This is a genomic window from Bradyrhizobium sp. IC4059 (assembly GCF_020193615.1).
In the GTDB taxonomy this organism is placed as follows: domain Bacteria; phylum Pseudomonadota; class Alphaproteobacteria; order Rhizobiales; family Xanthobacteraceae; genus Bradyrhizobium; species Bradyrhizobium yuanmingense.
The window spans coordinates 339,910-395,449 of the sequence record NZ_JADYVH010000005.1 but is presented as its reverse complement, the minus strand read 5'-3'; the positions used below and the strand labels follow the sequence as shown (position 1 = coordinate 395,449).

At 64.6% G+C, this 55,540-nt stretch carries 56 protein-coding genes and 1 tRNA gene (2 of these 57 running past the window's edge); 37 read left to right on the top strand and 20 right to left on the bottom strand.

The genetic code is table 11. The features are described 5' to 3' along the window. A protein-coding gene (locus I6F12_RS18435; RefSeq protein WP_225156964.1) for an ABC transporter substrate-binding protein crosses the window boundary here: on the top strand, nt 1-905 show its 3' portion. Its footprint begins 646 nt before the window's first position; 905 of the gene's 1,551 nt are visible here — the last part of the coding sequence; its start codon lies beyond the left edge, outside the window; the stop codon is at nt 903-905. Nucleotides 906-909: 4 nt separating this feature from the next. After that, nucleotides 910-2,454, top strand: a complete 1,545-nt coding sequence (locus tag I6F12_RS18430) for a GMC family oxidoreductase N-terminal domain-containing protein (protein WP_225156963.1) — start codon at nt 910-912, stop codon at nt 2,452-2,454. Nucleotides 2,455-3,083: 629 nt separating this feature from the next. Here I6F12_RS18430 and I6F12_RS18425 read toward each other — a convergent pair. The 3 genes from I6F12_RS18425 to I6F12_RS18415 all read right to left on the bottom strand — a co-directional run bounded on the left by I6F12_RS18425 (nt 3,084) and on the right by I6F12_RS18415 (nt 5,638). Next, a complete protein-coding gene (locus tag I6F12_RS18425) occupies nt 3,084-3,347 on the bottom strand; it encodes a hypothetical protein (RefSeq protein ID WP_146207726.1) in 264 nt (87 codons plus the stop codon). 90 nt (nt 3,348-3,437) lie between these two features. Beyond that, nucleotides 3,438-4,820: a chromate efflux transporter gene (gene chrA, locus I6F12_RS18420; protein ID WP_225156962.1), complete on the bottom strand. Its 1,383-nt coding sequence runs from the start codon at nt 4,818-4,820 to the stop codon at nt 3,438-3,440. Continuing rightward, nucleotides 4,820-5,638 (bottom strand): chromate resistance protein ChrB domain-containing protein, encoded by an 819-nt coding sequence (locus I6F12_RS18415; protein ID WP_225125115.1) that lies wholly within the window; start codon nt 5,636-5,638, stop codon nt 4,820-4,822. Before I6F12_RS18415 ends, chrA begins: the two co-directional genes overlap by 1 nt. Nucleotides 5,639-5,832: 194 nt before the next feature. On the opposite strand from I6F12_RS18415, the gene dmeF reads away from it, so the two are divergent. The 6 genes from dmeF (at nt 5,833) to I6F12_RS18385 (ending at nt 12,885) form a co-directional block, all read left to right on the top strand. Then, nucleotides 5,833-6,792, top strand: a complete 960-nt coding sequence (gene dmeF, locus I6F12_RS18410) for a CDF family Co(II)/Ni(II) efflux transporter DmeF (RefSeq protein WP_036014991.1) — start codon at nt 5,833-5,835, stop codon at nt 6,790-6,792. Between the two features lie 288 nt (nt 6,793-7,080). Then, on the top strand, nt 7,081-8,913 hold the full coding sequence (locus I6F12_RS18405; RefSeq protein ID WP_225156961.1) for a tetratricopeptide repeat protein: 1,833 nt from the start codon (nt 7,081-7,083) through the stop codon (nt 8,911-8,913). 39 nt (nt 8,914-8,952) lie between these two features. After that, nucleotides 8,953-10,101, top strand: a complete 1,149-nt coding sequence (locus tag I6F12_RS18400; RefSeq protein WP_225156960.1) for a phosphatase PAP2 family protein — start codon at nt 8,953-8,955, stop codon at nt 10,099-10,101. Nucleotides 10,102-10,137: 36 nt separating this feature from the next. Next, on the top strand, nt 10,138-12,138 hold the full coding sequence (locus I6F12_RS18395; protein ID WP_225156959.1) for a hypothetical protein: 2,001 nt from the start codon (nt 10,138-10,140) through the stop codon (nt 12,136-12,138). A gap of 259 nt (nt 12,139-12,397) precedes the next feature. Next, nucleotides 12,398-12,628, top strand: a complete 231-nt coding sequence (locus I6F12_RS18390) for a hypothetical protein (protein WP_225140099.1) — start codon at nt 12,398-12,400, stop codon at nt 12,626-12,628. A 2-nt stretch (nt 12,629-12,630) separates the two neighbouring features. Continuing rightward, nucleotides 12,631-12,885, top strand: a complete 255-nt coding sequence (locus I6F12_RS18385; RefSeq protein WP_225140098.1) for a hypothetical protein — start codon at nt 12,631-12,633, stop codon at nt 12,883-12,885. Here the strand turns inward: I6F12_RS18385 and I6F12_RS18380 are convergent. After that, complete coding sequence (locus I6F12_RS18380; RefSeq protein WP_225156958.1) at nt 12,827-13,984, bottom strand: MFS transporter; 1,158 nt, start codon at nt 13,982-13,984, stop codon at nt 12,827-12,829. The genes I6F12_RS18385 and I6F12_RS18380 overlap by 59 nt on opposite strands. 164 nt (nt 13,985-14,148) lie before the next feature. On the opposite strand from I6F12_RS18380, the gene I6F12_RS18375 reads away from it, so the two are divergent. Further along, entirely contained in the window at nt 14,149-15,408 is a 1,260-nt protein-coding gene (locus tag I6F12_RS18375; protein WP_036014983.1) for an adenylate/guanylate cyclase domain-containing protein, read from the top strand. Nucleotides 15,409-15,522: 114 nt separating this feature from the next. Here I6F12_RS18375 and I6F12_RS18370 read toward each other — a convergent pair whose 3' ends face one another. Continuing rightward, on the bottom strand, nt 15,523-16,767 hold the full coding sequence (locus tag I6F12_RS18370; RefSeq protein ID WP_225156957.1) for an MFS transporter: 1,245 nt from the start codon (nt 16,765-16,767) through the stop codon (nt 15,523-15,525). A 169-nt stretch (nt 16,768-16,936) separates the two neighbouring features. Between I6F12_RS18370 and I6F12_RS18365 the strand changes: the two genes are divergently transcribed. Beyond that, entirely contained in the window at nt 16,937-18,289 is a 1,353-nt protein-coding gene (locus I6F12_RS18365) for an Nramp family divalent metal transporter (protein ID WP_225113061.1), read from the top strand. Between the two features lie 56 nt (nt 18,290-18,345). On the opposite strand, the gene I6F12_RS18360 is transcribed toward I6F12_RS18365, so the two are convergent. The 3 genes from I6F12_RS18360 to hemB all read right to left on the bottom strand — a co-directional run bounded on the left by I6F12_RS18360 (nt 18,346) and on the right by hemB (nt 21,024). Continuing rightward, on the bottom strand, nt 18,346-19,122 hold the full coding sequence (locus I6F12_RS18360; protein WP_036014979.1) for an arginyltransferase: 777 nt from the start codon (nt 19,120-19,122) through the stop codon (nt 18,346-18,348). Between the two features lie 68 nt (nt 19,123-19,190). Next, nucleotides 19,191-19,733 carry an RDD family protein gene (locus tag I6F12_RS18355; protein WP_074448003.1) on the bottom strand — a complete coding sequence of 181 codons (543 nt, stop codon included), beginning with the start codon at nt 19,731-19,733 and terminating at the stop codon, nt 19,191-19,193. A 229-nt stretch (nt 19,734-19,962) separates the two neighbouring features. Further along, nucleotides 19,963-21,024 carry a porphobilinogen synthase gene (gene hemB / locus I6F12_RS18350; RefSeq protein ID WP_036025484.1) on the bottom strand — a complete coding sequence of 354 codons (1,062 nt, stop codon included), beginning with the start codon at nt 21,022-21,024 and terminating at the stop codon, nt 19,963-19,965. A gap of 138 nt (nt 21,025-21,162) precedes the next feature. Here hemB and I6F12_RS18345 point away from each other — a divergent pair, with 138 nt between their 5' ends. The 12 genes from I6F12_RS18345 to I6F12_RS18290 all read left to right on the top strand — a co-directional run bounded on the left by I6F12_RS18345 (nt 21,163) and on the right by I6F12_RS18290 (nt 31,875). Beyond that, nucleotides 21,163-21,666 carry a DUF6163 family protein gene (locus tag I6F12_RS18345; RefSeq protein ID WP_025036697.1) on the top strand — a complete coding sequence of 168 codons (504 nt, stop codon included), beginning with the start codon at nt 21,163-21,165 and terminating at the stop codon, nt 21,664-21,666. A 516-nt stretch (nt 21,667-22,182) separates the two neighbouring features. After that, on the top strand, nt 22,183-22,701 hold the full coding sequence (locus I6F12_RS18340; protein WP_025036696.1) for a MarR family winged helix-turn-helix transcriptional regulator: 519 nt from the start codon (nt 22,183-22,185) through the stop codon (nt 22,699-22,701). A gap of 202 nt (nt 22,702-22,903) precedes the next feature. Next, a complete protein-coding gene (locus I6F12_RS18335; RefSeq protein ID WP_036010478.1) occupies nt 22,904-23,140 on the top strand; it encodes a hypothetical protein in 237 nt (78 codons plus the stop codon). Between the two features lie 37 nt (nt 23,141-23,177). Continuing rightward, entirely contained in the window at nt 23,178-23,399 is a 222-nt protein-coding gene (locus tag I6F12_RS18330) for a hypothetical protein (protein WP_025036694.1), read from the top strand. Between the two features lie 263 nt (nt 23,400-23,662). Next, nucleotides 23,663-24,961, top strand: coding sequence for a serine hydroxymethyltransferase (gene glyA / locus I6F12_RS18325; RefSeq protein WP_036010474.1), 1,299 nt, complete (start codon nt 23,663-23,665; stop codon nt 24,959-24,961). A gap of 70 nt (nt 24,962-25,031) precedes the next feature. Next, the gene (gene nrdR / locus I6F12_RS18320; protein ID WP_011087793.1) at nt 25,032-25,514 is read left to right on the top strand and encodes a transcriptional regulator NrdR; all 483 of its coding nucleotides are present in this window, start codon (nt 25,032-25,034) and stop codon (nt 25,512-25,514) included. Beyond that, entirely contained in the window at nt 25,511-26,659 is a 1,149-nt protein-coding gene (gene ribD / locus I6F12_RS18315) for a bifunctional diaminohydroxyphosphoribosylaminopyrimidine deaminase/5-amino-6-(5-phosphoribosylamino)uracil reductase RibD (protein ID WP_036010471.1), read from the top strand. Before nrdR ends, ribD begins: the two co-directional genes overlap by 4 nt. Continuing rightward, nucleotides 26,659-27,288 (top strand): riboflavin synthase, encoded by a 630-nt coding sequence (locus I6F12_RS18310; protein WP_057029743.1) that lies wholly within the window; start codon nt 26,659-26,661, stop codon nt 27,286-27,288. Before ribD ends, I6F12_RS18310 begins: the two co-directional genes overlap by 1 nt. Before the next feature lie 62 nt (nt 27,289-27,350). After that, nucleotides 27,351-27,842, top strand: a complete 492-nt coding sequence (gene ribH, locus I6F12_RS18305) for a 6,7-dimethyl-8-ribityllumazine synthase (protein WP_225156956.1) — start codon at nt 27,351-27,353, stop codon at nt 27,840-27,842. A gap of 4 nt (nt 27,843-27,846) precedes the next feature. Beyond that, nucleotides 27,847-28,344: a transcription antitermination factor NusB gene (gene nusB / locus I6F12_RS18300; RefSeq protein WP_036010453.1), complete on the top strand. Its 498-nt coding sequence runs from the start codon at nt 27,847-27,849 to the stop codon at nt 28,342-28,344. A gap of 175 nt (nt 28,345-28,519) precedes the next feature. Beyond that, nucleotides 28,520-29,518 (top strand): thiamine-phosphate kinase, encoded by a 999-nt coding sequence (gene thiL, locus I6F12_RS18295; protein WP_057029812.1) that lies wholly within the window; start codon nt 28,520-28,522, stop codon nt 29,516-29,518. Nucleotides 29,519-29,754: 236 nt separating this feature from the next. Next, complete coding sequence (locus tag I6F12_RS18290) at nt 29,755-31,875, top strand: sodium-translocating pyrophosphatase (RefSeq protein ID WP_036010450.1); 2,121 nt, start codon at nt 29,755-29,757, stop codon at nt 31,873-31,875. Between the two features lie 175 nt (nt 31,876-32,050). On the opposite strand, the gene I6F12_RS18285 is transcribed toward I6F12_RS18290, so the two are convergent. Further along, on the bottom strand, nt 32,051-33,052 hold the full coding sequence (locus I6F12_RS18285) for a tripartite tricarboxylate transporter substrate binding protein (RefSeq protein WP_036010447.1): 1,002 nt from the start codon (nt 33,050-33,052) through the stop codon (nt 32,051-32,053). Nucleotides 33,053-33,268: 216 nt separating this feature from the next. After that, on the bottom strand, nt 33,269-33,754 hold the full coding sequence (locus I6F12_RS18280) for an outer membrane protein assembly factor BamE (protein WP_036010444.1): 486 nt from the start codon (nt 33,752-33,754) through the stop codon (nt 33,269-33,271). 98 nt (nt 33,755-33,852) lie between these two features. Here I6F12_RS18280 and I6F12_RS18275 point away from each other — a divergent pair, with 98 nt between their 5' ends. The 8 genes from I6F12_RS18275 to I6F12_RS18240 all read left to right on the top strand — a co-directional run bounded on the left by I6F12_RS18275 (nt 33,853) and on the right by I6F12_RS18240 (nt 39,380). Further along, entirely contained in the window at nt 33,853-34,404 is a 552-nt protein-coding gene (locus tag I6F12_RS18275) for a ubiquinol-cytochrome C chaperone family protein (RefSeq protein ID WP_036025467.1), read from the top strand. After that, nucleotides 34,401-34,964: a DUF177 domain-containing protein gene (locus I6F12_RS18270; protein ID WP_225156955.1), complete on the top strand. Its 564-nt coding sequence runs from the start codon at nt 34,401-34,403 to the stop codon at nt 34,962-34,964. The genes I6F12_RS18275 and I6F12_RS18270 overlap by 4 nt, the downstream gene beginning before the upstream one ends. Before the next feature lie 299 nt (nt 34,965-35,263). Beyond that, the gene (gene plsX / locus I6F12_RS18265) at nt 35,264-36,325 is read left to right on the top strand and encodes a phosphate acyltransferase PlsX (protein ID WP_036010436.1); all 1,062 of its coding nucleotides are present in this window, start codon (nt 35,264-35,266) and stop codon (nt 36,323-36,325) included. Continuing rightward, nucleotides 36,322-37,302, top strand: a complete 981-nt coding sequence (locus I6F12_RS18260) for a beta-ketoacyl-ACP synthase III (RefSeq protein ID WP_036025462.1) — start codon at nt 36,322-36,324, stop codon at nt 37,300-37,302. Before plsX ends, I6F12_RS18260 begins: the two co-directional genes overlap by 4 nt. 132 nt (nt 37,303-37,434) lie before the next feature. Beyond that, nucleotides 37,435-37,776 carry an integration host factor subunit alpha gene (locus tag I6F12_RS18255; RefSeq protein ID WP_225140090.1) on the top strand — a complete coding sequence of 114 codons (342 nt, stop codon included), beginning with the start codon at nt 37,435-37,437 and terminating at the stop codon, nt 37,774-37,776. Nucleotides 37,777-37,800: 24 nt separating this feature from the next. Beyond that, nucleotides 37,801-38,376 (top strand): MerR family transcriptional regulator, encoded by a 576-nt coding sequence (locus I6F12_RS18250; RefSeq protein WP_225156954.1) that lies wholly within the window; start codon nt 37,801-37,803, stop codon nt 38,374-38,376. 106 nt (nt 38,377-38,482) lie between these two features. Beyond that, a tRNA-Pro gene (locus I6F12_RS18245) sits at nt 38,483-38,560 on the top strand. A 328-nt stretch (nt 38,561-38,888) separates the two neighbouring features. Next, nucleotides 38,889-39,380, top strand: coding sequence for a YetF domain-containing protein (locus I6F12_RS18240; RefSeq protein ID WP_036010407.1), 492 nt, complete (start codon nt 38,889-38,891; stop codon nt 39,378-39,380). 200 nt (nt 39,381-39,580) lie between these two features. Here I6F12_RS18240 and I6F12_RS18235 read toward each other — a convergent pair whose 3' ends face one another. The 4 genes from I6F12_RS18235 to I6F12_RS18220 all read right to left on the bottom strand — a co-directional run bounded on the left by I6F12_RS18235 (nt 39,581) and on the right by I6F12_RS18220 (nt 43,036). Then, on the bottom strand, nt 39,581-40,087 hold the full coding sequence (locus I6F12_RS18235) for a septal ring lytic transglycosylase RlpA family protein (RefSeq protein ID WP_036010404.1): 507 nt from the start codon (nt 40,085-40,087) through the stop codon (nt 39,581-39,583). Nucleotides 40,088-40,410: 323 nt separating this feature from the next. After that, complete coding sequence (locus I6F12_RS18230; protein WP_225140089.1) at nt 40,411-40,797, bottom strand: hypothetical protein; 387 nt, start codon at nt 40,795-40,797, stop codon at nt 40,411-40,413. Continuing rightward, a complete protein-coding gene (locus tag I6F12_RS18225) occupies nt 40,794-42,047 on the bottom strand; it encodes an OpgC domain-containing protein (protein WP_063822468.1) in 1,254 nt (417 codons plus the stop codon). Before I6F12_RS18225 ends, I6F12_RS18230 begins: the two co-directional genes overlap by 4 nt. A 368-nt stretch (nt 42,048-42,415) precedes the next feature. Beyond that, nucleotides 42,416-43,036: a TetR/AcrR family transcriptional regulator gene (locus tag I6F12_RS18220; RefSeq protein WP_036010401.1), complete on the bottom strand. Its 621-nt coding sequence runs from the start codon at nt 43,034-43,036 to the stop codon at nt 42,416-42,418. A gap of 121 nt (nt 43,037-43,157) precedes the next feature. On the opposite strand from I6F12_RS18220, the gene I6F12_RS18215 reads away from it, so the two are divergent. Then, entirely contained in the window at nt 43,158-44,129 is a 972-nt protein-coding gene (locus I6F12_RS18215) for an alpha/beta fold hydrolase (RefSeq protein ID WP_083235130.1), read from the top strand. A 151-nt stretch (nt 44,130-44,280) separates the two neighbouring features. Here the strand turns inward: I6F12_RS18215 and I6F12_RS18210 are convergent, their stop codons facing one another. Then, the gene (locus I6F12_RS18210) at nt 44,281-44,520 is read right to left on the bottom strand and encodes a hypothetical protein (RefSeq protein WP_025036674.1); all 240 of its coding nucleotides are present in this window, start codon (nt 44,518-44,520) and stop codon (nt 44,281-44,283) included. Nucleotides 44,521-44,928: 408 nt separating this feature from the next. On the opposite strand from I6F12_RS18210, the gene I6F12_RS18205 reads away from it, so the two are divergent. After that, nucleotides 44,929-45,900, top strand: a complete 972-nt coding sequence (locus tag I6F12_RS18205; RefSeq protein ID WP_036025445.1) for an SDR family NAD(P)-dependent oxidoreductase — start codon at nt 44,929-44,931, stop codon at nt 45,898-45,900. Nucleotides 45,901-46,254: 354 nt separating this feature from the next. Then, the gene (locus I6F12_RS18200; RefSeq protein WP_036010398.1) at nt 46,255-47,367 is read left to right on the top strand and encodes an alpha/beta hydrolase; all 1,113 of its coding nucleotides are present in this window, start codon (nt 46,255-46,257) and stop codon (nt 47,365-47,367) included. Nucleotides 47,368-47,377: 10 nt separating this feature from the next. On the opposite strand, the gene I6F12_RS18195 is transcribed toward I6F12_RS18200, so the two are convergent. Then, a complete protein-coding gene (locus tag I6F12_RS18195) occupies nt 47,378-47,884 on the bottom strand; it encodes a MarR family transcriptional regulator (RefSeq protein WP_036010395.1) in 507 nt (168 codons plus the stop codon). Nucleotides 47,885-48,290: 406 nt separating this feature from the next. On the opposite strand from I6F12_RS18195, the gene I6F12_RS18190 reads away from it, so the two are divergent. Further along, entirely contained in the window at nt 48,291-49,778 is a 1,488-nt protein-coding gene (locus tag I6F12_RS18190) for a porin (RefSeq protein ID WP_225156953.1), read from the top strand. Nucleotides 49,779-50,048: 270 nt separating this feature from the next. Here the strand turns inward: I6F12_RS18190 and I6F12_RS18185 are convergent, their stop codons facing one another. The 3 genes from I6F12_RS18185 to I6F12_RS18175 form a co-directional block, all read right to left on the bottom strand. Beyond that, nucleotides 50,049-50,528, bottom strand: a complete 480-nt coding sequence (locus tag I6F12_RS18185; protein ID WP_036010389.1) for a GcrA family cell cycle regulator — start codon at nt 50,526-50,528, stop codon at nt 50,049-50,051. 75 nt (nt 50,529-50,603) lie between these two features. Then, nucleotides 50,604-50,801 (bottom strand): hypothetical protein, encoded by a 198-nt coding sequence (locus I6F12_RS18180; RefSeq protein ID WP_024341172.1) that lies wholly within the window; start codon nt 50,799-50,801, stop codon nt 50,604-50,606. A 201-nt stretch (nt 50,802-51,002) separates the two neighbouring features. Then, nucleotides 51,003-51,944: an acetamidase/formamidase family protein gene (locus tag I6F12_RS18175; RefSeq protein WP_225140086.1), complete on the bottom strand. Its 942-nt coding sequence runs from the start codon at nt 51,942-51,944 to the stop codon at nt 51,003-51,005. Between the two features lie 168 nt (nt 51,945-52,112). On the opposite strand from I6F12_RS18175, the gene I6F12_RS18170 reads away from it, so the two are divergent. Genes I6F12_RS18170 through I6F12_RS18160 form a run of 3 tightly spaced genes read left to right on the top strand, consistent with a single transcriptional unit; the run spans nt 52,113 to nt 54,906 of the window. Continuing rightward, entirely contained in the window at nt 52,113-52,880 is a 768-nt protein-coding gene (locus tag I6F12_RS18170; protein WP_036010382.1) for a YdcF family protein, read from the top strand. Nucleotides 52,881-52,935: 55 nt separating this feature from the next. Further along, nucleotides 52,936-53,718, top strand: coding sequence for a DUF169 domain-containing protein (locus I6F12_RS18165; protein ID WP_225147195.1), 783 nt, complete (start codon nt 52,936-52,938; stop codon nt 53,716-53,718). A 9-nt stretch (nt 53,719-53,727) separates the two neighbouring features. Next, entirely contained in the window at nt 53,728-54,906 is a 1,179-nt protein-coding gene (locus tag I6F12_RS18160) for a saccharopine dehydrogenase NADP-binding domain-containing protein (RefSeq protein WP_225147194.1), read from the top strand. A gap of 99 nt (nt 54,907-55,005) precedes the next feature. On the opposite strand, the gene I6F12_RS18155 is transcribed toward I6F12_RS18160, so the two are convergent. Then, nucleotides 55,006-55,540 carry the final stretch of an FAD-dependent monooxygenase gene (locus I6F12_RS18155; protein ID WP_225156952.1) on the bottom strand. The gene runs 662 nt beyond the window's last position, so only the last 535 of its 1,197 coding nucleotides appear in the window; its start codon lies beyond the right edge, outside the window; it ends in the stop codon at nt 55,006-55,008.

Sequence of the window (55,540 nt, the reverse complement as noted above, 5' to 3'; positions counted from 1 at the left end):
TCCTGGCCGGCGGCAAGCGCGTCAATGTCGACACGCTCGAGGTGCGCGTCATTCCCGATGGTGCGACTGCCGCCTCTGCGCTGCAGGCCGGCGAAATCGATTTCATGCAGTACGCGCCGTTCGATCTGCTGCCGCAGCTGGAGAAGAACACGCGCGTCAAGCTCGTCAACTACACCGGCGGCAACATGTTCGCGGGCGCCTACCGTCTCAACGCGGCCTCGAAGCCGTTCGATGATCCAGAAATCCGCCGCGTGCTGTGGAAGCTGGTCGACCAGCGCGAAGTGCTGGATGCGCTCGGGCTCGACGCCAAATACGCCACCCCTTGCGCGACCTACTTCACCTGCGGCACCACATACGAGAGCAAGGCCGGCACGGAAGCCGCCGCAAAGCCTTCGATCGAAGCGGCGAAGGCTGCGCTGAAGGCGACCAAATATGCCGGCGAGCCCGTCGTCGTGATGCAGGCCAACGACCTCGAAGCCCCGCGCGTTTCGGCGCAGGTGCTCGCCGAGCGGCTGAAGGCGGCCGGCTTCAACGTCGATCTGCAGGTGATGGACTGGGCGAGCGTGCTGGCGCGCCGCGCCAAGAAGGAGGGCTGGAGCGTCTATGGCGTCCACGCCGGCGGCTTCGACCTCGGCTCGCCGCTGACCAATGTCATGGTTGCCTTCAACTGTGCCGACTTCACCGGCTGGCAATGCGATGCGCGTATCACCCCTCTGATGGAAGCCTTCGCCAAGGCGCCGGCCGAGGCGGACCGGAAGAAGATCGCGGGCGAGATCCAGGCCGTCATGTACGATCAGGCGCCCGGAATCCCGTGGGGCCAGTTCGCGCAGCCGGCCGCCTATCGCGCGACTTTGCGCGGTCTGATACCGTCCGCCATCCCGGTGTTCTGGAACGTTGAGAAGTAGCGCGATGTACGATGTCATTGTTGTCGGCGGCGGCTCCGCCGGCGCCGCCGTGGCCGCAAGGCTCTCCGAAGATCCCGCACGGCGCGTCCTGCTGCTCGAGGCGGGGCTCGACTGGCGCGCCGACGAGGCGCCCTGGGAGGTGCGGACGCCGAATCCGATCCCGATCATCCACAAGCGCGAGTACCAGGAGAAATGGCAATGGCCCGATCTTCTGACGCGCCGCGTCGCTGGGCAGGAGCCGCGCTTCTACTGGCGCGGCAAGGGGCTCGGCGGCTCGTCGATGATGAACGGCCAGATCGCGATCCGCGGCGTTGCCGATGCGTTCGACGAATGGGCGGCCAATGGCTGCACCGGCTGGTCGGCGAAAGAGGTGATGCCGCTGTTTTCGGTGATCGAGGACGATCTGGAATTCGGCGATGTCGAGGACCACGGCCGCGGCGGGCCACTGCCGGTCTACCGCGCGCCTTTGCAAAAGTGGGGTCCGATCGACCGCGGCTTGCGCGATGCGGCACTTGCGAGCGGCTATCCCTGGTGCGCCGACGTCAATGGTCCGGACGGCGAGGGCGTTGCGTGCTACCCCATCAACAGCCGCGACTTGCGCCGCATCACCACCAACGAGGGCTATCTCGAGCCCGCGCGCGGGCGCGCCAATCTGGAGATCCGCGGGCATGCGCTGGTCGATCGCGTGCTGATCAGCGACGGACGGGCAACGGGTGTCCGCGTCCATATCCAGGGGCAGGGCACCGACGAGATCAGCGCACGTCAGATCGTGCTGTGCGCCGGCGCCATCCACAGTCCGGCGATCCTGCTGCGCTCGGGCATCGGGCCGGCTGAGGAGTTGAAGGCGATGGGGATCGCGGTCGAGCGCGATCTGCCGGTCGGCCGCCATTTCTTCGACCATCCGCTGTTTCGCGCCACGATCCAGCTCCGGGACGAGCTTCGTCCCACCGATCCGGATACGCGCCACACCAATTGCTGCGTGACCTATTCCTCCGGCCTCGCCAATGGCGGCAAGCGCGACATGATCCTGATCGCCTTCAATCATCGCGGCATCGGGAACCCCGGAGCGATCGGCGCGGGGCTGTTCAACGCCTATTCGCGCGGGACGCTCAAGCTGGCCTCGACCGATCCTGCAATCGATCCGGTCGTCGAGGAGAACATGCTGGCCGATCCGCGCGACATGCTGCGCATGATCGATGCGGTGAAACGCCTCGCGGTCATCACGTCGCAGCCGGCGCTGTCAGGCATCGCCGACTGGATCAGGCTCGCTGACACGGATTTGACGCTGCCGCAGGCCGCCAGCCTGCCCGATCACGAGCTCGACGCGGTGCTGCGCCGCGAGACCGGCGACATCCAGCATGCCGCCGGCAGCTGCCGCATGAGCGGCGGGAACGACCCCGATGGCGTGGTCAACCCCGATGGTACCGTGAAAGGGATCAGCGGCCTTCGCGTCGCCGACGCCTCGATCATGCCGTCCGATTGCCGCGCCAACACGCACTTCACGACGGTGGTGATCGGGGAAGCGATCGCGCGGATGATGATGCGATAGCCAGCGGCCAGGATCTGCCATGTGATGAGTCGTGCGCGCTACGCGGAAGGGTACGTCGAGTGGCCGCGGGACTGGAATCAATTGAACGTTGCGCAACATCGTTCCTAGCGATGTTGAAAGCCTCCGACGAATATCATCAGGAACGTTTGCGCGCGGCTTCGATTGGCATGTCATCGTCAATCGGAGTTTGAACCATGCGAAAGACAATCTTCTCAGTAGCCATGTGTGCGTTGCTTGCCGGCGCCTCGATCGGGTTCGCCCATGCGCAGGCGGGCGGAGGTGCCGGAGGCGGGGCCGGCGCAGGTGGAGCGGGCGGCGCGGGTGCGGGCGCTAGCGCCGGGGCCGGAGGAACCAGCGGCGGAACGAGCGGCGCGGCGGGTGGAACGGGAGCGGGCGATGCAGGTACCGGCAGTTCGACGGGATCCAGCGTAGGCGCCGGCGGCGGCAGTGGCGCGGGTTCCGGCCAGGGCGGTCCTCAGACCATCCGTCCGGGCGGCACAAACGATCCAACCCGACGCTAACAAACGTCGGCGCTTATTGACGTGAATAAGGGAAGGCTGCGGGATTCAACTCAGCAGCTTTCCCACGCCCTCGCCGCGACAGCGCAAGGCCTAGGGGTGGCACGGGCCCTACGGACTGAACAAACTGCGAAGAAACCGCTCCTTTTCGCCGGGCGCATAACCTTGAGAAGCGCCGAAATAAGGTTCAGTGGCGCCAGGATAAGCTGAGGTTTCCGGCGGCGGCGCGTAGGCGAAGCCCGAAGCTGGACCGGACGGGACCATACCCTGACCGGAATGGACAATCGCGTGCCGCCGGTGTGGATGACGCGCCTGTGCGGCGTCGGCAGCGCCGACCAAGGTGATCAGAAAACTGAAAACCAGAAGGAAACGCATCGCTGTTTCTCCAAACGCCCCCTGCCTAGGTGGCGTTCGGCCGCGGCGTTCCAACTCATCCTGGACTCACGATTAGTCACGTCCCTGGCATCAGATCACCCCGGCCATCCGCAACGCCACGCCCGCCGCGCAGCTGCCCGCCAGCACCGTCAGCATGCCGAGCTTGAACCGGAAGATCGCGGTGGCCGCCGCGATCGCCAGCACCAGCGCCGGCACGTCGACGCTCCTCAGCACCGGCATGTCGAAGTTCAGCGGAAACGCATGCACCGGCACGGTCTCGCGGAACAGGATGTGCAGCGCGAACCAAATCGACAGGTTGAGGATCACGCCGACCACGGCGGCGGTGATCGCGCTGAGCGCGCCGGCGAGGCCCGCGTTGCCGCGCAGGCGCTCGATGTAGGGCGCGCCGACGAAGATCCAGAGGAAGCAGGGCGTGAAGGTGACCCAGGTCGCGAGCAGGCCGCCGAGCGTGGCCGCGAGCATCGGCGACAGGCCGCTAGGGTCGCGATAGGCCGCCATGAAGCCCACGAATTGCAGCACCATGATCAGCGGGCCCGGCGTGGTCTCGGCCATGCCGAGACCGTCGAGCATCTCATGCGGCTTGAGCCAATGATAATGCTCGACCGCCTGCTGGGCGACATAGGCCAGCACCGCATAGGCGCCGCCGAACGTAACCAGCGCCATCTTCGAGAAGAACAGCGCGATCTGGCTGAACACATTGGCCTGACCCAGGGCCATCAGCAGTGCGATCACCGGCACCAGCCAAAGCGCCAGCCACAGTGCACCAACGCGGATCGCGCGCGCCGTGTTGGGCCGGACGTGATCGGGCACGGCCTCGCCGAGCATGCTGTCGATCGCGGCGCCGCCGCCATGGCCGTGACCGGCCGGCGCGAATTCCGGACGGCCGCTTCGGGCGCCGGCATAACCGATGAGGCCGGCGGCGATGATGATGATCGGGAAGGGGACCGCGAAGAAGAAGATCGCGACGAAGGCCGCGGCCGCGAGCGCGATCATGATGCGGTTCTTCAGCGCGCGCTTGCCGACGCGCACTACCGCCTCGACGACGATGGCGAGCACGGCCGCCTTGAGCCCGAAGAACAGCGCCTCGACGAAGCTGACATTGCCGAAGGCGGCATAGATGTAGCTGAGGCCCATGATGGCGATGATGCCGGGCAGGATGAACAGCCCGCCCGCCATCAGCCCGCCGGCGGTGCGATGCATCAGCCAGCCGACATAGGTCGCGAGCTGCTGCGCCTCAGGTCCCGGCAGCAGCATGCAATAGTTCAGTGCGTGCAGGAAACGGCCTTCGGAGATCCACTTCTTCTCCTCGACCAGGATGCGGTGCATCACCGCGATCTGGCCCGCGGGCCCGCCAAAGCTCAGGCAGGCGACACGGAGCCAGACGCGGAACGCTTCGTTGAAGCTGATGCCGTGACCGGCACCAGCTCCCGCTTGATCGGCGCGAACGTCCATTACGCCTTCACCTTGTTGGTCGGCCAGTTGTGAGTCTCGGTGGTGGCGTCGCGGCACCAGCGGTAGAAGGCATCATAGAGCAGCATGCCGGCCTCGAGCTGCTCGAGGTCGTCGTCATACATGCGCGACAGCCCGAGCGAGGCCGCGAGCAGGCCGGGCGCCTCCGGCGCGAGGTCGGGTCGCGCGGTGTCGGCGCCGCGCACCAGCGTCGCGAGGCGCAGCAGGGGCGGAGTCGCGATGCCGAACTCCTCGATCATCACGTCGAAGGTGCAGAGTTCGCCGCGGTGGCTCCAGAACACGTTCTCGATGTCGAAGGGCGCTGCGCCGAACCGCTCGCCGACGGCGACCACCTCGGACGGCGCGACATAGAGGAACACTGCGCCCGGATCGACGAAGCGGCGGATCAGCCACGGGCAGGCGATGCGGTCGACCTTCGGCCGCGCCCGCGTCACCCAGACGGTGCGACCCTTGGCATCGCGCGGCGGCAGCTTGCGGGCGTCGACCAGCGGCAGCTGGGCCGCCTTCCAGCCCTCGAAGCCGCCCTCCAGCGTTTCGGCCTGCGCGCCGAGCTGGCGTAACCAGGCCGCGGTGCCTTGCGCGAGCTTCTCGCCGCGGAGGCAGGAGACTACGGCGCGGCGGCCGGCGAAGGCGCCGCCCCAGTCCGCCACGTTGTCGTGGCCGAGCTTGATGGAGCCGGGAATCAGCCGCCGGTCGGCGGCGAAATCCTGCTCGGTGCGCACATCGATCAGAACAGGCGCATTCGCCGTGCCGATCAGCCGTGCCATTTTGTCGGATGAGATGGTCGTGAATGTAGACATGATGCGTCCTCGAGAACCAAACGGGACGCGATGCTTGGGCCTGTCGCCTCGTGGGGAGATCGCTCAAATCCCCATGGCGCAGATTACAGCGAAACTAAGAAGCACTGTCAATCCGCGGGACGATTGGTCCTTAGAAAATTGGTGCCTGCCGTCTATATTGGAGGCCAACAGAGCTGAATCTTCTGGAGAATTCGATGCATTCCCATTCCATCGAACAATGGACCCATGACCACGCCTTCCTGGGCGAGAAGCACGACGACAACGAGCGCCGCACCTGGTTCGTGGTCGTGCTGACGCTGGTCATGATGGTCGGCGAGATCGTCGCCGGCTCGCTGTTCGGTTCGATGGCGCTGCTCGCCGACGGCTGGCACATGGGCACCCATGCGGCGGCGCTCGGCATTGCCGCCTTCGCCTATCGCTTCGCGCGGCGGCATCTGGGGAATGCGCATTTCACCTTCGGCACCGGCAAGTTCGGCGATCTTGCCGCCTTCGCCAGCGCGATCATCCTCGGCCTGATCGCGGTCGAGATCGCCTATGAGAGCGTGCTGCGCTTGATCAATCCGGTGCCGATCGTCTACGGCGAGGCCATGGCCGTGGCTGCTCTCGGCTTGGGCGTCAATCTCGCCAGCGTGTGGCTGCTGCGCGACAGCCACGATCATCACCACGGCCATGGCCATGCGCATGATGACCACGCCGAGCATGACCACGAGCGCGATCATCACCACCATCAGCACGACAACAACCTCCGCGCGGCCTATGTCCATGTCATGACCGATGCCGCAACCTCGGTGCTGGCGATCGCAGCGCTCGGCCTTGCCATGTATTCCGGCTGGGTCTGGGCCGACCCGGCGGTGGGTCTGATCGGCAGCGCCGTGATCGCGAGCTGGGCATTCGGCCTGATCAAATCATCGGGTGCGGTGCTGCTCGACGTGCGCGCCGACGAGAAGCTGGAGCGGGTGATCCGCGCCCGCATGGAGGTCGGTGAGGATCGCGTCACCGACCTGCATCTCTGGCAGGTCGGCCCCGGCCATTGTGCCGTGCTGCTCTCGGTGGTGTCGGACAAGCCGAAGCAGCCGGCCGTCTACAAGCGGCGGCTCGCCGGGCTGAAGGGCCTCAGCCACGTCACGGTCGAGGTCGAGACCTGCCCGCATTAGCGGTGAGTGAACGTGACTTCGCGCATGACGAGAAGAAGTTTGCGTTTTCATTTTGAGTTGTCGCGATTGCGACCCACCCGGGCGTTTCGCAAATCGTGATCTGGTTCATAACCGAGCGGCCAGCTGCGCAGTATGGATTGACGTGCGCTCGATGAGGACGTGCGTGCGCTGAGTTCGCAACTGCCGGGCAAGGTCCGGTCAACATCAAGGTAGTGAAGCAGTACCGGCCTTAAGGGCCATTCACCTGAGAGCCCGGTCAGCGGAGGCCGGGCTTCGGAGAGACGAGCAATGGGCCTCGTGCAGCAGGACACCGTGGTCCTCTTGGTCGACCTCGTCGAGTCCGTGCGTCTGATGCGGGAGCATGAGGCGTCCGCGGTGCGTCGATGGACCGACTTCGTCCAACTTGCCACCGGCCAAATTCTGCCGCGTTATCGCGGCGGCCTCGTGAAGAGCCTCGGAGACGGGCTCATGGCCCGCTTCGAATCCGTGCGTGATGCCGTCAATGCCGCCGCCGAAATGCACCGGAGTATCGCCGTTCAGAACACCGGGCGGCCTGAAGATCAACACTTCCAGCTTCGTGCGGGGATCAACTCCTCCACCGCCTGGAGTGACGGCACTGACATCTATGGCACCGGCATCAACCTCGCAGCCCGGCTCGCAACTCTTGCCGGTCCCGGTGAAACCATCGCCAGCGAGGCCGCGCATGAGCAACTGGCGACAGCTCTTGCCAGCCTGGCCAGTCCGGGGGAGACGATTGGCAGCGCTGCGGCGCGCGACGAGCTGACGCACGGAGTGGATGCGCTGTGCGAAGATTTGGGCGACTGTATCCTCAAGCACTTTGACAAGCCGGTTCGCGCCTACCGCGTTGGTCCGGCCAGTCCACACCCAAGCCTCGCAGCTCGGCGAGACTATGGAACTCCCATGGAGCCGACGATCGCCGTCATCCCCTTCGACGCGCGCAAGGACGCGGAGGAGCATCTCGACGTTGGTAACCTGATCGCGGACAGCGTGATCTGGTGCCTCTCCAGATCGGCGAACCTCAAGGTGATCTCGCGTCTGTCGACCAACATATTTCGCGGCAGGGTCAGCGATGTGGCGGAAGTATCGGCGCATCTCGGTGCCACCTACATTCTCAGCGGCAGCTATGTGGTCGATGCGGACCGGATTCTGCTGACGGCGGAGCTGTCCGCGGCGCGAACCAATCAAGTCGTCTGGACCGACCGCCTGAGCGGCAATATCGGCGATCTGCTGCAGCCGGAGAGCGAACTGGCTCACCGCATCGCCGCTGCAGTGCATCTGTCGGTCTTCGATGCCGAGGTCGAGCATATCCTGACCCAGCCGTTACCGACGCTAGAAAGCTACTCGCTGCTGCTTGGCAGCATCCGCCTGATGCACCGGTCGAGCAGGGAGGAGTTTCTCCAGACCCGGACGGTGCTGGAGGAACTGATCAATCGCCACGGCCGAATAGCTGCCCCGCGCGCCTGGCTCGCCAACTGGTACATCCTGCGCATGACGCGCGGCTGGTCCGAGGACCGCAAACGCGAGGCCGCCGAGGCCTTGAGCGCCACTCGCGCGGCGCTCGACCGTGACCCGTCCGACGCGCTTGCGCTTGCGACCGAAGGCTTCGTCTATTGTCACATGTTGAAGGACCTGGACGCTGCCCGAAAGCGGTGCGAGCAGGCCGTCGATGCCAACCCCAGCCACGCGTTGGGCTGGCTCTACCGGGGCACCGTCGACGCCTTCAAAGGCGACGGCGAGGCAGCCGTGGACGCAACGCGGCGCGCTCTGAAACTCTCCCCGCTCGATCCGCAGCGGTATTATTTCGAGTCCCTGGGCGCCACGGCGCTTCTATCGGCGCATCGATACGACGAGGCGGAAGAGCTCGCGCGCTCATCTCTCATTCTCAATCGCATGCATCCGTCTACGTGGCGGGTCCTCGCTATCGCACTCGTTTCGCAGGGACGGGTCGCGGAGGCCCGCGAAGCCTTGGGCAAGATGTGCGAGCTCGAGCCGCATTTGACCCTAGATCGATACATCGGGCGCCTCCCCAATGCGCATCTCGAAACAGGCAGGCACTGGGCTCGCTGCCTCGAAGTGGCAGGACTACCGACGACAGGCTGACTAACCTCATACCGACTTGTTTTCATAAGGAGGCAGGCAATGGCTCAACTAGGCGGGGCGGGAGGAGCAGGCGGCGCAGGTGGTGCTGGCGGAGCCGGCGGCGCAGGGGGGGCAGGAGGTGCAGGCGGAGCGGGCGGCGCTGGAGGGGCCGGTGGGGCGATACTTGGCACGCTCGGCGACGTCTGGGCCAATCCCATTATGGTGGATGCACTCATCCGCGCTCGCGAAGGGACAATCGTTGTTCCCGAAATTTCGGCACCTCCATACTTCTATTTTTACGCGCCGGGCTTGCCGACAACGATCGACGACCCCGCCCAACTGGATCGCTGGGAGCCGTGGGTGCGCGCCTACACGGCGGTCGGGGAGATGCTGCAGGGCATCACCCTTCAGGTGTCGGCTACCGATCCAAACGCATTCCTGGTTCGGTCGCCCGCATACGTGATTGCGGAGATCGGACGTCCGAGCGCGTCGACGTTTCAAGACCAGATTGCGATGGTCCTGAGTTGGGCCGAGCTGCGCAACGAACGCGCCACGGAAATCATGGCGCAGATCGATCCCCAGTATGCCTTCTGGTCTTCGATCGTCTATCTGCATCCCGAGAGGAACAGGCGCACGTTCGAGCTCATCAACATGGTCCTGCAATTCTGTGTCTACGTGGAAATGCGCTTCAAGCATGCGCTAGGGTGCTCGCGTCCCGTGGAATACAACGCCCAGGTTCAGCCGATGATCACGACCCCGGGACACGGAAGTTTCCCGAGCGGACATGCGACGCAGGCTTACGCGGTAGCCTACGTGCTGAAACGGCTATTGAGCCTGCACAAGACGACATCCGGATTCCCGGAGATCGTCGAGCAGCTCGACCGGCAGGCCGCACGAATCGCAACCAATCGGGTCGTGGCCGGAGTCCATTTTCCAGTCGACAGCATGGCAGGGCGGATGCTGGGTATCGCCTTGGGCGAGTACTTCGTCGGCCGTTGTCTCGGGAGCACGGCAACCAAGAGCCGCAAATTCAACGCCAGCCACGCCGACAGTAACTCTCGCACGGATTTCAATCCCTTCCATGCTGACCAGGCGCTCAATGCCAACAAGTTCTATTCGGAAACCACAGGAGGGACTGTTACGCAGTCCCTCCTGATGAAGGAACTATGGGACAAGGCCTACTACGAAGTTTCGACAAGATTTCCGTAGGAAACACGTCCCTGCAACCGAAGTGGAGAGCATTCCATGGCCGAGGAATTGCCGAGATGCTTCGACCCGTACCTCCGGTACGCAATCGCGAGCGAATTTAAGAACTTCGATTTTTTCGACAAGCAGGAGTCCAAGCTATTCCTGTTCGTGGAGCTTAAGCACGCCGGGCTGGCCGATAATTTTGTGAGAGCCATGAGTCCTAGTGACTTCGGCGCCGAATTCGGGCTGACCAGCCCGAACTCGCGATATCTGACCATGCGGGCTTACATAAGGGCTGTCGAGAAGGACAGTTTCCGGGCGTGGGACGACAACGTATCCCGGGTCGAGCTGTCCCTCCCGTTGAAGCCGACGGCCATACAAAAGGGTGCGCAGCGCAACAGGTCCGCGAGCGAACAACCACCGACACCTCTCCTCATCGGCGTGATCGACGATGGCTGTCCGTTCGCGGCCGCTCAGTTTGTCAAAAGGATCGCGGGTGTCGCATCCGGGACACGCGTGCGCGGTGTCTGGGATCAGAACGAGCACGCAGGCCGAGTCCCGATCCCGGTAGGTGCCGACGTCTTTGGCGAGAAGCCGTTCGATTTCAATTACGGCCTCGAGTTCCTTCGAGACTCCATATCCGGCGTGGTTGGGCTCAACGACTGGATCCAGTTGCACAAGAGGGCAAACACGATCGACGAGGATGGCTGCTACGCGCGTGGAGGTTTCAAGACCCTCAACCATCAGGCCTCGCATGGTGCACATGTAATGGATGTCCTCGCCGGACGCATTCCGCTCTCGGCACGCATCGCGCGCCGCGATCCGCCAAGTTGGCAGCCCGGAGATCCCCTGACCGATCCCGCTTGCGAAGCAGATATCGTGTTCGTGCAGTTTCCCGAGAGCTGCCTTCGTGACGCGACCGGCGTCTGGCTGAAGGGTTACGTCGCCGATGCAGTCGATTACATCATGTCATTTGTCGATTCTGGCACAACGAACGTGGTGATCAATGTCAGCTACGGGCCGACAACCGGACCTCACAACGGCACGTCGGAGCTCGAGGGCAAGCTGAGGGAGCTTGTCACCCACTATGACGGCGTTTCCGTAAGTCCAAAGCTCGACGTCTTCCTGCCTGCCGGCAACAACTATCTGAGCGATGGGCACATCCATTTCGTCAGGCAAACCATGGCAGAGCCCGACCATGTCGAATGGACGTGGCGCCTTCCCCCCGACAATACCGTGCTCTGCTTTGCCGAAGTCTGGATGAAGAAGAACTGCACGGACAATGTCATTGTTACGCTCACCTCGCCCGGCGGTCGTAGCTCCTCGTCGACTGCCGGTCCAGCGCCTCCCGGTCCCCCACCCCCGCCGCCCGCTGCACCGGCGCTTCCGCCCTATACCGGTGCGTATGCCCCCGTTGACTGGGGTGACAACAGGGTGTGGCTGATTGCGGTCGAGCCCACCATCGCGGGAGCCGGCATGGTGCCCGAGCATGGGAATTGGAAGATCAAGGTGGAGGGCATCGAGTTGGGGAGCGAGGTTCATGCCTATGTGGCACGTACCGATCCGAACATGAACATGCGCACGGGTGCGAAGCGTTCGTACTTCATCGACGCCGGATGGGAGGCGGGTCGCGCGGCCGAGGCCGGCTGCACGTATGCCGGTGGGGAATTTGACAGGACCGGCTCGCTTGTTTCTCGCCTGGGCACCCTCAACGGGATCGGTACGGACAGCGTCGCGGGTGTGCAGGTGGCCGGCGGCTACATTCTGTCGGCGCCGAAACGCAAGTCGCCTTATTCGTCGGCGGGCCCCGCACGAACCGGGCCGCTCCCACGGCGAGTTGGTCCCGACTATGCGCTGTTCTGCGACGAGTCAGATGCTCTGCAGGGTGTACGTGCCGGGGGCAATCGAAGCGGCGTGGTGTTTCGGCTCATCGGTACCAGTGCCGCCGCGCCGCAGCTGGCGCGATTGGTTGCGGATCGGCGACCGTTGACGGTGCACGATGCTCCAGCCAGCCCTCCGGACGAGAAGCGAGGTGATGGCGATCTCTATCCGCCGTGATGTGGGCGAAGAGCGCGCCAGCTGGAAGGGCATCCGGTCGGGGCAAGCTTCCGGCCGCCGCCGGCCTCGATGCAGAAGATCGCAGACACGCTCGCCAAGGAGAAGGCGCAGCTCTGGATCAACCACGACAACCGCCCAGCGCGACAGCCAGAGGATGGCGCCGGAGTTTTACCGACTGACCTTTCCCTGAGGCCGCTGCCACAAGGGTGGCAACAGCATCATGCCAGGGCCCGCGAAAGCTCCGTGACAGGAGAAGGTCGTGGGCGAGTGGGGCGGAGTTACGATCGCGCTTGTCTCGAGCAGCTTCGGCGGGACTGCCGCGGCCGTCACCCGCTACCTCGTCGGCGGCGCCGATCCCGTCCTGCTCGCGGCCCTCCGTTGGGGGATCGGTTTTCTCTGCCTGTTGCCTTGCGCGTTTCTGCTCCGCGTGTCGGCGGCGCTGGCGGCTGGCCTCGCGCAAAGCCCACCGGGCGCATGGCGCGGCGAGTGATCATGACCGGTGCGGTGTTCTGCATGGCGTTCTACAACGTGCTGTCGCGACCGCTGATGCAGCGCTCGAGCGCGCTCGGTTTTCTCACCGTCGGCATGGGCGCGGGCGCCGTCGTACTGGTGCTGGCGGGGTTGGCGAAAGGCAGCTTTGCAGCGCTCGAGCACTTCACGGCGGCGCAATGGATTGCCGGCGTGCTGGTCAATCCGGCCGCCGGCCGGCGCGGATCAGGAACAGCGCGGCCAGCGCCGAGAGGCTGAGCGCGGATGAGACGATCAGCACCTTGGCGCCCATGAGGTCGATGAGCAGGCCAAAGGCGAGCGGCGCCACCGCCTGCGCCATCCGTGCCGGCGCGCCGATGATGCCGAGGCGATAGCCGAAATCCTTCGGGCCGAAGATCGACAGCGGCAGGGTGCCGCGGGCGATCGTCAGGATGCCGTTGCCGGAGCCGTGGAACAACGCGAACGCGCTCGCCGCAGCGCCGCCAAAGATTGCGACGGTCACGGCGCCGAGCGGGTGGGTGAGGCTGGCGAGCCGCGTCGACCACAGCGGATGGAAGCGGCTGAGGAAGCCGGCCTCCAGCATGCGGGCACCAACTTGCGCCGGCCCGATCAATGCGCCGGCCGCGATCGCCTCGGCTGGCGTTGCCCCCATCGTTTCCAGGATGCGCGGGAAATGCGCGGCCATCGCGCCGGTGACAGTCCAGACCGCCGCGAAGATGAAGGCCAGCAACATCATGGTGCGGTCGAGCGGCACATGCGGCTTCGCGGCCGCGGCTGCCGCCTGCTTGGCGCCCTTGATGACCGGCAGCATGAAGAAATTGAGCGGCAGGCCGATCAGGATATTGGCGGCGGCCCAGGCAAAACAGGTTTCGCGCCAGCCGATATGCGACAGGCCCCAGGCGGTGAGCGGCCAGCCGACGGTGGAGGCGAAGCCCGCCATCAGCGTGATGCCGGTGATCGGCCTGCGCGCCTCGGTGCCGTAGATGCGCCCCAAAGCGGCGAAGGCGGCATCGTAGAGCCCCATTGCCATGCCGATGCCGAGCACCAGCCAGGCGATCGCCATCACCATCACCGACTGCGAGATGCCAAGCAGCACGAGGCCGGCGGCAATGGTCACGTTGGACGCCGACAGCACCTGACGGCCGCCGACGAGATCGATCTGCCGTCCAATGCGCGGGCCCAGCATTGCGGAGATCACCAGCGCGGCCGAAAACGCACCGAAGATCCAGTTGGAGGAGACACCGAGCTCGCGTCCCATTGGGTCGGCGAGCAGCGCCGGCAGATAATAACTGGAGGCCCAGGCGAGGGTCTGCGTGGTGCCGAGCGCCAGGATGATCGGGAGCTGGCGCTGGGTCATGTCCTCGTATTTCTGATCGGCCGTGTCATCGGCGCATTTGCAGCTCGCGGCGAGAGCGCGTCAACCGCGTCTGCGGCATATTCGACCTGCTGCCGGCGGGGAGCCTTTGGGTTGTATGCAGACATCCGCCTTCCGCTCGTCACGAATGCACGCCATAATGGCGCATGCAATTGACCTCGCGCCTTACGCTGATGAACTGGCTGACCGGCCAGGGGCTCACGGGCCTGCCTGAAATTGAACTGCTCCGCGGCTTCTGCGAGCGTTGCTGCGCCGAGGGGCTGGAACTGTCGCGTGGCCTCGTCGTCATCGACACGCTGCATCCGATCTATGAAGGCCGCGGCTTCCGCTGGAGCGATCGTCCCAGCAACGAGAGCGATGCCTTCGAATACGGCTCGACCGCCGACGGCGACGCCGCCAAGAGCTGGCGCCGCTCGGTGTTCTTCCACATGCTCGAGAATGGCCACGACGAGATGGTGATCGATCTCGCCGATGCGCCGTCGATGGATTTCTCGCAGATCGGCGAACTCGCCGAGAAGGGCCACAAGCACTATCTCGCATTCGTCCACCGCTTCGGCGAGAACGGGGCGCTCGGCCTGATGGATTGCCTCTATTCCTGCTGGACCACCCGCCGCGCGAGCGGGTTCTCCGGACTGGAGCTGGAAGCGCTGCGCGATCTGGTTCCGGTGTTGGGGCTCGCGATCAAGTCGGCGCAGCAGGTCGACATCGCGCGCACGCTCGGCCGGGTCTATCTCGGCCGCGACGCCTCCGAGCAGGTGCTGCGCGGGCGCATCTCGCGCGGCGTCACCGAGCGCATCAATGCCGTGCTTTGGTATTCGGACCTGCGCGGCTCGACCGGCATCAGCGAGAGCATCGGTCCCGACGAGATCATCCCGTTCCTCAACGACTATGCGCAGGCCGTGATCGATCCGATCCACGAAGCCGGCGGCGACGTACTGAAGCTGATCGGCGACGGCGTGCTCGCGATGTTCTGGGGCGAGGACATGGCGGATGCGCGGCGGGCCGCGCTCCGCGCCGAGCACCTGTTCCGCAAGAATGTCGCTGCGCTGAACGAACGGCGGGCGGCGGAGGGCCGTCCGACCACGTCAGCCTATATCGGCCTGCATGTCGGCGAGGTCTTCTACGGCAATATCGGCAGCGAGGACCGGCTTGATTTCACCGTGGTCGGCCCGACCGTCAACGAGGTCAGCCGCATCGCCTCGATGAGCCGCTCGGTGGATCGCGAGCTCTTGGCCTCGTCCGAATTCTACAAGGGCCTAGATGCCGCCGGCCGCCGCTACCTCGTCTCCACCGGCCGCTACGCGCTGCGCGGCATCGGCCGCGCGCAGGATCTCTACACGCTCGATCCGGAAGTCGACGCGAGCGAGCCGGTCAGGGGCAGCTACGAGCGCTATCTGGCGGGTTAGTCTCCGCGGCCTCAACAGGCGCCGTCATTGCGAGCGCAGCGAAGCAATCCAGAGTCCCTCAACGGAGGGACCCTGGATTGCGTCGTCGCTACGCTCCTCGCAATGCACTTGTGGTCAGCACCGCGCCGCCACCTCATCTCCCACCATGTCCGGCTGCCGGTCCAGTCCCACTGCCGGTGACAGCAGGATCACCAGCGCCTGCACGCCGAATATCGCCGCGGCGAGATAGAGGCATGCCTCCGCGCTCCAGAGGCCGCCGACGAGCGCGCCCAGCACTGAACCGAGCGGGCGGGCGCCGTAGCTCATGATGTTGATGGCGGAGACGCGCCCGAGCAGTCTCGGCGGCGTCACGGACTGACGCAGCGTCGTGGTCGAGATCACCCACAGGATCGGGCCGACGCCGAGCAGGAAGAAGCTCAAGCCCGCGAGCCAGGGCGAGGGGACCAGCACCGTCAGCGCCATCACCAAGGCGGCGACGTAGCCCGTGACCGGGCCGAGCCCCACCACGGTGCCAAAGGCGATGCGCTTCATCACGCGCGTGGCGAGGAGCGCGCCGATCACCATGCCGACGCCGTACATCGTCAGCACCGTGCCGACACCGGCGGCGCTCAGACCGAGATGGCGCACGGCGTAAGGCACGAACACCGCAATTTGCAGGAACCAGCCGGTGTTGAAGATGAACTGGGTGATGAAGACCGGCCGCAGCAGCGGATGGTGAAACACGAAGGCCGCGCCCTCGCGGATCTCTTGGAGCGGATGCCGCCGGGGCGCTGGCGCACGTGCGGGCTCGTAGATGCCGGAGAGCAGCACGACCGCGATGGCGGAGAGCGCCGCGGCAAAGCCGAACGCCGGGCTCGCGCCCCACCACCCAACCAGCGCACCGCCGAGTGCAGGCCCGCTGGCGAAGGCGATGGTGCGCGCCAGCTCGATGCGCGCATTCGCCGCCGGCAACAGGTTGGAACTCACCAGCGAGGGCACCAGCGCCGGCGCGGCCACGCTGTAAACCACGGTGCCGCACACGGCGGCGAAGCCGAGCAGGGCCAGCAGCGGCAGGTTGAGGGCTCCCAGCGCGAGCAGCAGCACGACGGCCGCGAGCGCCACCGCCCGCAGCGCCTCGGCGCTCGCCATCAGCCTGCGGCGGGAAATGCGGTCTGCAAGCACGCCGGCGGGGATGGCGAACAGGACGAAGGGCAGGGTGAGCGCGGTCTGCAGCAGGCCGGTCTGGCCTTCGGCCACCCCCAGCGTCAGCACGGCGACGATGGGCGCTGCCGCGAGCGCAATCTGCTCGGCCGATTGCGCCGCGAGATTGGACCAGGCGAGGCGGTTGAAGGTGTCCGGGAGGCGAGACGGCGTTGACATAGCGCATATCCTGCTGAGGCGAATTCGCGCCAATGTTCGGCCTCGATGATCACGAAACCCACCCGCTTCCCGACAAGAGGCGATCTCCGCGGTCGGCGGCGGGAATGCCCGCCGCTAGATGCAGTTGCAAATGAGTTGCAATAAGAATGAACTTGGGTATTCTGCCGATATGGATGCCCGATCACCCCACATGACTCCCGACCTCGCCGGCTGGCGCGCCGACGCCCCCATCACCAAGAGCCTCGCTGAGGTCAATTCCACAGTCGCCATTCCGGCCGCCGGCCGGTGGTGGCGGCGGTTGCTGGCCTTCGTGGGGCCGGGCTACCTCGTCTCGGTCGGCTATATGGACCCCGGCAATTGGGCGACCGATCTCGCCGGCGGGTCGAAGTTCGGCTACACGCTGCTCTCCGTCATCCTGATCTCGAACTTGATGGCGATCCTGCTCCAGTCGCTGGCGGCTCGGCTCGGCATCGTCACCGACCGCGATCTCGCGCAGGCCTGCCGCGCCTCCTATCCCCGGGTGGTGAACTTCCTGCTCTGGCTCGCCTGCGAGGCGGCCATCATCGCCTGCGATCTCGCCGAGGTGATCGGCACGGCGATCGCGCTGAAGCTGCTGTTCGGCATTCCCCTGATTGGCGGCGCATTGATTGCAGCCCTCGACGCCTTCCTGCTGCTGCTGCTGATGAACCGGGGCTTCCGCTTCCTGGAGGCTTTCGTCATCGCGCTGCTGGTGGTGATCGCCGTTTGCTTCGCGGTGCAGATCGCGGCGGCGGCTCCGCCGGTGGCAGAGGTCTTGCGGGGCTTCGTGCCCAAGAGCGAGATCTTCACCAATTCCGACATGCTCTACATCGCGATCGGCATCATCGGCGCCACCGTGATGCCGCACAATCTCTACCTGCACTCCTCGATCGTGCAGACGCGCGCTTATGAACGCAACGACACCGGCCGGCGCGAAGCGATCAAATGGGCGACGACGGACTCGACCATCGCGCTGATGCTGGCGCTGTTCATCAACGCCGCGATCCTTGTCGTCGCTGCTGCGACCTTCCACAAGAGCGGCCACTCCGACGTGGCCGGGATTGAGCAGGCGTTCGAACTGCTGTCGCCGCTGCTCGGCCTCGGCATCGCCTCGACGCTGTTCGCGGTGGCGCTGCTCGCCTCGGGCCTCAACTCGACGGTCACCGCGACGCTCGCTGGCCAGATCGTGATGGAGGGCTTTCTCGACCTGCGCCTGCCGAGCTGGGCGCGCCGCCTCTTGACCCGCGGCATCGCCATCATTCCCGTGATCATCGTCACCGCGATCTACGGTGAGCGCGGCACCGCGGATTTGCTTGTGTTCAGCCAGGTCGTGCTGTCGATGCAGCTGCCTTTCGCGGTGATCCCGCTGGTGCGCTTCGTCTCGGATCGGCGCAAGATGGGCAAGTTCGCGATCCCGATGTCGGTTGCCGCGGTCGCCTGGATCGTCGCGGGCATCATCGTGATTTTGAATCTGAAGTTGCTGGCAGATACGTTCTTTGGGTGAGTGGCGAATGGCGAGTAGCGAGTGGGGGCGTTCTCCTATTCGCTACTCGCCATTCACTAATCCTGCGGCTCGGACGCCGTGTCGCCCTGCGCGTCGATGCGCAGCCAGCCTGAGGGGGCGAGGCGCTGCTGCGGCAGGAAGCGGGCCTTGTAGTCCATCTTCTTGGAGCCTTCGATCCAGTAGCCGAGATAGACGTAAGGCAGCCCTTGCCGTCGCGCACGGGCGATATGGTCGAGGATCATGAAGGTGCCCATCGAGCGGCTGACCTGGCCAGGCTCGAAGAACGAATAGACCATCGACAGGCCGTCGCTGAGAACGTCGGTGAGCGCCACTGCGATCAGCTCCTCGCCGCGGCCGGTGATGCCGCTGTCGGGGCCGCGCTTGCGGTATTCGATGATGCGGGTCTCGACGTGGCTGTCCTCGACCATCATGGCGTAGTCGAGCACGGTCATGTCGGCCATCCCGCCGTGGCGGTGGCGGGCGTCGAGATAGGCGCGGAACACCGAATATTGCTCGGAGGTCGGCACCGCGCTGCGCTGCTCGCCGATGATGTCGGCGTTGCGGGCCATCACCTTGCGGAAGTTGCGCGAGGGGCGGAACTCGTTGGCGATGACCCGGACCGAGACGCAGGCCCGGCACTGGTCGCAGGCGGGACGGTAGGCGATCGACTGGCTGCGGCGGAAACCGCCATGGGTGAGCAGGTCGTTGAGGTCACCGGCGCGGTCCCCGACCAGATGCGTGAACACCTTGCGCTCATGTCGGCCCGGCAAATACGGGCAGGGCGAGGGCGCCGTGAGGTAAAACTGGGGGGTGTCGCGCGAGTGCTGGGTCAAGGGACGTCGTGGGCCTCCGAAACAGGCATCAGCATCGCGCTCCAAAAGCCCCCGGTCAATCGATTAGCTCACCACGTCCGCGCCGCCTGCGGAGTGGGTATGCGAACCGAATTGTTGATCACGACCGTTCCCAGCACGAAATCGTGCAGCAGGCGACGGCGGCCGTTGAACAGGCCGACCAGCACCACGAACGGCGACAGGAACGAGACCGTCACCCAGAACAGCACGGCATGGGTGGCGCCGAGCACGAAGTAGCCGGGCGCGCCGTACCAGGTGCGCAGCTCCAGGTCCATCAGGCGCATGCCGACCGTGGCGGAGGACGCACCGCCGATGCTGGCGCCGTAATAGACGATAGCCCAGATCACGGAGGCCGGCCAGGCGATCCAGAACAGCGCCCAGCCGATGCCGAGGGTGACCACGCCGAACAAGGCGATGAAGATGTAGCCGAGGATCACCGGCACCGAGATCACGACCATGTCGATAAGGAAGGCGAACACCCGCCGCGTCGCGACGCCCCGGAACAGTTCCGGATGCAGGTCAGGGTCGTAGGCATGCGGTTGCATGGCGCCGTCATCGCGCCAGCCTCCTGAATTGCCCGAGTTGTACGACATGGACCGTTCTCCCAGCGAAGCCCCCCCGCAGGACATGGGAACAGGCCATGCCCGTGCCAAGGGCGCGCGGGCGGCAGCAAGCCGAAATATTCCGGCGATTCGGGGGCGGCGGATCGGGCGGTCCTCTAGGGTGGGCCAAGGCGCGCTTGCGCCGTGCCCACCATTGCCCGCCGACTTACACGATGGATGAATCGGTGGGCCCGCTTCGCTTGGCCCACCCTACGACAGCTTACGTCTGGCCCCGCAGCTTCTCCGCTGCCTTCGGCGCAAAATAGCTCAACACACCGTCGGCGCCGGCGCGTTTGAAGGCGAGCAGGCTTTCCATCATGGCACGGTCGCCGTCGAGCCAGCCGTTGTTTGCGGCTGCGGCGATCATCGCGTATTCGCCGGAGACCTGATAGGCGAAGGTCGGCATCGCAAACGTGTCCTTCACGCGGCGGACCACGTCGAGATAGGGCATGCCGGGCTTCACCATCACCATGTCGGCGCCCTCGGCGATGTCGAGCTCGACCTCGCGCAGCGCTTCATCGGTGTTGGCGCTATCCATCTGATAGGTGCGCTTGTCGCCGGTGAGCGTCTTGGCCGAGCCGATGGCGTCGCGGAACGGGCCATAGAAGGCGGAGGCGTATTTCGCGGCATAGGCCATGATCTGCACGTCGAGCAGGCCGGCGCGGTCCAGCCCCTCGCGGATCGCGGCGACGCGGCCGTCCATCATGTCGGAGGGCGCGATGATGTCGCAGCCGGCTTCGGCCTGCACCAAGGCCTGACGCACCAGCACGGCGACCGTCTCGTCATTCAGGATCTTGCCGTCGGAGATCAGGCCGTCATGGCCGTGGCTGGTGAAGGGATCGAGCGCGACGTCGCAGAGGATACCGATCTCCGGAAACTCCTTCTTGATCGCGCGCACGGCCTGGCAGACCAGGTTGTTCGGGTTGGTGGCTTCCGAGCCTTCCTCGTCGCGCAGGGACGGATCGGTGTAGGGAAACAGCGCGATGCAGGGGATGGTCAGCTTCATCGCGCGCTCGGCCTCGCGCACGGCCTGGTCGACGCTGAGGCGGTCGACGCCGGGCATCGAGGCGACCTGCTCGCGCTTGTTGGTGCCGTCGATCAGGAACAGCGGCCAGATCAGGTCGTCGGTGGTGAGGACGTTCTCGCGCACCATGCGCCGGGCCCACTCGGCCTTGCGGTTGCGGCGCGGACGGACGGTCAGATCGAGGGCATGCGGCACTGCCGTGCTGTCCCGGCGCGAAACGTCGCGCAATTCGATCGGACGTCCGTATTTGATCGCCATCACTCTTCCTCCGGCTGGAATTATTCTTATACCAGCTCGCATGGTTCCCGTCACCGCGGCTTGACCTGCCGCAAGGCAGATCTGAACCTGACTTGGGCAGCCGATTGATTTTGCGGGCCGAAGCAGCCAGAAGGGGCCATGTCCGAGATCTCCACCCGCGATGCGGCCCAAGGCGGCGCCAATGCCAGGGACGCTGCCCGTGACACTGCCCGAGAGAGCGCGCTTTCAGTGGCGGCGATCTCCTCGGAGCGCTCGGAGTCCGACGACAATGTCTGGACCCGACGGCTGGTGCTGTTCCTGCGGGTGATGGCGCTGCTCTCGATCCTGAAAGGCCTCTATCACTGGGCGCAGGTCACGGGCTTCGTCGGCGGCGAGGACGAGGCGTTCGAGAACCAGTCGATGGCCTGGCAGGCCGCGACGGTCTACTTCGCGGTGATCGAGCTCGTCGCCGCCGTCGGCCTCTGGCTGGCGACGCCCTGGGGCGCGGTGGTGTGGCTGACGACCGTGGTGTCGATGGCCGTGATCGAGCTGATGTTCCCGGGAATCTACGGCGGCAGCCTCGTCGTGGTCGGCGTCGAGGTCTTCATGCTGGCCGCTTATCTTGCGCTCGCCTGGATGGCCGCGCGCGAGCGGCCGCCGTAGCGCGCAGAGATTCACGCTCACGCTCTCGTGCCCCGGACGCAATGCAGCACGCCGAAGTTTGCGGCGTGATGCGTTGCAGAGCCGGGGCCCATCTTTCCGATATCTCGCTTTTGGCTTCTGGGATCCCGGGTCGGCGCGCCGCTTGCTGCGCTTGTCCGGGACAGGAGAATGTTGCGTTTGGTTGACCGCTGGTTGCCTAAAATTCGCGGTAAGTTTTCATTGACCAGCCGGTTCCGCCACAGCTCTTACGCGTGCGTTTCGAAACGGGGCGGGGCTGTTCTGGAATGCGACAACAGCGGCGGACGGAGGGTGAACAGGACCTTGCGAAGGTCAACAGAGGCTTTCAAAAAGTACTTGTGGCACAGGCTTAATGCGCAATTCACTGTCTTAAATTCATGATCTCTTTATTCTCTTATTTAAGCCGATCTTCAAACGCCCCTCTTAAGTTGCACCTATCAGACGGGACACAAGTTTCGTCGAATAAGTGTCGATAAAAACGACAACAGGGGAAGTGTCATGATGAAAGCCGTCGCAACTGCGGCAGATACCGCAGAGCGCGTCTCCGGCCAGCAGGGTTCGGTGCAGTCGCTCTATCTGGAAGCTTTGACTCTGGTGGAGCGGCTGCATCGCCGGCTCCTCGACGTGATCAAGGACGAATTCGATCGCCGCGGCCGCGCGGACATCAACTCGGTCCAGGCGCTCTTGCTCTACAACATCGGCGACAAGGAGCTGACCGCGGGCGAATTGCGCACGCGCGGTTACTATCTCGGCTCCAACGTCTCCTACAATCTGAAGAAGCTCGTCGAGCTCGGCTTCCTCGATCATCAGCGCTCGCGCGTCGATCGCCGCTCGGTGCGCATCCGCCTGACCCCGCAGGGCCAGGAAGTCCGCCGCATCGTCGATGCGCTCTACCAGAAGCACGTCAAGACGGTGGAGCAGGTCGGCGGCATCTCCGGCGACGAGTTTGCGACCCTCAACAAGTCGCTGCACCGCCTGGAGCGGTTCTGGACCGACCAGATCCTCTATCGCCTCTGAGTTCTAAAGGGATCTGGGCGAAGCCGGCCCGCAACAAGACCGGCAGCCCTCCCGAACGTGCCTGACTTCCCCAAGCGCGCTGGTCCGGAGTTGCCCCGGACCGGTGCGTTGATATTTTTTTGCACCTGCGAAAAAATCCCCCCGGCAGCCAGGAACCAGTTCCGGGCTCGGCGCTTATCTTCTTCGGATCGGAGAAACGGCGATGCTGGTCGAGCGCGGGCTTCGGGTGATGAACGTGGAACTCGTCAGCGAGGCCTACGCCATCGCCGCGAACTACCTTCGCCGCTCCGGCGCAATCCCGGACACTCTCGTCACCGACGACCGCCTGCTTCACCTGATCGTCAAGCTGCTCCAGCAGGGCGAATTCAACAAGATCAGGCTGGCCAACAGGGCGATCGCCCGGTTCCAGGCGCAGACCGAGGCCAGAGCGGTTGCCTGATCAAAACCCCCAAGATCCCGACCAACCAGAGGATGCCATGGAAGCTGCCATCGACCGCATCATGCAGACCTACGACCTGCTCGCCAACCGCACCGCGGCGGCCAGCGCCGAGGCGCGTGAAAAGGTCACGAACTACCTCAACATCCTGATGGAAGCCGGCGAGACCGACACCCATAGGTTGACGGTCTGCGGCCTGACCTATCTGCGCCAGCTCGACGGCAGCGTCGACCCCGTGAAGGCGGGGTATACCGGGCTGTAAAACGACGCCGGCTGCCCCGGCGGCAGCTGGCAAGAAATAAGGCCCAAAGCGGCCCCACCCGGATATTGACGGGGAGCGGATCTCGCAAGACCGCTCCCGGGCTGAAAACCTCCAATCCCACCATATCTTGCATAAATATCAGGCCCGACCCGCAAATGCTTGGCCGCGGTCGGCCGATGTGGTAGATCGCGCGTGCTTCCGACCGCCACACCAGACCCGCCCGTAGCCCGCCAAAAGGCTGCGGCGGTGGAGATATTCGCAAGATGACCGCACCCAAGTCCGCCTCCGCGCCCGATTCGTTTTTCACCGCCTCGCTCGAGCAGGCCGATCCGGAAATCGCTGCCGCCATCAAGGGTGAGCTCGGTCGGCAGCGCCACGAGGTCGAGTTGATCGCCTCCGAGAACATCGTCAGCCGGGCCGTGCTGGAAGCGCAGGGTTCGGTCATGACCAACAAATACGCGGAAGGTTATCCGGGCGCGCGCTATTACGGCGGTTGTGAGTGGGTCGACGTCGCCGAGAACCTTGCGATCGATCGTGCCAAGAAGCTGTTCGGCGCCAGCTTTGCGAACGTGCAGCCGAACTCCGGCAGCCAGATGAACCAGGCGGTGTTCCTGGCGCTGCTGCAGCCCGGCGATACCTTCATGGGCCTGGATCTCGCCGCCGGCGGCCATCTCACCCATGGCTCGCCCGTGAACATGAGCGGCAAGTGGTTCAAGGCCGCGCACTACACCGTGCGCCGCGAGGACCAGATCATCGACATGGATGCGGTGGCCAAGCAGGCCGAAGAGGTCAAGCCGAAGCTGATCATCGCCGGCGGCTCGGCCTATTCGCGCGCCTGGGACTTCAAGCGTTTCCGCGAGATCGCCGACAGCGTCGGCGCTTACCTGCTGGTCGACATGGCGCATTTCGCTGGGCTCGTCGCCGGCGGCGTGCATGCTTCCCCGGTGCCGTATGCGCACGTCACCACCACCACGACGCACAAGTCGCTGCGTGGTCCGCGCGGCGGCCTGATGCTGTGGAATGACGAGACGCTGACCAAGAAGCTCAACTCGGCGATCTTCCCGGGCCTGCAGGGCGGTCCTTTGATGCACGTGATTGCAGCCAAGGCGGTCGCCTTCGGCGAGGCGCTGCGTCCGGATTTCAAGGTCTACGCCAAGAACATCGTCGAGAACGCCAAGGCCTTGGCCGAGACGTTGAAGGGCCATGGTCTCGATATCGTCTCCGGCGGCACCGACAATCATCTGATGCTGGTCGATCTCCGGCCGAAGGGCCTGAAGGGCAACGTCTCGGAGAAGGCGCTGGTTCGCGCCGCCATCACCTGCAACAAGAACGGCATTCCGTTCGACCCGGAATCGCCCTTTGTGACCTCGGGCATTCGGCTCGGCACGCCGGCTGCGACCAGCCGCGGCTTCGGCGTGGCCGAATTCCAGCAGGTCGGCGGCATGATCGCCGAGGTCCTCAATGCGATCGCGCAATCCTCCGACGGCAAGGCGCCGCTGGTGGAGGCTGCGATCAAGGAACGGGTCAAGGCGCTCACCGACCGGTTCCCGATCTACCAGTAAGGCGCCGCATGATCCGGAAAAGTGGGTACCGGTTTTCCGAAGAGATCATGCGAAAGTAAAGGTCACACGGATGCGCTGCCCGAACTGCAACAGTCTCGATACGCAGGTAAAGGACTCGCGTCCGACCGAGGACTCGTCCGTAATCCGCAGGCGGCGCGTGTGCGTCGCCTGCAATTTCCGCTTCACCACCTTCGAGCGCGTGCAGCTGCGCGAGCTCACGGTGATCAAACGCAACGGCCGCCGCGTGCCGTTCGATCGCGACAAGCTGATGCGCTCGGTGCAGATCTCACTTCGCAAGCGGCAGGTCGAGCCGGAGCGCGTCGAGAAGATGGTCTCCACCATCGTGCGCGAGCTTGAGACCGGAGGCGAGGCCGAGATCTCCTCGGAGGTGATCGGCGAGACCGTGATGGAGCATCTGCGCACGCTCGACGACGTCGCCTATGTGCGCTTTGCCTCGGTCTACCGCAATTTCCGCGAGGCCAAAGATTTCGCCGACGTGCTCGGCGAGCTCTCCGGCGAGGAGGAAGCGCGGCTCGCCGCGATCCGCAAATGATCTTCCGCATCCTGGAAGACCAGTTCGCGCAGAAGGCCCGCGAGGCCAAGGATGCTGATCGCCGTTTCATGGAGCTGGCGCTTGCGCTCGGTCGGCGCGGGCAGGGCCGGACCTGGCCCAATCCGGCCGTGGGCGCCGTCATCGTCAAGGACGGCGTCATCGTCGGCCGCGGCTGGACGCAAGCAGGCGGACGTCCGCACGGTGAGCCCGAGGCGTTGCGGCGGGCGGGCGAAGCAGCGCGGGGCGCCACGCTCTACGTCACGCTGGAGCCGTGCTCGCATTTCGGCAAGTCGCCGCCTTGCGCCGATGCTGTGATCGCCGCCGGCATCAAGCGCGTGGTGGCGGCGATCGAGGACCCCAATCCGGAAGTTGCGGGCCAGGGCCATGCGCGCCTGCGCGCCGCCGGCATCAATGTGGACGTCGGTCTGTGCGCGGCGGAGGCCGCGTTCGACCATGCCGGCCATTTCCGCCGCATCCGTGACCAGCGTCCTCATGTGATCCTGAAGCTCGCGGTCTCGCCTGACGGCAAGATCGGTGCGGCCGGCGGCAAGCCGCTTGCGATCACGGGGGAGGCGGCACGCAACCGCGTGCATCTGCTCCGCGCGCAAAGCGATGCCATCCTGGTCGGCATCGGCACGGTGCTGGCGGATGATCCGCAGCTCAACTGCCGCCTGCCGGGCATGGCGGCGCGCTCGCCGGTGCGTGTGGTGCTCGACCGGAGCCTGCGCATTCCCGCATCGAGCCAGCTGGTTCGGTCCGCGCGCGAGACGCCGCTTTGGGTGATCGCGTCCGAGCTTGCGGAAGCGGCCGCCGCGACGCGCCTTGGCGCGGCCGGTGCGCAAATCATGCGCATGCCTCCGGGGAGTGCATCCGGGCTCGATCTTTCGGCCGTGCTGCATGCGCTGGCGGACAAGGGCATCACACGGCTGATGGTCGAGGGCGGCAGCCGCGTTGCGGCATCGTTCGTCGCGGCCGATCTCGTCGACGAGGTCTGGCTGTTCCGCGGAGCGGAAGCGGTCGGCGAAGGCGGCGTCGATGCGCTCGATGCATTGCCCCTGTCGAAAATCACGCAGTCGCCGGCCTACAAGGTTCATGCTAGCGAGACCTGCGGCAAGGATAACCTCACCATCTACGAGCGCGCGTAATGTTCACCGGCATTGTCACCGATATCGGCGAGATCGTCAGCTTCACGCCAACGGCGCCGGGGCAGCTGCACCGGCTGCGGATCGCCTGCCGCTACGATCAGAGCACGATTGCGGACGGCGCCTCGATCGCCTGCAACGGTGTGTGCCTGACCGTGGTTGCCTCGGGCGTTGCGGATGGCAGGGACTCCAAGCAAAGGACCTGGTTCGACGTTGACACCGCGGCCGAGACGCTGGCGCTGACGACGGCCAAGCACTGGAAGGTCGGCACCAGGCTCAACCTCGAGCGCGCGCTGAAGATCGGCGATGAGCTCGGCGGCCATATCGTCGCCGGCCACGCCGATGGCATTGCAACCATCGTCAGCCGGGAGGACTTGCCGGATATGGCGCGGTTCGTGCTCTCGACGACGCGGGAGCTGGCACGGTTCATCGCCACCAAGGGCTCGATCACGCTCGACGGCGTCTCGCTGACGATCAATACGGTTGCAGACGTGACCTTTTCGGTGCTGATCATTCCGCACACGCTCGATGTCACGACGATCGGCAGCTGGAAGGCCGGGGATGAGGTTAATATCGAGGTCGACCTGATGGCCCGCTACGCGGCGCGGCTGACGGAAATGACGGTCTCTTAGAACTTGGCTTACCTGCTTCCGGCGACTACATAGCGCCGACCCCTTTCGAAACGGATTGAACGATGGCAGACGCGCGGCGCGCACCCCTGAAGGACCAGACCGACATTTCCGGCGCGCGCGCGCTGATTGTCGAGGCGCGGTTCTATGACGATCTCCAGGATGCGCTGCTGGACGGCGCGGTGGCCGAGCTGAAGGCGGCCGGCCTGACCCACGACGTCATTACGGTTCCCGGTGCGCTGGAGATCCCCGCGGCAGTCGCCATCGCGGTCGATGCCGCGGCGGCGAACGGCAGGCCCTATGATGCGGTGATCGCGCTCGGCTGCGTGATCCGCGGCGACACCATTCATTTCGAGATCGTCTCGCAGGAATCCTCGCGCGCGCTGATGGACCTCGCCGTGGCGCGGAAGCTGCCGCTCGGCAACGGCATCCTCACCGTCAACACCGAGGCGCAGGCCTGGGCGCGGGCGCGTGCCAGCGAGCTCAACAAGGGCGGCGATGCCGCGCGCGCCGCGCTTGCGGTGCTGCGCATTAAACGCCGCCTGGCGCGGGCCTGAAGCCATGGCCGATAACACCAAGAAGCCGACCGGCGTTGTCGAGAAGAAGGCGAACCGGCGCGGTGCGGCACGGCTCGCAGCCGTGCAGGCACTGTACCAGATGGACATCGCCGGTGCGGGCATCAACGACATCTTTGCCGAATTCGAAAGCCATTGGCTCGGCAACGAGGTCGAGGGCGAAACGTATCTGCCGGCGGAAGCCGCCTTTTTCCGCGACGTCGTCTCCGGCGTCGTCCGCGACCAGAAGAAGCTCGATCCTCTGATCGACGAGGCGCTGTCGAAGGGCTGGCCGCTCAAGCGGATCGAGGCGATCCTGCGGGCAGTGCTGCGGGCAGGAGCCTATGAGCTCCAGCATCGCAAGGACGTGCCGGGCCGGGTGGTGGTCTCCGAATATGTCGACGTCGCCAATGCTTTCGTCGACCGCGAGGAGACCGGCATGGTCAACGCCGTGCTCGACCAGATCGGCCGGCAGTTTCGCGGCGACGAGTTCGGGCGGGGGTAGTTTCCCGCGAGGGCGGTGAAGTGATGCGAGACGACTGCCCCATTCTCCGTCGTCATCACCCGCGAAGGCGGGTGATCCAGTACGCCGCGGCCTATCGGGCTACCACGACTGTCTCTCGAATACTGGATCGCCCGGTCAAGCCGGGCGATGACAGCGGTGGATGGGGCTGACGCCGATGGAAACCACACAAAATCCCTCCGGCGAAGACTCCCTCATCGCGCGCTATTTCAAACCGCTGGCGACCGATCCCGGCGCGTTCGGGTTGGTCGACGACGCGGCGGTGCTGTCCTCGTCCGGCGAGGACATCGTCGTCACCACCGACGCGGTGGTGGAGGGCGTGCATTATCTTGCCGGCGATCCGCCTGACACCATCGCGCGCAAGGCGCTGCGGGTGAACCTGTCCGATCTCGCGGCGAAAGGAGCGACGCCGGCAGGCTTCGTGCTGACGCTGGCGCTGCGCAGCAAGGAGGATGCCTGGCTGCGTCCCTTTGCGGACGCGCTGGGCGAGGATGCGAAGACCTTCGCTTGTCCTCTGCTCGGTGGCGACACGGTGTCGACGCCGGGCCCGCAGATGATCTCGATCACCGCCTTCGGCCGTGTGCCTCAGGGGCGGATGATCGGCCGCACCGGCGCAAGGCCGGGCGACCGCGTCCTGGTCACGGGCACGATCGGCGATGCCGCGCTCGGCCTCGACGTGCTCAAAGGCGGGGCTGCCGCCAGCGCGCTGACCTCCGATCCCGCGGCACGGGATTTTCTGGTCTCGCGCTATCGGGTGCCGCAGCCACGCAACGTGCTGGCGCCGGCCCTGCGCGATCATGCCACCGCGGCGATGGACGTCTCCGACGGCCTCGCCGGCGATCTGACCAAGCTCTGTGCCGCCTCCGGGGTCGCGGCTTCGGTCGACGTGACGAGCCTGCCACTCTCGGCCGCGGCAGCGGGCCTTCGCGCCCGCAACGTCGCGTCTGTCGAGACGCTGCTTGCCGGGGGCGACGACTACGAGGTGCTCTGCACCGTTCCGCCGGCACAATGCGAGACGCTGATTGCCGCGGGGCAGTCCCTCGGCGTTGCCGTGACTGCAATCGGTACCATCACGGAGGGGCAGAAGCCGCTGCGCTTCCTGGACGGGCAGGGCCAGGATCTGCTTTTGACGCGGCTGTCCTACAGCCACTTCTAGGAATTGCTCCAAACCGGCATCTGAGTTCTCAGCGCTTGGTCCTAAATACCTGCCAAGATCGGCCTTTTCGGGCTGATCCGGCGTTGCACCCTCAATGTGATTTTGGCAAGCTCGCGGCCGACTGGAGCCGTCCCTTAAGGGCAAGGGGGCGGCTTTGTTCAAAATCAAGGCGCTGCACCGCACGACGGACAACAAAAGGCGCCGGGGGTACATCAAGGATCTGAGGCAAACATCACATGACAGCATTATGGTTGATAGTGCTCTGCGGAGCGCTTTCCGTCGCCTACGCGATTTGGGCGACGTCTTCGGTCTTGGGCGCGGATGCGGGGTCGCCGCGCATGCAGGAGATCGCAGGGGCGGTGCGCGAAGGCGCACAAGCCTATCTCCGGCGGCAATACACCACGATCGGTATCGTCGGCATCGTCATCTTCGTGCTGCTTGCCTATTTCCTCGGGCTCTATGTCGCGATCGGTTTCGCCATCGGCGCGATCCTGTCCGGCGCTGCGGGCTTCATCGGCATGAACGTCTCGGTCCGCGCCAATGTGCGCACCGCCCAGGCCGCGACGACGTCGCTGGCCGGCGGCCTGGAGCTCGCCTTCAAGGCGGGCGCCATCACCGGCCTTCTGGTGGCGGGTCTGGCGCTGCTCGGCGTGACGCTCTATTTCGGCTTCCTGGTCCATTCGCTGAAGCTCGCGCCGGATAGCCGCGTCGTCGTCGACGCCCTGGTGGCGCTCGGCTTCGGCGCCTCGCTGATCTCGATCTTCGCCCGTCTCGGCGGCGGCATCTTCACCAAGGGTGCGGACGTCGGCGGCGACCTCGTCGGCAAGGTCGAGGCCGGCATTCCCGAGGATGACCCGCGCAACCCTGCGACCATCGCCGACAACGTCGGCGACAACGTCGGCGACTGCGCCGGCATGGCCGCCGACCTGTTCGAGACCTATGCGGTGACCGCGGTCGCCACCATGGTCCTGGCGGCGATCTTCTTCGCCAAGACGCCGATCCTCGCCAACATGATGACGCTGCCGCTCGCGATCGGCGGCATCTGCATCATCACCTCGATCATCGGCACCTTCTTCGTCAAGCTCGGGCCGAGCCAGTCGATCATGGGCGCGCTCTACAAGGGCCTGATCGCAACGGGCATCCTGTCGCTGATCGGCATCGCCCTGGTGATCTACTACCTGATCGGCTTCGGCAAGCTCGAGGGCGTCAACTACACCGGCCTGGCGCTGTTCGAGTGCGGCGTGGTCGGTCTCATCGTCACCGCCCTGATCATCTGGATCACCGAATACTACACCGGGACCGACTATCGTCCGGTGAAGTCGATCGCCCAGTCCTCGGTCACCGGCCACGGCACCAACGTGATCCAGGGCCTCGCCATCTCGATGGAAGCGACCGCGTTGCCTGCGATCGTCATCATCGCCGGCATCCTGGTCACCTACAGCCTCGCCGGGCTGTTCGGCATCGCGATCGCGACCGCCACCATGCTGGCTCTGGCCGGCATGATCGTCGCCCTCGACGCCTTCGGCCCCGTCACCGACAATGCCGGCGGCATTGCCGAAATGGCGGGACTGCCGAAGGAGGTGCGCAAGTCGACCGACGCGCTCGACGCGGTCGGCAACACCACCAAGGCGGTCACCAAAGGCTACGCGATCGGCTCCGCTGGTCTCGGCGCCCTGGTGCTGTTCGCGGCCTACAACGAGGACCTCAAGTTCTTCGTGGCCCGCTCCGCGCAGCATCCCTACTTCGCCGGCGTCAATCCGGACTTCTCACTGAACAATCCCTACGTCGTGGTGGGCCTGCTGTTCGGCGGTCTGTTGCCGTACCTGTTCGGCGCGATGGGCATGACCGCGGTCGGCCGTGCGGCCGGTGCGATCGTCGAGGAGGTCCGTCGCCAATTCCGCGAGAAGCCGGGCATCATGCAGGGCACCGACAAGCCTGATTACGGCAAGGCGGTCGACTTGCTCACGCGCGCGGCAATCAAGGAGATGATCATCCCCTCGCTGCTGCCGGTGCTGTCGCCGATCGTCGTCTACTTCCTGATCTATGCGATCGCGGGCGGCGGCGCGGCGGGCAAGTCGGCGGCATTCTCGGCCGTCGGCGCCATGCTGCTCGGCGTCATCGTGACGGGCCTGTTCGTCGCGATCTCCATGACCTCGGGCGGCGGCGCCTGGGACAACGCCAAGAAGTACATCGAGGACGGTCATTTCGGCGGCAAGGGCTCTGATGCCCATAAGTCCGCGGTGACCGGCGATACCGTCGGCGATCCCTACAAGGACACGGCGGGACCTGCGGTGAACCCGATGATCAAGATCACCAATATCGTGGCCCTGCTGCTGCTGGCGATCCTGGCGCACTGAGCGGCGCTGACGCGACAAGAGAAAACCCCGCGGCGTGAGCCGCGGGGTTTTTGATTTGGCGATCCGACGCTCTCCCGACGTCATTGCGAGGAGCTCTTGCGACGAAGCAATCCAGCATCGTTCCGCAGAGACAGCCTGGATTGCTTCGCTTCTCTCGCAATGACGTGAGAGAGACCTACTGCACGTCCATCTGCAGGCCTTCCTTCTGGATGATGCCGGCGAACTTCTTCGTCTCGGCGTCCACGAAGGCGGCGAACTGCTCGGGCGTGCCGTAGTCGGCGCGGGCGCCCATGGCGGCGATCTGCTTCTTGACGTCCTCGCGCTCCAGCATCGCCTTGACCTGGAGATTGAGCGCGCCCAGCACCTCGGGCGAAGCGCCCTTCGGCAGGAAGACCGCGAACCAGGAGGACACGTCGAAATTCGCCAGCTCCGGCGCGCTCTCGCGCATGGTCGGCAGGTCTTTGGCGAGGTCGCTGCGCTCGGGCGTGGTGACGCAGAGACCGTTGAGCGTGCCGCTCTGCACCTGAGGCAGGGTCGGATAGAGATTGTCGAACAGGATCTGGATGTCGCCGGCAAGGGCGGCCTGGAGCGCGGGGCCGGCGCCGCGGAACGGGATGTGCGTCATCTTCAGGCCGGTGAGCTGGAGAAACCAGGCGCCGGTGAGGTGGGGGCTCTGGCCGACGCCGGAGGAGGCGTAGCTGAGCTTGTCCGGATTGGCCTTCAGATACGCGATCAGCTCGGGAATCGTTTTGATGCCGGTCTTCGGATGCGCCGAGACGATGTTCGGAATCCGGATCATGTTCGAGACCGGCTGAAGCTGGTCCGGCTTGTAGCTGAGGTTCTTGAAGATGCTGTAGGCGATCGCGTTCGGGCCGGGGTTGCCGACCAGGATGGTGTGACCATCCGGCTTGGCGCGCACGGCCTCGGCGGTGCCGATCGTGCCGCCGCCGCCGGAGCGGTTTTCCACCACAGTCGACTGACCCCAGGCGGTTTGCAGATGCGCGGCCAGGAGGCGGCCCATCACGTCCGTCGAGCCGCCGGCCGCGGCCGGCACGATGAGACGAACGTTTTCAGTGGGCTTCCAGTCGGCAAGGCTCGATCGCGGTAGAATCGCTGCGGCCGAAAGGCCGGCAGCACCGGCGAGCACACGACGGCGGGACAACAAAGGCTTATGCACGAATCCACTCCTGCTTTTTGCTTTGCGGGAACCGTAGGGAACGGCACGTGCGACCGCAAGTCGCGCGCGACGACAAGTGCCGCGCAGAGAGCGGCACGACGACGCAGGCGTAAGCCCATATACCTTGCGATGGAATTAAGCGGCTTCAGGAGCCTCGTTCGACGCGCATTTTCGACGCGAAGCGACAAGCCGCTTCGATCGAATCCTTCGACGGCCTCAGTTGAAGCTGAGCAGCTTGAACAGCGGGGTAAGGTAGCTCATCTCCTGACCCGACGTCGGCGTGGTGCGGCTGATGAAGTCGAAGATCTTGCCGTCCTGGAGACCGTAATTCGCAAGCCGGCGCACGCGCCGGGTCTTGTCGAAATAGACTGCGATGACACGCTGATCGACCACCTTCTGGTTCATGAAGGCGACCGGGCGCTCCGAGCGCTGCGAGATGTAGTAGAACACTTCACCGTCGAGGGTCGCGACCGTCGAAGGCGTGCCCATCACGATCAGCACCTGATCCTGGCTCGCGCCGATCGGAATCTGCTCGAGCGCGCCGGGCGGCAGGATGTAGCCTTTCTGGAACTGCTCGCCGGTGCAAGCTGCAAGGGCCACGCCGATCACGGCGGTGGCCGCGAGCATGCGCAGGCCGCGCCAACAGGCATGAAGGCCGCGCCGCATGTCCGCGCGCAGGCTGATCTGGTTCGTTGTCGTCATAGCGGAACTGATTCCGTCCCCTTGCGTCGCGCGAGGCGCTGAAGTACCGGGCTGGGCGTCTGAATGCAACTCGCGCGCGCCCGCTTGCGGAAACCACAATGCTTTGGCCGTTCAATCACTTCAGGAAACCCCGGCGAACCCCGCCTGGCACCATTGAGGCCATCTATGGCATGATCGTGACGCAGGCGCGAGAACCCCTGTTTTACCGGGTCTTGGGTGTGCCCGATACGGTTAACGGGCGTTTCGACCTGTTGCTGCTGCATCTCTGGCTGCTGCTGCGCCGTCTGCGCGCGGTTCAGGGCGCCGCGGAGCTGTCGCAGGCGCTGTTCGACCGCTTCTGCGAGGACATGGACGACAATCTGCGCGAGATGGGGGTGGGCGACCAGACCGTGCCGAAGCGGATGCGGGCCTTCGGCGAGGCATTCTACGGCCGCGTCCAGGCCTACGACCAGGCGATGGAAGCCGGCGGCGAGGCGCTGGCAGCGGCGATCTGCAAGAATATCTTAAATGGGACTGGCTTCGACCAGGCGGAGCGGCTCGCGGCCTATGCGAGGGCCAGCGAGGCCGATCTTGGCCGGACCGACGAGGCCGCGCTGCTGCGCGCGTCCTTCAAGTTTCCCCGGGCGCTGTCAGAGGATGTCACGCCATGAGCCGACCAGATACCGAGCGCGATCCCTGGCGGGCGCCCGTCATCGTTGCGCAAGTCCCGGACGGCGGGTTGCATCGCGAGCTCGAGGCCTCAGTGGCCGAGCGGCAGGCGATGGCGGAGGTCGCGGGCTTGCGCGAGATCCTGTCCGCCCATGCCAGCTTCGATGTCGTGCCGAAAAGCGGCGGGCGGGTCCAGGTCACGGGCCTGGTTCGAGGCCGGATCGGCCAGACCTGCGTCGTCACGCTGGATCCGATCGAGAGCGAGATCGAGGAGGAGGTGGACCTGATGTTCGCCCCCGAGGCCGAGGCGCGCCGCCTGGCCGATCTGATCGAGGAGGGGCAGGACGACGAGGCGCCGCCCGAGGTTGCCGACCCGCCCGAGCCGATCACGGGCGGCATCATCGACCTCGGCCGGCTCGCCACCGACGTCCTGTTCCTGGCGATCGATCCCTATCCGCGCAAGGAGGGGGCCGTGTTCGAGGCGGAGGTCACCGCTCCCGACCCCGAAGACCATCCCTTCGCCGTGCTGAAGGCATTGCAGGACAAGAAGAAGGGCCAATGAGGGGCATTTTGGCTCGCGGCTGCCTTGCCAGGGGACGCGAGCCATTTGCCCTGATGGTTTGAGACAGCTGTTTATCTGTCTGATTTCAATGGATTTCTCGCGAAATCCGCGCCCGGCGGCCGGATTGCCCCGAATGCAAAAGGCTGGGGGCAAGAGGTTGTTTCGGGGGTACAAAACGCTATTGTCGCGCCCCGGTCCGGGTGCGGCGTGGCGCTTGGCCGGCCGCCGTACCGGTGGCGAACCCATTTTGCGGCCCCGCTGATCCCAAGACCGCACCAGACCAGGTTTCCAGGACTTACATGCCAAGCAAGGTTCGCATCGCGCTGGACGCCATGGGGGGCGATGTCGGCCCCGCCGTGGTCATTCCGGGCGCCGCCATCTCGCTTGGCCGGCATCGCGACACCGAGTTCCTGCTGGTCGGCGACCGCGCCAGGATCGAGCCCGAGCTCGACCAGCACCCGAAGCTGAAGGCCGCCTCCAAGATCATCCATACCGACGTCGCCGTCAGCATGAAGGACAAGCCGAGCCAGGCGCTGCGGCGCGGCCGCAAGACCTCCTCGATGTGGCTCGCGATCGACGCGGTCAAGAAGGGCGAGGCGGACGTCGCGATCTCCGCCGGCAATACCGGCGCGCTGATGGCGATGGCGCGCTTCCATCTGCGCACCCTGCCGGGGATCGACCGGCCGGCGATCTCGGCGATCTGGCCGACCCTGCGCGGGGAGTCCGTCGTGCTCGACCTCGGCGCCACCCTCGGCGGCGATGCCCACCATCTGGTGTCGATGGCGGTGATGGGCGCGGCCAAGGCGAGCGTGCTGTTCAACAAAACCCGGCCCACGGTCGGGCTGCTCAATATCGGCGCCGAGGAGATCAAGGGCCACGAGGAGATCCGCGAGGCCAGCGAGATCCTGCGGGCGCGGAACCTGCCGGAGCTCGACTATATCGGTTTCGTCGAGGGCGACGGCATTGGCAAGGGGCTCGCCGACGTGATCGTCACCGAAGGCTTCAGCGGCAACATCGCGCTGAAGGCGGCCGAGGGAACCGCACGGCAGATGGCGGAATTGCTTCGTCACGAGATGCAGCGGAGCTGGATGTCCAAGCTCGGCTACCTCTTCGCGCGCAGCGCCTTCCAGGCCCTGCGCGACAAAATGGACCCCAACAAGTCCAATGGTGGCGTGCTGCTGGGACTGAACGGGGTGGTGGTCAAGAGCCACGGCGGAACCAACGCCGAAGGCTTTGCCTATGCGATCGATGTTGGCTATGAGATGGCTCACTACGATCTCCTGAACAAGATCAATCAGATGCTCAACCGCGAGGGTGGTGCACTCAAATTCGTGCAGCCCGCGCCGGAGGATGTTTCGTGACTCAGATTCGTTCGGTCGTGCTGGGCTGCGGCTCTTATCTGCCGGAGCAGGTGGTGACCAACGCCCAATTGGCGGCGCGCATCGATACCTCCGACGAGTGGATCGTGCAGCGCACCGGCATTCGCGAGCGGCACATCGCGGCCGAGGGCGAGTTCACCTCGCACCTCGCCATCAAGGCGGCACAGGCGGCGCTCCGCGATGCCGGCGTTGACGCGCAATCGATCGAGCTGATCGTGCTGGCGACCTCGACGCCCGACAACACCTTCCCCGCGACCGCCGTCGCCGTGCAGCACGGCCTCGGCATCAATCATGGCGCGGCCTTCGATCTGCAGGCAGTGTGCTCGGGCTTCGTGTTCGCGCTCGCCACCGCCGACAATTTCCTGCGCACCGGGGCCTACAAGCGCGCGCTGGTGATCGGCGCGGAGACCTTCTCGCGCATCCTCGACTGGAACGATCGCGGCACCTGCGTGCTGTTCGGCGACGGCGCCGGCGCCGTGGTGCTGGAGGCGCAGGAGCAGCCCGGCAATGCCGCGACCGATCGCGGCATCGTCACCACTCACTTACGATCCGACGGGCGCCACAAGGCAAAGCTGTTCGTGGACGGCGGGCCGTCCTCGACCCAGACCGTCGGCCATCTGCGCATGGAGGGCCGCGAGGTCTTCAAGCACGCGGTCGGCATGATCACCGACGTCATCGTCGATGCCTTTGCGGCGACAGGGCTCAATGCCGACGGCATCGACTGGTTCGTGCCGCACCAGGCCAACAAGCGAATCATCGACGCTTCCGCGCACAAGCTGCACATCGCGCCGGAGAAGGTGGTGCTGACGGTGGACCGTCACGGCAACACCTCGGCGGCCTCGATCCCGCTGGCGCTCTCGGTGGCGCGCAAGGACGGCCGCATCAAGAAGGGCGACATGGTCCTGCTGGAGGCCATGGGTGGCGGCTTTACCTGGGGCTCGGCGCTGGTGCGCTGGTAAGCCACACCGATAAAATTTTGCCGGAATCCCTGCCGATTATCGCTACGTCTGCATTGATGTGCGGTGTTGACCGCCGTATCGTAAGCTCATAATTTCAGACGAGAATTGTTCGCCGTGAGGTGGGGCAGGGCGATGAGCGAGACCAGCAAAACCGTAACGCGTGTCGATCTGTGCGAAGCCGTCTACCAGAAGGTGGGCCTGTCGCGCACGGAATCGTCTGCCTTCGTGGAACTCGTGCTGAAGGAGATCACCGACTGCCTGGAGAAGGGCGAGACGGTGAAATTGTCCTCGTTCGGCTCCTTCATGGTGCGCAAGAAGGGCCAGCGCATCGGCCGCAACCCGAAGACCGGCACCGAGGTGCCGATCTCGCCGCGCCGCGTCATGGTGTTCAAGCCGTCGGCGATCCTGAAGCAGCGGATCAACGCCCAGCACCGCACCAACGGCGACGCCACCCCGGCTCAAGAAGAGGCTTAACCGCCTTTCGGAAAGGACTGGCCTTTGGACAAGGCGCCGGATGCGTTCCGAACCATCAGCGAAGTAGCGCAGGAACTCGACATTCCGCAGCACGTGCTGCGGTTCTGGGAGACCCGCTTCTCCCAGATCAAGCCTATGAAGCGCAGCGGCGGCCGCCGCTATTATCGCCCCGACGACGTCGACCTGCTCAAAGGCATCCGCCGGCTGCTCTACGGCGAAGGCTATACCATCCGCGGGGTGCAGCGGATCCTGAAAGAGCACGGCGTCAAATCGGTGCAGGGCCTCGCCGACAGCGCGGCCGCGGTCTCCTTTGGCGCCATCGAGGACGCGATTGGCGCGAGCCTGATGGAGCCCGAGGACGAGGCCCCCATCAAGGGCATCACCGACACCGACGATGACGACTATCAGGGCGATGAAGAGGAAGGCATCGACTTCCGCTTCACCGAGGTCGACGACGAGGAGATCCTCACCACCTTCCGCAAAGGCGCCGCCACCGCGCCCGCCGGCCCCAGCGCGCTGGACCGCGAGCGGCTGGGTCGGGCGCTGGCCGACCTCGTCGCCTGCCGCGAGATGCTGGATCAGGCCCTCAAGGACGGCTAGGGGAGGCCCACCTTTGCGGGCAGTTCCGGCCCCTCTGGGCCGATACACCAAAATGCTGCGGCCTCGCCTTGCGCAAAGCGGCGATCCTAGCTAATGGAACGGCATTCGGAGCGTGGCGCAGCCCGGTTAGCGCACTAGTCTGGGAGACTAGGGGTCGGAGGTTCAAATCCTCTCGCTCCGACCATTTTTTCAACCTCTGTCGGGTGACCGTCGGCGTGGAGCGTGCTCCGGCCGCGACGATGCCTGTGGCCAGAAGCGGGGCCTGCGGTGGGCGGTACATCGAAACGACGAAAACAACCCCATGCACAGTAGCGATGTCATTGAGTCATATTGTTTTTCCGAATCGCCGCGTCGGACAGTGGTAGGAGCTGATCGTCCAGAGGACAATCACGGTCGAGCGGTCGGCTAGAGCCTCAACTCTTCACCATCCTCCTCGCAACTCCGAAACTGTTCGGGTCCGATAAGAGTTTCGATTCGCGGCATCAGGACGCTTCCATTCAGGCGAGGGCAACATGTTTCAGTTATCGTGGAGCGAGATCTTCGTCCCGACGCATTCCATCATGGAAATGATCGTGCGGGGCACCATCATGTATCTCGGCATCTTCACCCTGATGCGGTTCATTTTGAAGCGACAAACCGGCGGACTCAGCATTCCCGATTTGCTTCTCGTCGTCCTGTTGGCGGACGCGGCGCAGAATGGCATGGCGGGCGAATACCACTCGATCACAGAAGGTATCGTGCTCGTTGCCACCATCATTTTCTGGAATCTAGCCATCGACTGGGTCGGGTATCACGTGCCTTTCGTGGAGCGGCTTGCTCGGCCGGCGCCGCTCCTGCTCATCAAAAACGGGCAGGTCCTTCGCCGCCACATGCGGCAGGAGCTGGTGACGATGGATGAGTTGATGAGCAAGCTTCGCGAGGAGGGGATAGCGAGTCCCTCGGACGTCGTAGAGGCATATATCGAGGGCGACGGAAATATCAGCGTGAAGAAGAAGGAAGCCTGACGACCTTCGTCTGCCCGCCGACATGATCGGCGTTGCGGGACTACTTGTTATTCTGCGAGGCTTCCGCCGGCTTCCCCAAAAGGCACAAGCGCTGATACCTCAAATACCCCATCGCCATCCCGTTGAAGGCGGTGAGTACTCGAGGTCATATCCACAAACGCGTCGGGTTTTCAATGTCACGGCCGTTCAAAAGCCGCCCGCTACAACACCTCGGCACGAACCTGAGCTACGCCGCGATTCGTAATCCCCAAGCTGCGCGCGGCAGCGAGCGAGAGATCGAGGACGCGGCCACGAATGAACGGGCCTCTGTCGTTGATGGTGACGATGACGCTGCTTCCTCCATGGGTCACGCGGACCTTGGTGCCGAACGGCAGGCTGCGATGCGCCGCCGTGAGGTGATTCCGATTGAATGTCGAACCGCTCGCTGTCTTGCCTTTGGAATATGAATAATAGGAGGCCTTTCCCGAAAAGACTCGATTGAAAGATCGCATGCCCGAGCGATCAGCCGATGGCTCTTGTGCGGTTGGAGGTGGCGCCTCAATCTGATCCTTCTTCGGCTGTTCGGGTCCAGCAGGCGCCGGCTCTGCCTGAGCCTTCGGAATGATGGACCACCGGTCATGGAAATCCTGTGCTGCAGCGCCGTTCGCGTTCAATCCGATCCAAGCAGGGACTGTCGCAATCGCCGCCATTCTGACGAGAAGATGCATTGTCGACCTCGTGAACGATTGAAGATCAAGCCGACAATGCAAGCTCAGAGGTCGCGTTCCTCAAGACGCGCAAAACGGTGATGACATACCGACATCGCGGAGCAAGAGCGTGCCTGACTGAGATTGACCACGCTCCGGTTCTGCCCGGCCTCAAATAATAATGATTTAATTTGTCAAAATTAAATATGCATAAATATTTAAATTGGCGAGGCGAGTTACCGCGCGACGACTGACGCGGTCGCGTCCCGGCGGAGGATGAGTCGCGCAAATACGATCAGCTTTGGACGCGGGCAGTGCGATCGTCATCAGGCCAGATGCGAAGCTCAAGAAGCATCGTGCGGAGCTAGATCGCAATGCCCTGGCTTGTCGCCCACCCAGCTCAAATACCCCACCACCATCCTTGTCGTCTCGTCCACCAGCACCTTCACCATTTTCTCCGACAGCATCTCGGCTGCGTTCAGCGCCGTGTTGTGCGCGATGGCTTCGATCGTGCTCACGCACATGAACGCTGCGAGCGCGGGGTCGAGCTTGCGCATCTCCTTCCGGTGACGTTCGAGATAGGCGCGCACGAGGGCGTGGATTTCGTGGCTGTAGGCCTCGACCTCGGCGAGGTGGCCGGAGCGGGGGATCTGCTCGGCGAGGACGCGGTGCAGATTCGGGTCGATGGAATGGGCCTCGATCGCGATCTTGACGGCCGGCGCGGTTGTCAAACTTCCCTTAACGGCTGCTGCTGCGTACCCGTCCCGCAAGCGACCTGCGGCACCGTTCCGGCGGCGCGCACTACAAGATGCTCGAGGGGGCCGGTGCTTTCCGGCGCCCTCTTTCCATCCACCGGACTCTCATGTGAAGGTTTCTCTACTCGCTTTGACCAGGATCTGTAGTAGGCAACCGCCGTCATGATCGCGATTCCCGCAGCTCCGACGAGCAGTTGAGCGAGGATGCCGTTCCCTGCCAACTGCAGGATGAAGTACCCGATGAAGGCCAGGAGAATGCCCACACAGAACACTTCGAGGGACTGCTGGCCGCACTTTACCAGGGGTCGCAAGATGGTGGCTTGTAGCCCGCGCGCATCGATCGGTATGAACCGGGCACCAAGGATAATCAGTACCATCAAATGAAGATAGCGGTAGGGCGCCAGGTTGGTCTTGTCGTTGGGATTGAAAAGCTCGAACAAGGCAGGCGCAAACAAGGCCCGGAGCTGAGGCTGGTGAGCAGCTAACGTCATGATCGCCGCAAAAATCAAATAGGCAACCGCAACAACCAGCACGAACCTGGACCGCAGCAAGAAATGCAGACGCCCCGCACCGGTCAACGCGAGCCATGCGCCCGTAACAAACAGAAGCTGCCACGCCAGCGGATTGAAGTACCAGCTTCCCGACGGATAGGAAGGCAGGTTCCAATGGAATTGCCGCGCAGCCAGATATAACAGCACCGACCCGATCATGGCGGCGTCGGGAAATCTCAACATCAACCAGAGGATCGGAGGAAACAGGCCCATCAAGACGACGTACAGCGGCAGCACGTCCAAATTCAGAGGCTTGTATCGCAGCAAAAGCCCCTGCGTCATCATCTCGATCGGCGCGCTGGTGACCGGTCCGGCGTTGAACAGATCGATCAGATCAGGCGCGTTGAACCTCTCCGACAGGAAATGGATGAAAGCCAGGTAGATCATGAATAGCACGATATGGGCGGTGTAGATTTGCCATACGCGCCTGAAGAGCCTGCTCGTTCCGAACACAAAGCCTCGCTCCATTTTTCGGGTATAAACGAGCGCCGAGGTGTAGCCGGAGATGAACACGAACAGGTCGGCCCCGTCGCTGAATCCATAATTTCGGAACGAACACCACACCAGCACTGTGCCGGGCACATGGCCGAGAAACATCGCCCAGTTGGCGAGGCCGCGAAACAGGTCGAGACGCAAATCACGTTGCGGTGGTGGCAGCGCAAGCGCGAGCTTCATTCTGCTTTCCGTCGTGTCACGATTCACGATCGATGTCCGCGCCCCGGCACTCCGCCGGGATCGCTCACGCTAGATGGCAGGCAATACAACACCCATACGACAATGTTGGCGCGCTGAGGCCGGCGGGATATTGACCTGAGTCAAGCGGCCCGCCGAGAGCCCCGGTACTATGCATGGTAACTTGGTCCCGAACAAACGCGGTGCGCTTTGTGTCATCGGGCCTGGCGAAGTGGGCGCTTCCTCGATCCGTCGTGTTCGGACATTACGGTGACAGTGCTGGACTGCATTCTGGCGCGCCTCTCAGGGCGCAGGACGCTGCCTCATCCAAATGGGCGCGCTGTCGCCGATTTCCGTAATCTCAGGCTCCGCTACCTCAAATACCCCACCACCATCCGCGTCGTCTCGTCCACCAGCACCTTCACCATCTTCTCCGACAGCATCTCTCCGTTCAGCACGGTGTTGTGCGCGATGGCTTCGATCGCGCTCACGCACATGAATGCTGCGAGCGCGGGATCGATCTTGCGCATCTCCTTGCGGTGGCGTTCGAGATAGGTGCGCACGAGGGCGTGGATTTCGTGGCTGTAGGCTTCGACTTCCGCGAGGTGACCGGAGCGGGGGATCTGCTCGGCGAGGACGCGATGCAGGTTCGGGTCGATGTGATGGGCCTCGATCGCGACGGTGACGAGGCGGTGCACGGCCATCTCGATCGGCAGGTCGGCGACCTCCGCGAAGGCGGCGCGGACGACATTCATGATCGCATCATTGTGGCGATCGATCACGGCGGCGACGAGGGCCTCCTTGCTGGGAAAATATTGGTAGAGCGAGCCGACGCTGACGCCGGCGATCTCGGCGATGCGGTTGGTACTGGCCTTCTCGAAGCCTTCCTTGACCAGAATGCGAGCAGTTGCCTCGACCAGCGCGTCGACGGTGGCACGGGATCGCTCCTGCGAGGCATTTTTCCGGGGTGTTGTGGACGGTTTGCGGGCCACGGACTTGTGATCTGAATGCGAGTAGGAAAAGCGAGTGAATGCTCGCATTATATCGACCAATGGCGGCGGGTCGGCAACCCTCTTCGTCGCCGGGTCGAAACAGCCGGATGGGGATGTGGCGATGAGCGTTGCGAGACTTGTATCGGCCTTCCAATTCTGTCCGGGCGGCTGCGTATTCGGCGCGCGGGCGCCGCGCGATCCAGCACCAAGCCTGCAAAGCCGGGCCCTCAACCTGCTGCTGCGGCAGCTTCCCTACAAGCAGCAGCTTGCATCCGCCGAGGCGGTGCTGGCGCGTGTGCAGAAGCTGGCGCTGGCGCCGGCCTCTCACGAGCCGGTCGGGGTCGGCAACGTCGAGGTGACGCTGACCAAGATGGGCGGCTGGCCGGTCTACTACACCGAGCCGGCGTCAGGCCACGAGGGCTGCAACTACGTCATGTTCCTGCATGGCGGCGGCTACATCAACGAGATCGCGCCGGCGCATTGGCGCTTCATCGGTGAGATGACGCGCAAGGCGCGAATCTGCTGCGTCGTGCCGATCTACCCGCTGGCGCCGCGGGCGACCGCCAAGGACGTCGTGCCGGCGACGGCCGAGCTGCTGCGCATGCTGCTGGAAGACGCTGGCGATGCAAAAGTGACGGTCGTCGGCAATTCGGCCGGCGCTGGGCTTGCGCTCGCCGCCTGCCAATGGCTGCGCGATCGCGGTCATCGGCAGCCGAGCCGGTTGCTGCTGATCTCGCCCGCGGCCGATGCCTCGGTCGGCCGTCCGGAGCAGGTTGCGATCGCGGCGCGCGATCCGATCCAGGATATTCCGGGCATCGTCGAGGCCGCGCGGCTCTATGCCGGCGAGCTCGAAGTCGGCCATCCCTTCGTCAGCCCGCTCAACGGCAGTTTCCGCGGGCTCGCGCCGATGACGATTTTTTCGGGCACGCGCGATCTTCTGTATCCAGACAGCGTCGACCTTGCCGCAAGAGCGAGGGCGGTGGGCGTGCCGATCGAGCTGCATCTATTGCGCGAGCAACCGCACAACTTCGCGCTGATGCCGACGCCGGAAGGACGGCGGGCACGCGCGATCATCTTGCGTGAAGTGGCTTAGAGGGAGGGCGTGATCATTGTCACAGAGCGCCTGCCGTGATCGGTCTGGCGCTGGCAGTGTCCGCACGCAGGGATAAGCGGCCCCCGGGCGTTTCCTCTTGGATCGATCGTTCTGGTATCCGTGGTCTCGGTACCAGTGGTTTTGCGGGGCCTTAGGCGTGGCCCTTGATCTCGTAATGACCCGGCACGCATTTGTAGCGCTCGAGGCGCCAGTTCGCGTGATAGATCGGATGCTCACCCATCCACTTCGCGAGAGGCGCTTGTGCGCCGATCGCGCACTGCATTAGCGAAATCTCGGGTGTCATGTTGCTGTCTGTCACGATTTCCTCGACACAACTGCCTGAGCTGGCTGCGCCAAGCCGGCAAAGCACGGCAACGACGGTCACGAACATTCCTATCACCTCGTTGGTTGTTTCTGACCACGAAGAGGATGCAAGCGGAGTGCCAGAGCCTGTGACACGCAAACAACACGCTGGCCTGGCCGACTCAATCCAGCGTCCACCCCCATTTGGCGATTCGGATTGTAGAAAAATTGCCATTAACCCGAAGCCGGACAAATACGGGGAACCCGCTGGAAAATACTCAGGAATGATCGATTATCCGGGCCGTGTCGCCTATGAGCCACTTCACAAGGCCCGCGCGCAACATCGCGCGTAGTCCGCCCGCCGAAATTACCGAAGGCGAAGAGGGCAGCGCACGGCTTTTACCCGCGGATGTCGCGCTGCTACAGTTTTGCGCGCGCCGCGGTCAGCGGCGCCGTGACCAAGAAACACACCGACAAGGGGAGGGACCGAAGTCCCATGAAGGATTTTGCTGGAAAGATCGCAGTCATCACCGGCGGCGGCACGGGCATGGGGCGCGAGCTCGCGCGGCAGCTCGTGGCCGAGGGCTGCAACGTCGCCATGTGCGACGTCTCGGAGGCCGCGATGGCCGAGACCAAGCGGCTGTGCGAGGCCGAGAAGCTGCCGCAGGGGCTGCGCGTCACGACGCACGTCGCCGACGTCGCGATCGAGGACCATCTGAAGCGTTTTCGCGACGAGCTCGCCGAGCAGCAGCAGACCGACAGGATCCATCTGTTGTTCAACAATGCCGGCATTGGCGGCGGCGGCAGCCTGTTCACCAACACCCGCGAGCAATGGGAGCGCACCTTCAACATCTGCTGGGGCGGCGTCTATCTCGGCGTGCGCACCTTCCTGCCGATGCTGGTGGCCGCGGACGAAGCCCACATCGTCAACACCGCCAGCGTCAACGGCTTCTGGGCCTCGATCGGCATGAACCAGGCGCACACCGCCTACAGTGCGGCCAAATTCGCAGTGAAGGGATTCACCGAAGCGCTGATCAACGATTTGCGCCTGCATGCGCCGCACGTCAAATGCTCGGTGGTGATGCCCGGCCATATCGGCACCTCGATCGTCTCCAACTCGCGCAAGGTGCAGAGCGCCGACGGCTCGGAGCGGCTCAATGCCGATGAGGTCGCGCTGACCCGCAAGCGCATGGTCGCGGCCGGCGTGCCGGATGCCGACGGGATGTCGGACGAGGACATCCAGGCGGCGTTCGCCGAGCGCGCCCGCAGCTTCCTGGAGGATGCGCCGACGACGGCGGCAGAAGCCGCCAAGATCATCCTCGACGGGGTCAAGGCGGAGCGGTGGCGCATTCTGGTCGGCGAGGACGCCAAGCTTCTCGACGAGCGCGTGCGCGCCGCGCCGGAGCAGGCCTATGACCGTGCCTTCTTCGAAAGTATTACGCAGGAGGTCGGCTGGCGGCTTGGTTGAGGCCGCTGCCGGGGCGCCCACCCATCGCACCCGAGGAGGCACGTCAGCGCCGTCTCGAAGGAGAGGCGTGCGCGCACGCCGCCGCTAGGGGTCATATTCTTTAGCGCGCCCAGCAAGGCGCGCCGATATGGCTATGATGGTCGTCATGGCAAGAGATACTTGGACAATTCTAAGTGCCAGCTCCCGCCAATGTTCGTCGCGCACCATGATCTGTTGCAATGTCACGCATCCGTCATGACGTTGTTCAAGCGATGTTGATCTCACATGCCTGTAATGACGCGCGCGCCGGCTTGGTCGGCGACTTGAAATGGTTTAGTCAATCGGGGTAACGCGACGATTAGAGCGTAGCTCCCAATGATGCCCGCATGCCTCTCCGACGACTGGACCTTTTGCCCGGAGCGAGAGGACATTTCAGCTGAGTTCACGCGGCTGCTCGCGGCGGCCCAGGAGGGCGGCGCCACGATCGCGGAATGCCTGATGATCGCGCGGCAGCTGAAGCGCGGCGACGACCGCTCCTGGCACCGCGAGTGGAAGAAGCTGGCGCAGACCAATCGGCAGCGCGCGGAGACCGCGTTCGCGGAGGGCCACCGCGCCAGTGCGCAGCGCAATTGGCTGCGCGCCATGAACTATTATGGTGCCGCAGCGATGCCGCTCGATCCCGCCGACGAGCGCCGCTGGGTCGCCGTGCTGGCCATGCAGGAATGCGCGCGCCGCTATCTCGCCGCGCGCAGCCCGGCCGGCGAGGTGGTGACGATACCCTGGCTCGACGGGCACTCGCTGCAGGGATACTTCCTGCCCGCGCCATCGGGGAAGGAGCCGGCGCCGACCGTGATCTGCATCGGCGAGCCCGGCCACCGCAAGGAAGAATTTCTGTTCAAGCTCGTGCCGCACGCGCGCGAGCGTGGCTTCTCGATGCTGGCGCTCGACCTGTTCGGCGACCAGCGCGACGATTTTCTCGAGGCGCTATTGCGGCGCCAGGATCTCGAGAGCGCGATCCCCGGCGTCATGGATTATCTGGAGATGCGGCAGGACGTCGATTTCGCGCGGGTCGGGATCATCGCCGATGGCTGGGGCTCGTCCTTCGTGGCGCGCGCGGTGCTGCAGGAGCCGCGGCTTGCCGCCGCCGTCTGCGACGGCGGCCTGTGGGATCTGCACGAGCGGGCCTTTTTCGCCAGCCGATTCGCGATGAGCGACGTCAGCATCGTCCCTGTGCCGCATGCGCCGCTGATGGCCTCCAGCGCCGACTGCCCGGTGCTGATCACGCTTGGGGAGGACGGCTGGCTCAAGGCCGACCGGGCGCGTCAGCTCGTCCGGAATTCCCGGCTCGGCAGCTCGGATGTCACGCTGAAAGTGTTCACCGCGGCGGAGACCGGCGCCGCGCAGGCCCATGCCGACAATCCGAGCCTTGCCAACGAATATATATTCGACTGGCTGGAATCGCGGCTCCGTGGCGCGGGGCGGATCTAGCGGCGAGCCGTCAGAGGTCCAGGCTGAGGCGGACGCAGGCCTTTTCCAGCCGGGTCTTCAGCGTCGCGAGCTTGGTGGTGAATTCGGCGAGCTCGGCCTCGTCGAACTCCTGGAAGACGAATTCCTTGATGGTCTTGTACTGCTCGTTGAGGCTCGCCAGGTGCTTCTGCGTTTTCTCGGTCAGGGATAGCCGGACCACGCGCGCGTCGGTCGGCGAGGGGCGGCGGCGCAAAAGGCCCTTCTTCTCCAGCAGCTTGGACTGGGTGGTGACGAAGGACGGATCGACGTGGAGGAGCTTGGACACGACGTTGACCGGAATGCCGTCGTCCTTGTCGAGGTCCGAGATGGCCATCAGGATCAGCCATTGCGGTCCGCTGATGCCGAGCGTCCTCGCCCAGAACTGACGCAGCTCCTCGAGATACATGTTGATCGACGATATCTCCCAGGTGAATCGCCTGATGATATCCAGGTTGCCGATGGTGCGCAGGCGCGCGCCTTCCTTCCTCGTCGCGGACACAGCGTCACTCCCGCAAGCTGATTCTCTTTCCGGCTCATTTTCGGCGGGCATAGTCCACGCAACTCTGCTCTGACGCAAGTGCAGAGCAGGGTAATGGTGTCACGAAAACTACAAATATGACCCGATCAGGCTTTTTGGCTCAACACCGGTGTTGCGTTGCGGCCACAGGGTTAGTGAAACCACAAAGCTGATCTAATAAACTATTTTGATTAACGGAACGGCGCGGGCATATTGATCCCGACGGTGGGGGGTTCTCGATCGTCCCGTTGCAGGTGGTTCGCTCACGTCCCTCGCGAATGCAGGTACGTCCGAAAACGCGAAGCGGCCGAGCGGATTTGATGAAGAGACGGGGATCTGGGGGGCCTCACGGTCCGGTCTCCGTGAATGAGCAACTTGGAGGTTTTAAATGAAAGTGGTGAAGAGCCTTTTGCTCGGCACTGCGGCGGGACTGATCGCCGTTAGTGGAGCTCAGGCGGCTGATCTTCCGGTCAAGGCCAAGGCAGTCGAATACGTGAAGATCTGCTCGCTCTACGGCGCGGGTTTCTACTACATGCCGGGCACCGATACCTGCATCAAGTTTGGTGGTTACATCCGCGCTGACATGCTTCTCGGCGGCGGCGGCGACTATGGCTTCAGGAACAGCTCGAGCAGTGTGAACGGCGGGTCCAACAACCGTCTGACCAACTACTACTACAGCCGCGCTCGTCTGGACTTCAACATCGATACCCGCACGGCGACCGAATACGGCGTTGTTCGCACCTACGCCGACCTGGTCGTCAGCTACGACTCCACGAACGTCACCGGCAGCAACCCGTCGGCGTTCTCGACCAGTTCGGCCTCGCTCGGTCTCTACCATGCGTTCATCCAGTTCGCGGGCTTCACCTTCGGCCGCACGGTCTCGATCTTCGACGCTCCCTGGCAGAGCTATCCGGCCGGCGGCCCCGATACCCTTCCGGGCGGCTCCAACCACGTCAACGGCGTGAACCAGGTTGCCTACACGGCTGACTTCGGCCAGGGCATCACTGCTTCGTTCGCGCTGCAGGACGAGACCTCGGCGAACAATGGTCAGTCGAACCTCTGGAACGTGTCGTCGGGTACGGCGGCGCAGTTCGTGACCGGCGTCTATGGCGCCAGCGCTTGGGGCGGCACGCGCATGCCCGAGGTGATCGGTCAGGTTCGTGTCGACCAGGCCTGGGGTCTGGCGCAGATCTCGGTCGCGGCCCATGAGCTGCATTCAGCCTATTACGGCGCGACTGAAGTCACCGGTCATCCCTCCGACAAGTGGGGCTGGGCCGTGCAGGGCGCCTTGTCGATCAAGAACATCCCGACCGGCGCGGGTGACGTCATCAACCTGCAGGCCGTCTACACCGATGGTGCGACCCGCTACAACTTCCAGAGCCTGTTCCCGCAGAGCTTCTTCATGTTCAGCGGCAGCGGCAACGGCGCGTATCAGAGCACCGGGTTCGCCGGTCTCGCCGACGGCGTGTTCGGAACTGGTACCGGCATCGATACCGTCAAGACCTGGGGCTTCCGTGGCGGCTATACCCACAACTGGAGCCCGAACTGGGCCAGCGCCATCTACGGTGGCTACGCCCAGCTGAAGTACGGCAACACGGGCAAGGCCCTGATCTGCACCAACTTCGCCGCAATCGGGTTGGCCGGTTCGACCTGTAATCCGGACTTCAACTTCGCAGTGGTCGGTGTGAACACCGTGTGGACCCCGGTCAAGGGCCTGGCGTTCACTGCCGACTTGAGCTGGTCGCGTCTGGACCAGAAGTACTCCGGCTTCATCGCGAGCCCGGGCATTGCCAGCGCTGCGAAGCCGGCGGCCGTGTACGAGCTGAAGGACCAGGACTCGGTGAGCATGCTGCTGCGCGCTCAGCGCAACTTCTGATCCTCGATCCCGCAAATCGATCGGAGACCCCCGGCGGGAAACCGCCGGGGTTTTTCATGGGCAAGAGTTTCGGAAAATCGAATGCCGTTGCGGAACACGAAGGCGAGCCATGCGATTCCGTCGTGTCAAACTTATTTACTTACTTGAGCTACTAAGCTATATCACTGCCAGCCAGATACGAAAGTTGCGGCTCTTAGCTTCATGCTAAGCCTCCAGAAACCTCCGGCGATGCCCCGCCGGAGGTTTTTTGTTGTCCAGATGCCCGCAACATCAGCCGCGTATCACGCGGGTGCGCGCCGGCGGCCGGTAGGCGAGGCGGCTGTGGCCGGCGCAATAGGGCTGGCCGTCCGGCGCCGTGTTGCCGCAGAAGCAGAAATCGGCTGCGCCCGGCGTCGAGATCGGCCAGCGGCAGCGATTCTCCGACAGCTCCAGCAACGAGCAGCGGTTGGCCTCGTCGATTGGGCCGGCAAACACCGGCGCATCGGTCTCGCCATAGATCGTGGCGAGCATCTCGTATTGCAGCCGCGGCACGGCCTTGCGCATCCGCGCCGGCGCCAGGCCTTTGTCCTGGACCTTTCGGTCGTCGACCGTCCGGCCGCGCGTCAGATTGAGCCGCGACAATTTGCCGATCACCGCGTTGCGGCTGACGCCGATGTCGGCGGCGATCTCGCGACAGGAGAGGCCGGCCTCGAAGTGCTGCTTCAGGAGTTCGATTCGTTCGTCGGTCCAGGTCGGTGAGAGAACAGGCATTTGTCGGCGATCCCAGGTTGCAGATGTCGGCCATCCGCGGTCTCGAGATCCGCCCGCCTCACGTACCGAGCGCGCTCACGTCCTGCCATTGTCGCGGATCGACAGAAGACCGTCTTTGATGGCGAGACGGATGCCTTCCTCGATCAATGTCCGTGCGACGCCGGGAACGCTGGTGCCGTGGGTGCCCTGTCTCACCAGCTTCTCCAGATACGCGATGGTCGAGAGCGCCAAGGTTACGGGAATGCGGTCAGTCTCGGCTTTTTCGGTGGCCATGGCCCGAACGCTAGCCTCTTACTCGGGTACATAAAAGTAACGATTAAGACTCTATTTAGGTTCGGGGGTGGAAGTCAAATCAGCGCTGGGGCCGAAGCTCACGTGATTGGAATCGCTTGGGAATCAGGCACACCACGACGCGCCGCGGGGAAGACCGGGCGGCGGCGTGAGGTCGGCAGGTCAGGGAAGGGGCCGCCCGGCTCAGCCGTGCACGATCGCCTTTTCGATCATGCAATGGATGCCTTTGGCGCCGTTGACGGTCTGGGTCACCCGGAGATCGGCGGCGAGGCTGCACAGCGTGTAGGCATCCTCGCGCGACAGATTTCGCGTTTCGCCGAGCAGCGCGATCATGTCGCGGAGCGCGCGCACCACGCATTGGTCGAGATCGGGGTCCATCGCCATGGTCATGTAGTGCGTCGGCGTCTCGGCGCGGGGGTAATCGAGCTTCAGGTCCTTGCGCAGCGTCAGGCGGAAGCGGCCCTGCAGCGCGGTCTCGATCGCGGTGACGCAGACCTCGCCGTCGCCCTGCACGCCATGGCCGTCGCCGCAGGAGAACATTGCCCCCGGCACGAACACCGGCAGATACAGCGTCGCACCGGCTCCTAGCTCCTTGTTGTCGAGATTGCCGCCCATCGCGCGCGGGATCAGCGAGGAGATGCGGCCCCAGGCTGGCGGCGGCGATACGCCCATCACGCCGAAGAACGGCTTCAGCGGCAGGTCGAGGCCCCACGGCATGCGGCCGACCATCCTGGTACGGTCGAGCGGAATGTTCAGGATCCGCGTCTCGTGGAAATCGTCGGGCAGGGTGCCGGACAGCGGCTTGATCATGTTCCAGCCCCAATCCTGCCGGAGCTGCACGTCGAGGATCTCGACCGCGAGCACGTCGCCGGGCTCGGCCCCTTCGACCGCGATCGGACCGGTGAGGATGTGGCCCGGCAGCATGCGCTCGTTTTTGGCATGAACCTGGTGCATCTCGGGCGGAATGTGAAACCTGTCGCGATCAGGCAGCATGTCGGGACCGCCGCTGATGGTGTCGACCGTCACCTCGTCGCCGCTGGCCACGGTGAGGACGGGCTCGAGTGCGGCTTCGAAGAAGCCCCAATGGCAGGTTTCGGGGCTGGAATGCAGGTGATGATGGGTCATTTGCCGCGTCCGGTTGGTTTGATCGGTCCGGGCTTGACCCGGCGATCGATCCTCTTTCAAGAAGGATTTCCGAACAAGGCCGTGCCGGCCAAGCCCGCGCATGGCAGGCACGATCATTCCAGCGAGGCTCCTCTGTTTTTCGCTCTCTCCAAGACCATTGGCGTCGCGCTGCTGCCGATCAATCTTCTGGTCGAGCTCGGAATTGTATCTGTCGTGCTGATGGCGACGCGCTTTGCCGCGTTTGGCCGCCGGCTTGCCGTGACCACGCTGGTGCTGCTGGCGCTCGCAGCGTTCTCGCCGCTCGGCAATCTCCTGATCTACCCGCTGGAGTCGCGCTTCCCGGCGTGGGACGCCTCGCGCGGCGCGCCCGACGGCATCATCGTGCTCGGCGGCTCGGTCGACACCGATCTGTCGGCGGCGCATCGCACGCCGGTCGTCGCGCACGCGGCCGATCGTCTGTTTGCGCCGGCCGAGCTTGCGCGCCGCTACCCCAATGCGCGCATCGTCTTCACCGGCGGCTCCGCGAACCTGGTGTCGAGCGAGGCCAGGGAGGCCGACTATTCCGCGCCGATCCTGGAGAATCTCGGCATCGCGAAGGACCGCCTGATCCTCGAGCGTAACTCCCGCAACACCTGGGAGAATGCGATCTTCACCAAGCAATTGGTATCGCCAAAGCCCGGCGAGCGCTGGCTCCTGGTGACGTCGGCCTTCCATATGCCGCGCTCGATGGGAATCTTCCGCAAGGCCGGATTTGACGTCGAGGCCTATCCGGTGGACTGGCGGATGGGGGGACGTGAGGATCTATTCTCCTTCACCAACATGGGCGCGGACGGCTTGAGACGAACCGAAGTTGCGGTGCGCGAGTGGATCGGTCTTACCGCTTACCGTCTGATGGGCAGGATCTCCGAGTTGCTTCCGGGACCGGGCAGGGACTAGAACAAAGCCGCAAAACAAGAATACGCGGCGCACCATCGCCGGCGCGGAGGAAGCCATGCAACAGCAGAGTACGGACAGGATCGACCTTGCCGGCCTCGTCGCCGATCTCAACAGCCTGCTGCGGCTGAAGACGAACGTGATCGGCATGAAGCTGTTCGCGAGCGTCGCAGAAATGGAGGCGATCCCGAAGATCCGCCGCCCGAACGCAATTCACACCACCGATCAGATTGTCAGCATGGCCGCGCGCCTGGGCTGGACCGTCGGCATTACCGCCGACGATCTCGTAGGCGCCCAATGCCGCGCGGTGATCGGTCTTGCGCCGCAGGACGAGAAATGGCTCGCCGGCGAAAACTATGTCGGGGTCTGGCACGGCACGGCGGAGGACGCGCGCAAGCGCCAGGCGGCGCTGGACGTGGTTCCGTTCGGGCACTATCAGGCGCTCGCCGTCAGCCCGCTCGCGAGCGGCCGGCTCGATCCTCCCGATATCTGCCTCGTCTATGCGACGCCGGGGCAGATGATCATCCTGATCAACGGGCTGCAATATACCGGCTACAAGAAGTTCGAATGGGGCGTGGTCGGCGAGACCGCCTGCGCCGATTCATGGGGGCGGGCGCTCAAGACTGGGGAGCCCAGCCTGTCCTTGCCATGCTATGCCGAACGGCGCTATGGCGGCGTGCCGGACGAGGAGATGCTGATGGCATTGAAGCCCTCGCATCTCGCCAAGGCAATCGAGGGCATGAAGGCGCTGGCGAAGAACGGCCTGCGCTACCCGATCCCGCCCTATGGCATTCAAAGCGACGTCCGTGCCGGCATGGGCGTGAGCTACGCGAAGAAGTAAAGGCCGATCATGAGCTCTGCGAAATTCGACATCGTCGTCTACGGCGCGACCGGCTTCACCGGCCAGCTCGTCGCCGAATATCTGGCGGCGAGTTACAAGGACGACAAGGCGCTCAAATGGGCGATGGCGGGACGCAGCCTCGACAAGCTGAAATCGGTGCGCGATGCGATCGGCGCGCCGGCCGACACGCCGCTGATCGTGGCGGATGCGTCGGATGCGGCGTCGCTGAAGGCGATGGTGGCGCAAACCAAATCGGTGATCACGACGGTCGGCCCCTACCAGTTCTACGGCGAGGACCTGTTAGCTGCCTGCGTCGCTGCGGGTGTCGATTATTTCGATCTCTGCGGCGAGCCGGTCTGGATGCGGCAGATGATCGACAAGTACGAGGCGGCGGCCAAGGCGAGCGGCGCGCGCATCGTGTTCTCCTGCGGCTATGATTCCGTGCCGTTCGAGCTCGGCACCTTCTTCGTGCAGGAGGAAGCCAGGCGCGTGTTCGGCGCGCCGGCACCGCGCGTGAAGGGCCGCGTGCGCGACATGCGCGGCACGTTGTCAGGCGGCACGGCGGCGAGCGCGAAGGCGACCTTCGACGCCGTCGCCAAAGATCTCAGCCTCGTCGCCATCCTCAACGACCACTTCGCGCTGACGCCTGATTTCACCGGCCCGAAGCAGCCCAAGGGCAACAGGGCGGTCTTCGAGGAGGACCTGCAATCCTGGGCCGCGCCGTTCATGATGGCGCTGATCAACACCCGCAACGTCCATCGCTCCAACATGCTGATGGGCTTTCCCTACGGGAAGGACTTCGTCTACGACGAGATGGTGCTGACTGGCCCCGGCGAGAAGGGTGAGGCCAACGCCAAGCGCGTGATGGCGGCCAATGCCGAGAAGACCGGCCCGAACGCGCCGAAGCCGGGCGAGGGGCCGTCGAAGGAGGAGCGGGAGAACGGCCTGTTCAACCTGCTCTATGTCGCGATCGCCCCCGACGGCCGCATGGTCCGCGCCGGCGTCACCGGCGACCGCGATCCCGGCTACGGCTCGACCTCGAAGATGATCTCCGAATGCGCCATCTGCCTGCTGCGCGATGCGAGCGACGTTCCCGCCGGCTTCTGGACGCCGGGCGCAGCGATGCAGCACAAGCTGATCAAGCGGCTGCAGGACAATGCCGGGCTGACGTTCAAAGTGGAGAGCTAGGTTGGCTCTCGTAGGGTGGGCAAAGGCGCAACGCGCCGTGCCCACCATCTCTCGGTGGTGGGCACGCTGCGCTTTGCCCACCCTACGGCACCGTCTCTGTCACGCCGCCCGCGCATCGTACGCGTACATGAAGTCCATGCCCTTGGCGCCCAGCGGCAGCAGCCATTTCAGCATCTGATTGCGCATCCAGGCGCCGGTGGCGCTGAACTCGCGCTTGTTGTTGCCGTTGCGGCGGGCGATCGCGACGATCTTCTCGGTGCGCGGGCGGCGCTCGGCCTCGAAGGCCTGGAAAGTGGCGCCGAGCTCCTGGCCCTCCTGCATCAGCCGAGCAAATCGCATCGCGTCCTCCAGCGCCAGCGAGGCGCCCTGGCCGGCGTGAGGGCTGGTCGCGTGCGCGGCATCGCCGATCAGAAGCGAACGCTTGCGCGACCAGGTCGGCAGGGTCGCGACGTCGAGCGTGTCGGTGACCACGATGTTCTCGGCCGTTTCGATGATGGCGGGGATCGGATCATGCCAGCCGTGATGGAAGCTGCGCAGATGCTGCTTCAGCGTCGCATGGTCGAGCGCGCGGAACGTCGCCGCGTCCATGCCGTGCGCCGGCTGCGTGCTCCACCACATCACGCCGTCTTTCGGA

What these genes read in the sequence shown, in the direction of transcription:
- I6F12_RS18160 (WP_225147194.1), top strand. Translation starts at nt 53,728, where the DNA reads ATGAGCTCTGCGAAATTCGACATCGTCGTCTACGGCGCGACCGGCTTC.
- I6F12_RS18210 (WP_025036674.1), bottom strand. Translation starts at nt 44,520, where the DNA reads ATGTTCGTGACCGTCGTTGCCGTGCTTTGCCGGCTTGGCGCAGCCAGC.
- I6F12_RS18215 (WP_083235130.1), top strand. Translation starts at nt 43,158, where the DNA reads ATGAGCGTTGCGAGACTTGTATCGGCCTTCCAATTCTGTCCGGGCGGC.
- ribD (WP_036010471.1), top strand. Translation starts at nt 25,511, where the DNA reads ATGATCTTCCGCATCCTGGAAGACCAGTTCGCGCAGAAGGCCCGCGAG.
- I6F12_RS18395 (WP_225156959.1), top strand. Translation starts at nt 10,138, where the DNA reads ATGGCCGAGGAATTGCCGAGATGCTTCGACCCGTACCTCCGGTACGCA.
- I6F12_RS18415 (WP_225125115.1), bottom strand. Translation starts at nt 5,638, where the DNA reads ATGTCTACATTCACGACCATCTCATCCGACAAAATGGCACGGCTGATC.
- chrA (WP_225156962.1), bottom strand. Translation starts at nt 4,820, where the DNA reads ATGGACGTTCGCGCCGATCAAGCGGGAGCTGGTGCCGGTCACGGCATC.
- I6F12_RS18330 (WP_025036694.1), top strand. Translation starts at nt 23,178, where the DNA reads ATGGAAGCTGCCATCGACCGCATCATGCAGACCTACGACCTGCTCGCC.
- nusB (WP_036010453.1), top strand. Translation starts at nt 27,847, where the DNA reads ATGGCCGATAACACCAAGAAGCCGACCGGCGTTGTCGAGAAGAAGGCG.
- I6F12_RS18400 (WP_225156960.1), top strand. Translation starts at nt 8,953, where the DNA reads ATGGCTCAACTAGGCGGGGCGGGAGGAGCAGGCGGCGCAGGTGGTGCT.
- I6F12_RS18345 (WP_025036697.1), top strand. Translation starts at nt 21,163, where the DNA reads ATGTCCGAGATCTCCACCCGCGATGCGGCCCAAGGCGGCGCCAATGCC.
- ribH (WP_225156956.1), top strand. Translation starts at nt 27,351, where the DNA reads ATGGCAGACGCGCGGCGCGCACCCCTGAAGGACCAGACCGACATTTCC.
- nrdR (WP_011087793.1), top strand. Translation starts at nt 25,032, where the DNA reads ATGCGCTGCCCGAACTGCAACAGTCTCGATACGCAGGTAAAGGACTCG.
- thiL (WP_057029812.1), top strand. Translation starts at nt 28,520, where the DNA reads ATGGAAACCACACAAAATCCCTCCGGCGAAGACTCCCTCATCGCGCGC.
- I6F12_RS18355 (WP_074448003.1), bottom strand. Translation starts at nt 19,733, where the DNA reads ATGTCGTACAACTCGGGCAATTCAGGAGGCTGGCGCGATGACGGCGCC.
- I6F12_RS18370 (WP_225156957.1), bottom strand. Translation starts at nt 16,767, where the DNA reads ATGTCAACGCCGTCTCGCCTCCCGGACACCTTCAACCGCCTCGCCTGG.
- I6F12_RS18275 (WP_036025467.1), top strand. Translation starts at nt 33,853, where the DNA reads ATGCTTTGGCCGTTCAATCACTTCAGGAAACCCCGGCGAACCCCGCCT.
- I6F12_RS18380 (WP_225156958.1), bottom strand. Translation starts at nt 13,984, where the DNA reads ATGACCCAGCGCCAGCTCCCGATCATCCTGGCGCTCGGCACCACGCAG.
- I6F12_RS18425 (WP_146207726.1), bottom strand. Translation starts at nt 3,347, where the DNA reads ATGCGTTTCCTTCTGGTTTTCAGTTTTCTGATCACCTTGGTCGGCGCT.
- I6F12_RS18205 (WP_036025445.1), top strand. Translation starts at nt 44,929, where the DNA reads ATGAAGGATTTTGCTGGAAAGATCGCAGTCATCACCGGCGGCGGCACG.
- I6F12_RS18405 (WP_225156961.1), top strand. Translation starts at nt 7,081, where the DNA reads ATGGGCCTCGTGCAGCAGGACACCGTGGTCCTCTTGGTCGACCTCGTC.
- I6F12_RS18200 (WP_036010398.1), top strand. Translation starts at nt 46,255, where the DNA reads ATGATGCCCGCATGCCTCTCCGACGACTGGACCTTTTGCCCGGAGCGA.
- I6F12_RS18290 (WP_036010450.1), top strand. Translation starts at nt 29,755, where the DNA reads ATGACAGCATTATGGTTGATAGTGCTCTGCGGAGCGCTTTCCGTCGCC.
- I6F12_RS18175 (WP_225140086.1), bottom strand. Translation starts at nt 51,944, where the DNA reads ATGACCCATCATCACCTGCATTCCAGCCCCGAAACCTGCCATTGGGGC.
- I6F12_RS18430 (WP_225156963.1), top strand. Translation starts at nt 910, where the DNA reads ATGTACGATGTCATTGTTGTCGGCGGCGGCTCCGCCGGCGCCGCCGTG.
- I6F12_RS18255 (WP_225140090.1), top strand. Translation starts at nt 37,435, where the DNA reads ATGAGCGAGACCAGCAAAACCGTAACGCGTGTCGATCTGTGCGAAGCC.
- I6F12_RS18240 (WP_036010407.1), top strand. Translation starts at nt 38,889, where the DNA reads ATGTTTCAGTTATCGTGGAGCGAGATCTTCGTCCCGACGCATTCCATC.
- glyA (WP_036010474.1), top strand. Translation starts at nt 23,663, where the DNA reads ATGACCGCACCCAAGTCCGCCTCCGCGCCCGATTCGTTTTTCACCGCC.
- I6F12_RS18225 (WP_063822468.1), bottom strand. Translation starts at nt 42,047, where the DNA reads ATGAAGCTCGCGCTTGCGCTGCCACCACCGCAACGTGATTTGCGTCTC.
- I6F12_RS18375 (WP_036014983.1), top strand. Translation starts at nt 14,149, where the DNA reads ATGCAATTGACCTCGCGCCTTACGCTGATGAACTGGCTGACCGGCCAG.
- dmeF (WP_036014991.1), top strand. Translation starts at nt 5,833, where the DNA reads ATGCATTCCCATTCCATCGAACAATGGACCCATGACCACGCCTTCCTG.
- I6F12_RS18180 (WP_024341172.1), bottom strand. Translation starts at nt 50,801, where the DNA reads ATGGCCACCGAAAAAGCCGAGACTGACCGCATTCCCGTAACCTTGGCG.
- I6F12_RS18190 (WP_225156953.1), top strand. Translation starts at nt 48,291, where the DNA reads ATGAAAGTGGTGAAGAGCCTTTTGCTCGGCACTGCGGCGGGACTGATC.
- I6F12_RS18270 (WP_225156955.1), top strand. Translation starts at nt 34,401, where the DNA reads ATGAGCCGACCAGATACCGAGCGCGATCCCTGGCGGGCGCCCGTCATC.
- I6F12_RS18280 (WP_036010444.1), bottom strand. Translation starts at nt 33,754, where the DNA reads ATGACGACAACGAACCAGATCAGCCTGCGCGCGGACATGCGGCGCGGC.
- I6F12_RS18335 (WP_036010478.1), top strand. Translation starts at nt 22,904, where the DNA reads ATGCTGGTCGAGCGCGGGCTTCGGGTGATGAACGTGGAACTCGTCAGC.
- plsX (WP_036010436.1), top strand. Translation starts at nt 35,264, where the DNA reads ATGCCAAGCAAGGTTCGCATCGCGCTGGACGCCATGGGGGGCGATGTC.
- I6F12_RS18235 (WP_036010404.1), bottom strand. Translation starts at nt 40,087, where the DNA reads ATGCATCTTCTCGTCAGAATGGCGGCGATTGCGACAGTCCCTGCTTGG.
- I6F12_RS18365 (WP_225113061.1), top strand. Translation starts at nt 16,937, where the DNA reads ATGGATGCCCGATCACCCCACATGACTCCCGACCTCGCCGGCTGGCGC.
- I6F12_RS18385 (WP_225140098.1), top strand. Translation starts at nt 12,631, where the DNA reads ATGACCGGTGCGGTGTTCTGCATGGCGTTCTACAACGTGCTGTCGCGA.
- I6F12_RS18340 (WP_025036696.1), top strand. Translation starts at nt 22,183, where the DNA reads ATGATGAAAGCCGTCGCAACTGCGGCAGATACCGCAGAGCGCGTCTCC.
- I6F12_RS18310 (WP_057029743.1), top strand. Translation starts at nt 26,659, where the DNA reads ATGTTCACCGGCATTGTCACCGATATCGGCGAGATCGTCAGCTTCACG.
- hemB (WP_036025484.1), bottom strand. Translation starts at nt 21,024, where the DNA reads ATGGCGATCAAATACGGACGTCCGATCGAATTGCGCGACGTTTCGCGC.
- I6F12_RS18185 (WP_036010389.1), bottom strand. Translation starts at nt 50,528, where the DNA reads ATGCCTGTTCTCTCACCGACCTGGACCGACGAACGAATCGAACTCCTG.
- I6F12_RS18165 (WP_225147195.1), top strand. Translation starts at nt 52,936, where the DNA reads ATGCAACAGCAGAGTACGGACAGGATCGACCTTGCCGGCCTCGTCGCC.